The organism is Streptomyces sp. TRM64462 (assembly GCF_013362995.1).
In the GTDB taxonomy this organism is placed as follows: domain Bacteria; phylum Actinomycetota; class Actinomycetes; order Streptomycetales; family Streptomycetaceae; genus Streptomyces.
On sequence record NZ_JABWDV010000395.1, the window covers coordinates 1 to 57,671 of the forward strand.

Sequence of the window (57,671 nt, forward strand, 5' to 3'; positions counted from 1 at the left end):
GGCCGACCCCCCTCGCCCCCACCGGCCGCAGGGCCCGCGCGGCGGAGCCCGAGCCGGCCGACCGTATCGCCGAGGCCGTCGCAGCGGCGCTCACCGACCACGACGGCGACATCGAAGCGGCCACGGCCGCCCTGGTCAGGAGGGCCATCCCGGACGCCATGGCCCTCCTGGACGAGTGCCGCACCGGCGGCCGCTACGACATCGTGGCGTACCCGTGGATCCCCGACATCCTCCGCAAGCCCGGCGCGCGCGGCTCGGACCAGATCTGGGAGGCCCGTCCCAAATGGACCCGCCCGCACCTCCCCGCCGGCACCCACGAGGTGACCCGCCCTCGACATCAACGGCGCCTACCTCTCCGCACTCAAGACGCACCTGCCGATCGGCCAGCTGGAACACACCACCGGCGGCGCCCACGACCCGCGCCGCGCCGGCGTCCACCTCATCACCCCACCGCCCTGGACCCACGAGGACCACCTGCCCAACCCCCTCGGCAACCGCGACGAACCGGGCCCCCTCTGGGTCACCGAGCCCACCCTCCGCCTCCTCCTGCGCCTCTCGGGCCCCCGCTACGGGCTCTGCGACCCGCCGGAGATCCACGAGTCGTACACGTCGGGAGCCACCGAGAACCTCCTGGAGAAGTTCCGCGTCGCCCTCAAGTCGGCCCGCGACCGCGCCATCGACGCGGACGACGAGGTGACGCTCGAATACGTCAAGGCGATGTACTCGAAGTTCGTCTCCACCATGGGCGAGTCCAACTACAACAGGGACCTCTACCGCCCCGACTGGATGCACCTCATCCGCAGCCAGGCCTTCGCGAACCTCTGGATGAAGGCGTACAAGTCCCACACCGAGGGCCTCCTCGTGGTCCGCGCCATGGGCACCGACGAACTCCACGTCACCGGCGACTGGCGCCGCGTCTTCGCGGAGGGCCGAGGCGTCGCCGAGGTGAAGGTGAAGGACACCTACACCATCACCCCGGCCCCGTAGCAGAGCGGCTGCCCTGTCGGAGTACGTGCCCCGCCGTCGCGTCGACGTGCTCCGCCACCACCTCGTGCGGTGAAAGAGGCCGTTCGAAGAAGGTCTCCAGGACGACGATGGCCTGTGTACCGCTGACTCCGTCGATGGCGTAGATCCGGCGCAGGACGTCCTGGAGCTGTTCGGTGGTCGTGGTTCTCACCTTCACCAGCACGGACGCGCTGCCGGCGATGACGTGCGCTTCGAGAACCTCGGGCAGCGCGGCGAAGCTCTGCGCCGAGTCGCCCATCCAGGACGTGGACTCGACCATCACATAGGCCAGGACACCCTGCCCCACCGCGGCGGGGTCCACGTCGACGGTGGTGCGCCGGATGACGCCGCGCTCACGCAGCTTGCGGACACGTTCGTGGGCAGCCGCGGCGGACAGCCCCACGACTTTGCCGAGCGCGGCATAGGACTGGGTGGCGTCGAGCTGAAGCTGCGCCAGCAGTGCACGGTCGACGTGATCCACAACTCTCCATTCAGTAAACCCTTGTGAAGACCATATGACATCAAGCATTGTTCCCTCCAGGCCAAACAGCATCAGCCATCACCTGAGGGTGAAGACCATTGAGGGGGAAGTCCATGACCACTGAGCACCCCGGCTTGTACGAATGCCTCGACGACAGATTCCGCACCGGCCGGTGCATGAACGGCGACGAGGGCCTGGAGGTCCTGTACAGCGGATGCCGCTGGGTGGAAGGGCCGCTGTACGTGCCCGCCTGGCGTCAGGTGGTCTGGAGCGACATCCCCAACGACCGGATGCTGCGCTGGGACGAGGAGACCGGCGCCGTCAGCGTGTTCCGCCGTGGTGCCGGGCACCCGAACGGCAACACCCTCGACCGTGAGGGTCGCCTGATCACCTGCGAGCAGGGCAACCGCCGGGTGACACGCACCGAGCACGACGGCACCCTCACGGTCCTGGCTGACCGCTGGCAGGGAAAGCGCCTCAACAGCCCCAACGACGCGACCGTGAAGTCCGACGGCTCGATCTGGTTCTCCGACCCGGACTTCGGCATCACCAGCGACTACGAGGGCTACCGCGCGGACAGTGAGATCGGCGCCAACAACGTCTACCGCATCGACCCCGCCACCGGCGAGGTACGCCTGGTCGCCGACTGCTTCGGCGCCCCGAACGGGCTGGTCTTCTCGCACGACGAGCAGCAGTTGTACGTTTCCGACACCGGCGCGGGCTTCATCCGGGTCTTCGACGTACGCGACGACGGCACGCTGTCGGACGGGAAGGTCTTCGCCGACGCGTCCGCCCGCGAGGCGGCCCGCTTCGACAACCTCCGCTTCGACGACGCCGGCCGGCTCTGGGCCGCCGCGATGAACGACGGCGTGCACTGCTACGACCCCGACGGCACCCTGCTCGGCCGGCTGAACGTCCCCGAGGCGGTGGCCAACATCTCCTGGGGCGGTGCCAAGCGCAACCGTCTCTTCATCGCCGCGGAGACCAGCCTCTACTCCGTGATCATGGGCGTCACCGGCACACACCCCACAGGCCCGGGCCACAGGCCCTGGCTTCGCCGGGACGCTCGGTGAACAACCGACGCGCCCGCGGCTTCCCTCCAGCGAGATCATGAGCTTATGATCATGACAAGGCGGGGTCGTAGCACAGAGGTAGTGCGCCGCGACAGCATCTCGGAGGACGTCGGTTCGAATCCGACCGCCCCGCCCCTCACCTCACCTCACGCCCCCCGCTCCGCCAGCGCGACGTTCGCCGCGACCGGGAACGCCAGGCCGTTCGCCACGCACGGCGTCAGCTCCTCGGCGACCTCCGAGGCGATCCGGTCCCGGTCGGGCGTCGCCATCGCAGGCAGCGGCGCCGCGCCCAGAAACGCCTCGACCCACTCGTGGGCCGACGCGCAGCGGACCGTACGGGTCTGCCGACTGACCTCCACGTTCCGGAACCCGGCCGCGGTCAGCAGCCGGCGCAGCTCGTCCGGATCGGCCAGATCGAAGATCGCCCGCAGGAACCGCACCGCCTGACCCGGCGCGGGCAGCACCCGCTCGAACGCCGCCTCGAACGGGTGGAAGCCCGGCGAGCGGACATCGCACCACACACTCAGCGCGACCCGGCCGCCCGGCGCCAGCACCCGGCGCAGCTCGCGCAGCGCCGTCACCCGGTCGCCGAAGAACTGCAGCCCCTGCTGGCAGAACCCGATGTCGAAGGCGCCGTCCGGCAGCCCGGTGTCCAGGGCGTCCGCCTGCCTCCACGCGACCGACACCCCGTCGTCGGCAGGCGTGGACCGCCGTGCCAGGGCCAGCATGTCGGCGTTCAGATCGACACCGGTCACCGCGCCGCCCGGCCGGACCCGGGTCGCGGCCTTGTGGGCGACGACGCCGGTGCCGCACGCCAGATCGAGCACCCGCTCACCCGGCCGCGGGCCGACCGCGTCGACCAGCGCCTCGGCCCAGGGCTCGAACAGCAGGGGCACGAGCCGGCTCCCGTAGTTCTCGGCGGTCTCGGCCTTCGCCCAGGCGCCCTGCGTACCGCTCTGCGTACCGGTGGTGGCGGTCATCGCCCTCACGCTCCTTCTCCGGTCGTACGAGCTGTCACGCCCGTACGAACTGCCGCCTTCGTACGAGTCGAGCCTCGGCCCGTCGGGAGCGCCGGACAAGAACCGTTTGTAAACCACCCGCCACCCCTCCCGGCGCCGCCCGGTTCACCAACAGAACTGGCGGCCCCGCGCACCCGGCGGGACACTCGTCACGTGCGGAACTACGGGCAGTACTGCCCCATCGCGCGAGGCTCCGGGATCATCGCCGAGCGATGGACACCGATCATCCTGCGCAACGTCCTGCTGGGCTGCCGCACCTTCAACGAGATCGCCGCCGGCGCCCCCGGACTGTCCCGCGCCCTGCTGACCCGGCGGCTGCGCGAGCTGGAACACGCCGGAGTCGTCGCCGCACGCCCCAAACCGGACGGGCACGGCTCGTACTACATGCCGACGCCGAAGGGACGCGAACTGTGGCCGGTGCTCCAGGCGCTCGGCGACTGGGCGCAGCGCTGGATGGACGTCACCGCCGAGGAGGCCGATCCGGACCTGGTCGTGTGGTCCTGGTGCCACACGTCGCTGCGCCGGGACCTGCTGCCTCGGCGGCGCGTGGTCGTGCGTTTCGAGTTCGGTGCGCATGCCCGCCAGGCCCGCGTGTGGCTGCTGCTGGAGCACGGTGCCGGGGAACTGTGCGGTTTCGACCCGGGCTTCGGCGAGGACGTGGTCGTCACCGTCGAGGACCCGCTGACGTTCGCCCGCTGGCACCTGGGCCTGGTGGAGTGGGCCACGGCCCTCAAGTCGGGTGCCGTACGGGTCGAGGGCCCGCGCGACCTGTGCCGGGCGTTGCCGACGTGGAACGGCTACCCGCAGGTCCAGGCCCGGCGCCGCACCGAGCACGAGCGCGCCCCCGGCGGCACGGCACCCCCGCCCCCGGAGGCCGTACCGGCCGCGGTGGCCGCCCCTCCACGACGTACCGCCCAGCGCGCGCAGAGCGACACCGCGGCCTTCCCCGGCTTCACCGGCCGGCTCGTCACCCCCCGCGACACCGACTACGACGCGGTACGGGCCGTGTGGAACGGCGCGGTCGACCGCAGGCCCCGCTACATCGCCCGCTGCCAGTCCCCGTCCGACGTCGCCGCCGCCATCCGCCACGCCCGCGAACGCGGCCTCACCCTCGCCGTACGGGGCGGAGGCCACGGCGTGGCCGGGACATCGGTGTGCGACGACGGCCTGGTGGTGGACCTGGCCCCGATGAAGTCCCTCACCATCGACCCGGCGGACCGTACGGTGACCGCCGGCGCGGGCACACTCTGGGGCGAACTCGACGCCGCGACACAGGCGTACGGCCTTGCCACCACCGGCGGCCTGGTGTCCCGCACCGGCATCTCGGGCCTCACCCTGGGCGGCGGCCTCGGCTGGCTGATGCGCCGTCACGGACTGGCGGCCGACCGGCTGACCGCCGCCGAGCTGATCACCGCCGACGGCAGCCGCCTCACCGCCACAGCGCGGGAGAACCCGGACGTCTTCCGGGCGCTGCGCGGCGGCGGGCCGGGCATCGGGGTGGTCACCTCCTTCACATACCGGATGGCCCCGCTCGCGGGCGAGGTGCTGTCCGGCCCGGTCCTGTGGCCGCTGGAGGACGCGCCGGCAGTCCTGCGCGGATACCGGGACCTCGTGGCACACGCCCCACCGGAGGTGGCGACACTCGTCGTACTGCGGCGGGCACCGGCGGCGCCGTTCCTACCGGTCGAATCACACGGCCGCCCGATCTGCATGATCGCGATGCTGGCCCTGGCGGAGGCAACCCGCGCGGAACGCCTCCTGGCGCCCCTGCGCGCGCTCGGCCGCCCGCTCCTCGACATGGTGAAATGGCGCCCCTACACAGGCCTGCAGACCCTGTTCGACACCGGCGTCCCGCCCGGCTGGCACTACTACTGGAAGTCCACGGGCCTGCGCGACCTGGCCGACCCCGTGATCGACACGCTCGTCGACCACGCGGCCTGGGCCGGCTCGCCACGCAGCTACGCACTCCTCCTCCACCTGGGCGGCGCGGTCGCCGACACCGACCCCGAGGCCACCACGTTCACCCGCCGCGACGTCCCGTTCGAACTGAACGTCAACGCCGTCTGGCTGCCCCACCAGCCCCTCGGCCCACCCGAACGCGCCTGGGCCCGCGACTACGTCGCCGCCCTGGCCCCGCACCGGTCGGGCGTGTACGTCAACTTCCTCGACGCCGACGACCAGGACCGCGCCCCCGAGGCATACACCCCGAAAACCCGCACCTTCCTGACGGAACTGCGCGCCCGCTACGACCCGGACGGCGTGTTCACACCTCCCCCGTGACAACCCATGCGCAAGCAGTCACCAGCATTGGCCCAGTGGTGCCCGCATGCATGACGTGCACAAGATGGAAGACAACACGAAACCTGGTGCGTTGCGCAGATCTCACACTGACCGGTCACGCACCGTCACAAGGAGGCGGGGCCATGACCACCGCCGAAGGAATATTCGAGCCGAAGGTCGAGCCGTACAAGGTGGCGCCCGAGACCTACGTCATCCCGCAGCTGCTGGAGGCGCCGCCGGTCGGCATGTTCTACGTCAACTCCATGGTCATCACCGGCAGCGAACCGGTGCTCGTCGACACCGGTGCGCCGTCGAACCGGCAGCAATGGCTGGATCACGCCTGGAGCCTGGTCGATCCAGCCGACGTGCGCTGGGTCTTCCTGACCCACGACGACCACGATCACGCGGGAAACCTCCGCCAGGTCATGGCCACCTGCCCGAACGCCACCCTCGTCACGACCTGGTTCTCGATGGCCCGCTATGCCATCGATACCGAGGAGTTCTGGATGCCGTTCAACCGCTCCCGCTGGGTACGCGACGGCGAGAGCTTCACAGCCGGGGACCGCACGCTCCTGGCGATCAAGCCACCCTTCTTCGACAACCCGACAACGCGCGGACTGTTCGACCCCAAGACGCGCGTCTACTGGGCGGCGGACACCTTCGCCACGGCCCTCCCGCACCCCGCCGAAGACGCCGCCGACCTGGACCGGGACGCCTGGCGTGAAGGCATGCTCCTGGGCAACCGACTGAACCACCCGTGGCATCAATGGCTGGACACCGGCAAGTTCAACAAGCACGTGGACCGCGTCCAGGACCTCGATATCGACACCGCGGCGTCCTGCCACGGCCCTGCGATCCACCGCGACCTGATCGACGAGGCGTTCGAACTCATCCGCAAGGTCCCGGAGCTGCCCTACTGGGAGGAGCCGGGGCAGGACTTCCTGGAAGGAATCATCGCGGCGACAGCGAAGCCGGTCGTGCCCTGACGCGGCACCACACCGCCGACGTCAGGTCTCGTCGGGACCGCTCACGGCAGGCGGCCGTCGAGCGGCAGTGAGACGGACGTCGATAGAATCTGCGCGCACGTTCACGGGGGAGGGCGAAATCCGCATGCTGACGCACGGACTTGACGGACCGTCTCATAGAGGACCGTCCCACATCGGCCCGTTCCGGACCGTCGCCGCACTGGGGCGTGGCGGCATGGGCGAGGTGCTGCTGGCCGTCGGGACGGACGGTCGGCTTGTCGCCGTCAAGCGGGTGCACGCCGACTTGGCCGAGGACCCCGGATTCCGCTCGCGGTTCCGCCGCGAGGTGGACGCGTCACGGCGGGTGTCGGGCGCCTACACCGCCCCGGTGATCGATGCCGATCCGGACGCGTCGACGCCCTGGCTGGCCTCTCTGTTCCTGCCGGCTCCCTCACTGAGCGACGCGCTCGACGCGGCCGGAACACTGCCGGAGGACGCCGTCCGGCAGCTCGCCGTGGGCCTCGCGCGGGCCCTGGAGGAGATCCACCGGGCGGACCTGGTGCACCGGGACCTGAAGCCCTCCAACGTCCTGCTGACGGAGGACGGCGTCCGGGTCGTCGACTTCGGCATCGCCCGTGCGGCCGACCACGAGACGAAGCTGACGCACACGGGGGCGCTGATCGGCTCGCCCGCGTTCATGTCCCCCGAGCAGGTCCGGGGCGAGCCCCCGGGGCCGCCGAGCGACGTTTTCTCACTCGGTGTCACCCTCGTCACTGCCGCGACGGGCAGGGCACCGTACGCCGGGGAGTCGCCGCTCGCGCTGATGCACGCCGTCGCCCACGACGAGCCCGATCTGAGCGCCCTACCGCCCGGCCTCCTCCCGATAGTCGCCCCGTGCCTGGCAAAAGACCCGGGCGCCCGGCCGACGCCCGCGCAACTCCTCGACCTGATCGGCCCACTCGACCCCACCTCGCGCCCCTGGCCCGACGCCGTGCACCAGCGGATCGCCCAGCTCCAGGACTGGGCGACCGGGCAAGCCGCGGCGGCCGTGCCCCCGCCCCAGGCCCGGACTCAGGCCGTCCCCACACCGCCGTCCCCGCCGTTCCCGCCGAACCTGTCGGCCGCAGCGCCCCGGCGCCGCAGGGCTCTCAAAGCCGCCGCCCTCGTGACGGGCTCGCTGGTGGCCCTCGCGACGGTGCCCCTCCTCATATACGGCCCGTCGGCGGTCTACCACGAGTTCTTCCCCGTCCCGACACCGACGCCGGGCGGGACCCCGCTGGCCCAGGTCCCGGACAAGTACACCGGCGGCAAGGTGCCGACCTGCGAGCAGGCCAACCGCACCATGAAAGCCCCGGACGGCTTCGGCGAAGCCTCGGGCAACCCCAACACAGGCACGCGGCAGGACCTCGACGGGCAGCGGTTCGCCTCGAACTTCTGCGTCTGGAACACCCGCTCGGGCGATGAGATCTACATCGGCTGGAACCTCTACCCGTCCATACCCGGCGGCCCCACCGGTGCCGAGCGATCCAAGGAGCGCTTCGAAGGGCTGTTCCACACGGCCGACGGCAAGGGACGCGACCTGGATCTCGGCTTCGTGCAGGAGGGCTTCTGGCACCAGAACCCCGACGACAGCAACTGCATCCTGTACGCCCGTGACGTCAACCTGAACCTGTTCGTCTCCATCAAGGGCACCCGCTACCCGAAGGGCACGTGCCAGGACATCACGAAGAACATGGCCCGCCAAGCCCGGACGGCGGTGACGTCCCTGTGAACGCGAACGGGCAGGCCCAGCCCGCGACGCCCGTTCCGGAGAAAGCCGGCCCGTACATCCTGCTCACCGAGCTCGGCCGGGGCGGCATGGGCCGCGTACTGCTCGGCGTCGCGCCGGACGGCCGCCCGGCGGCGGTGAAGCTCGTGCACGCCCGGCACGCCGCCGACGCCGGCTTCCGGTCCCGCTTCCGGCGGGAAGTGGAAGCCTCGCGGAAGGTGTCCGGCGCCTACACCGCAGCCGTCCTGGACGCCGACACGGACGCCGAGCAGCCCTGGCTGGCCTCGGTGTTCGTGCCCGGCCCGGCGCTGGGATCGGCCGTGGAACGGACGGGCACCCTGCCCGAGCCGGCCCTGCACCGCCTCGCGGTCGGCCTGGCGACCGCGCTCGACGAGATCCACCGGACCGGACTTGTCCACCGCGACCTCAAGCCGGAGAACGTGCTGCTCGCCGATGACGGGGCGAGGGTCATCGACTTCGGTATCGCGCGGGCTGCCGAGGGCCCCGACGCCACGCAGCTCACCGGCACCGGCTGGGTGGTCGGCTCGCCTCCGTTCATGTCGCCCGAACAAGCGAACAGCCGGGAGCTGACCGGCGCGAGCGACGTCTTCTCGCTCGGCTCGGTGCTCGTATTCGCAGCGACCGGACGCGGCCCCTTCTCCGGTCCCTCGGCCCTCCAGACCCTCTACAACGTCGTCCACACCGAGCCCGACCTGAGCGGCCTGCCGCAAGACCTGTACGGGACCGTCGCCCGCTGCCTGGCGAAGGACCCGGCCGACCGGCCCACCCCCGCCGAACTCCTCGCCCTCCTCGGCCCGGTGCCCCCGGCGCCCCGGCCATGGCCGCCCGCCGTGCACGCGATGATCGACGAGCAGCGCACCCGCGTCGCGGGCCTGCTCGACGGCGACCCCGAGCGTACGGTCCTGCTGCCGGGCTCCGACGCACCCCGGACGGCCGTGCTCACCACGTACGACACCCCCGCCGCACCGCCACCCCGCCCGCGGCGCACCACGGTGTGGGCGGCCGCGGGCACGGTGGCCGCGGCGGCCGCGGCGGCCCTCGCCACGGGCGTATACCTCCTGACGAAGGACGGCGCGGGGCCGCCCGACAAGTACCTGACGATGCCGGTGTGCGAGGAAGCCGCGCCCCGCCTCCCGCTGCAAGGAGAGCGGCGCAAGGACCAGGACGTCGCCATCGAGTACTCGGACAGCGCGAACACCGAGTGCCGCTGGTACGACAAGGACCAGCCCCAGGCCGACGGCTGGAACTCCTACGCCAGCGCCTCCGTCACCTGGGAACTGCGCCGCTCGGCCGGCGACAAGAACGCCACCGAACGTCAGGAGAAGGAGTTCGCGAGCCGGGCCGACGGCGAGCGCGCCGAGACCGGCCTCGACTTCGGCGACGAGGCGTACTGGACCCTCTCCCAGGACGACCCTTCGGGCTGCCAGCTCAACGTCCGCGACGGCAACCTCGTGATCCGCGTCTTCCTCAACAGCGAGAAACACGCCTCCTGCGAGTCCGAAGCCCGGGAGATCACGAAGGCCGCCCTGGCGGCGATGCCGCCGCGCGCGAGCTGACCAGCCGAGGCTGCGACTTCACCGCCTCACGGCGGCCCGGAGCCCGGCGTTCTACTCCTCCGGCTCCCAGACCTGAGGCAGGTCGAAGAGACGTCGGTCGCCGTCGACCTTCAAGGAGTCCACCGGAACACGGCCGTGCACTAGGAGTGGTGTGTCAGCGGTCCATCAGGACGAACACGCCCCACCCGAGGTATTCGCGCTGGTACCTGGCGTGCTGGACGGGTGCCGTGGCGAGTTCCGCACGCATTTCGTCGGCGAGCTCGTCGTCGGGGTTGGCATCGAGCCAGCGGCGGATGTTGAGCCACTGTGCCGCGACATACCGGTCCCAGCTGTCCTGGTCGGCAAGGACCATCTCGACGACGTCACAGCCCAGCGCCCGGAACTGTTCGAGCAGTTCCGGCAGCGGGAGCAGGTCGCCCTTGCGGGCCATGTGGCAGCCCTCGACGGTGGCCTGGTCCTGAGGCTCGCGGCGCCAGTACGGTTCGCCGATCAGCATCATGCCGCCGGGAACGAGACTGCGCCGCAGGAGTTCGACGGTACCCACCACGCCGGAGCCGATCCAGGTGGCGCCGACACAGGCGGCGATGTCGACGCGATCGTCGACGGCATAGCCCGAGGCGTCCGCGTGCACGAAGCCGACCCGGTCGGCAACGCCCAGCTCCACGGCCCGAGCGCGGGCGGCGTCGATGAAGACGGTGCTGATGTCCACCCCGGTGCCGGCCACACCGTGGTCACGGGCCCAGGTGCACAGCATCTCGCCCTTGCCGCAGGCGAGGTCGAGCATACGGGCGCCCGGCGACGGGCTGATGGCCCGCCCCAGGACGGCCAGTTTCTCGCTGGTGAACGGATTGCAGATGCGATGGCTGCTCTCGCGGATGATGAAGCTACGTGGGAGATCCACTACAAGGGTTCCTTCGGTCCATGGAGGTCAGAACGGCTGGGCAATGCGGCCGACGGGAGTTGACCGCGAGTACCTGGACCGTCATCAAATGCACCTCTTCGGACGTCTGAAGGAAGGGACCGGTCGAGGCTACGGCCGCTGAGATCGCCGCGTCCATCGCATTTCACGTCCTGCCGGGCACCGGATGGTGGTGGGCACGGCGGCACGCAGCGTCACCCCCAACCTGTGTGCCCCGGCGGGTACGCCTGGCGCCAGTGCACGTCGGGGTCAGGCGACGGTCCAGGCGCGCAGATGGCGGGCGATCTGGGCGATGCCGAGCACTCCGGAGGCGGCATCCCGCACGAGCGCGACGGCCGTCTTGGACTGGTAGTCGAGTTCGCGCGCGTTGAGAGTCAGATAAGCCTCAGTCGCATGCCAGGCGAAACGCTCGTTGGAATGCTCCAAGCACGGCAGTTTCGCCAGGGTCTGCAGCAACGCTCCGGCCTTGAGATACAGAGAGCCGTAGATGTCGCGCCCCATCGCCCGGGCATTGACCCGGGCGACAGCGGCGTACAGCGGTCCGAGGTCATCGACCTGCGGATCACCGTCGAGCAGCTCGGCGGCGTGCAGCAGGAACGTGACGTCGAGCATGGTATCCACGGTGCCAGCGGTACCACCCGCGCGTCTCAGCATTGACGCGAACTACCCCGGCCCAGGCCGTCGGCGAGGCCGCGTCCGCAATGCTGGCCACTCTCCGTATCAATTACTGTTGCTCTCCGTATTGTCGCCTTCCGTACCGACTGTGGCTCCTGGACCGGCCACGTCGTCGCCGAGCACCTCGTCCTCACCCAGCCGGCCCGCGCGTACGCCGACACGTTGACCAGCACCAGCTCGCCGAGGTCCGTGAAGGCCCGCGCACCCCGTGACGGCCGATGCCGCTTGCCGCGCAATTCCGCTCTATCGTCGGTGAGTTGTACTCAACGCATGGTCGTGGACAAGGCCGGCAACGAGGTCCAGCACCTGTTCATCGTGCTCGTCGTCCGGCCCCTGTTGGAAGAACCGCCCACTCCTTGGCAGGCCCAACTCACGCCTCGTCAAAGCTTTTGAAGGCTGTGCCGGTGTGAAGTGTCTCTTTGATGCCAGGGGCCTCAGGTCGCTTCTCTGCCACCATCGGATTCCTTGACCATGTGCTCTGACCTGGTGAGATCCCAGTTCGGCCTACTGGCGTCTAGTGGCACCAGTTGCTGGCAGATAGTGGCACCAGCCCAGGACAGATTTGCGGCACTTCCATTAACTGACGATCACGGTGAGGGTCCGCTTGGTGGTGAGGGCTGGGCGTGTTTGTCGAGCTATGCGGTGTGTGTAGGGGCAGAGGCCATGTTGGGGGAGGCCTGGCTGCGGGCGGTGTGCTGTACGGGGGTTCACGGCGTGGTCGGCCGGGACATTGGACGCCCGTTCCCATCCATCGGCACGGCGGGCAGCACCATCGTGGCGAGTCAGCCGCAGGCCGGCCCGTGCGTGCATTTGGGTATGGCGCTACTTGCCCCTGAGATCATCGATCCGACGCTGTTCCCACCAGTCTTGGATCATATCGAGGCGTTTGACGGACGGTTCGATACGGCTCAGGGCTCGGTCCAGGTTGAGGAACGGCACCATCAGGCCGGTGAGTGACGACGTCTTGGACTTCAACCCCTCTGCCTGCCTCGTCCAGGGGGCCAGGTGTTTGGCTGTGTCGCTGAGGCCGGTCAGCATGCGGGCCATGTCGTCATCTGGCGGGGCCGCGGCCGTTTCACCGGAGCTTTTGGAGCCGAGGAGTTGTTGGGCGATAGCTACGGCTGTGGAGACAGCCTGGACTCGCTTCGTAGCGTGGTCGTGGAACCGGCGGGCCATCGATGTGAGATCGATGTCGACGCCTTCGGTCAGGCGGCCCTGAAGCTGGTGTGGCGTCACGATGGGGGCGGGGTCCGACGAAGCCATGACCCAGGCGATCGGTTTGTGTCGGGCGAGGAGTTCGTCTGCCAACACCCGGTAGGCCAGTACAAGGTCTGCGATCAGGTCGGGTTCCAGGGTGTCACGGTGGTAGGCCGCGTTGCGGTATTCGTGCAGCCGGTCGAGTACGTCGCGTTCGTGGTCCGTCAGCACGCCCCGCTGCCTCAGGAACTTGGTCTTCTGGTCCAGGTGGTTGTCCATCTTTGCCCGCCGGTCCGGGCCTACATGCTGATCGATCAGCTGACTCAGCTGTCCATCGAGCTGCCCGCCGCTGTCACGGAACCTTTGCATCTCTTCGATGGTGCTGTCGGGGATCTGGAAGGCCAGTTGGGCGTTGACCTCACGGCCGATGATCACCTCGACTAGATGGTCCAGGAGGATGAGGGCAAGGCGATCGTGTGCTTGGTCGCCTGCCTCGGCACATCGCCGGATTTCGGCTATTTCGACCGCGAGCCAGTTCCATTGTTCGGAGTTCTGTGAGGCCGGGCGGTCCCAATCGGAAGCGAAAGGCTGCATGAGAGGCATGACTCCACCCTTTCATCCCTCCTCCGGGCGACCATCAGGTGAGATAGACAGCCTTGAGGCGAGGCGACCCACCGCCCAAGGGCGGACGGTGCGGCCTTCGCGCTTACTGGTCCGTGCGGGATTTCCCACGCTGTGGTTGCTCAGGGCCCAGCCGCGACCGTGAGGAACGGGGCGTGGGAGGCGCTTGACGCTGCGGTCACTGGGGAAGTCCGGTGGTGTCGAGGAAACGCTGCTGGTTGCCGTGGATGTGCCGGGTGGCTTGTTCGGGTGTCAGCGCCCAGCGGGTGGCGAGGCGGGCGACGACGTCGGAGAGGTCTGCCGGTCGAGCGGGGTGCCTGTTGTGACGGGCGAACGGGCCATCGGTCTCGAGGAGGACACGGTCAGGCGGCAAAATTTCGAGGAGGGCGCGCCCTTTTTGCGAGGTGGTCATTGCCGGGTTGACGGAGAACCACAGTCCTGCGGCCAGGGCCTCGTCGACCAGGGCCAGAGGGCCTGTGTACCAGTGCAGGATCGCGGCGGTGACTCCGGCCTGGGCGAGTCGGGAGAAGGTGTCCTTCTCGGCGCCGCGGCTGTGTACGGTCATGGGCAGGTTACGGGTTCGGGGATCAGCGAGGACGGCCTCGAGGACTCGCAGCTGTGCGCGTCGTGTGGTGCGTCCGGCGGGGGAGTAGTCGAGCCCAATCTCACCGACCCATGTGGTTTCGGGCAGCATGCGCAGAAACCGGGCGATGTCGGCGGGAGTAAAGCTGTGGGCACGTAGAGGATGCATGCCCAGTGCCGGGTGGACGCCACGGCGTCTACCCAGCCGGGCTCGCAACAGCCGGTACTCTCCAGGATCCTCGGTGACGGCCACGACGTCGACGCGAGCCTCGGCGGCCTGGCGCAGGACGGCTACCGGGTCGTCGTAACCGCTCACGTGGCAATGGCTGTCGAGCAGATGGTTCACGAGGCGTGTTCCAACAGTCGTGCGAGCTGCCCCTGCGCGCCCGAGGTCAGCCAGGCGCGGATCTCGGCGATGCCGCGCCGCCATACGTCGATGTAAGCGGTGCGCTCGCCACGGGGCAGCGGGCCGTTGCGCAGGACGTCACTGGTGGGCCGGCCAAGGCGGGTGCCAGCCACAACAGCACGCAAGTCAGCGCTGCGGCCGGAGTCCGGATCCAGTAGTTCGGGATCGTTCAGCGCATCCCAGGCGTAGTGCCTGGCGTCGTCCCAGCCCGCCCGGGACATCGACGCCCGGCGGATCAGGCACGGGAAGCAGTAGCCGCAGTTGCCCTGCGGCCGCTCGGCGTAGCGGGCGGCCTCGGGATGGGAGCAGGAGATGCTCTGCGGTGCGAGTTCCCGCAGAAGCGGCTGATTGCGGCTGCCGACGAGCATCTCGCCCTTGGTCTGCAACCGGTAGGGGTTGACCAGCCGGTTGTGAACGCCGACCGCCTCCTTCACCTGTTCCAGCAGCGCCAAGTAGTGCGGATGGGTAGTGCGGGTGCTGAAGCTCCCGGCCCGAGCACGGGTGAGGGGCACGTTGATGCCGATGTAGCCGTTCTCCGGGAGATAGACCGGGACGTTCGGGCCGATGGAGGAGGCGATCGCCAGGGCGGTCGACAAGAACATCAGTGAGCGTGAACGGGTGGTGGTCTCACGGCCGTCGGGCAGTGGTCTGGCCTGGGACGGATGCGCGGGCGCCGGCCGCAAGAACAGGCGCAGCGAGACCACCCGTGAGCCGTAGTGACCGCGTAGATGCCGCAACAGACGGGCCTGAGCGCGTGGAGTCTGGCCGCCCTCGTAGTGCGACAGGAGACATAGGCGCCGGTCAGGGTCCTCCTCCAGCAAGTCGATGACCCCACACAGGGAGTCCAGGCCTCCCGAGAACAGGCACACACCGTCCGCAACGACCCGCCCCTGGCCACTGTCCGAACCGTGCGGCAGAGGTGCGGATCGCTGAGAGCGGGGATGCAGAGTCCACCGGTCGCCGGTCAGGAAGCGCAGAGTTGTCTGCGAGGCCTCCACCGGCCACCTACCGGCGTCTTCTGCCGGGAAGACCAGAGACAGATCACGTGTCCAGGCATCGTTGGTGCGGCTGCGTTCGCTCACTCTGTCGCTGATGTAGGCGCCGACCGCCATGATCATCAGGTCAGCCGCCTGACGAGTGGGCCGGAAGGAACGGAACAGCCCGAGGCCGGCCTGCACTGTGCCCTTAGGCGAGCCCGGGGCGAAGTCCAGCAGGATCCCTTCGGGCGGCGCGGGATCGTCGAACTCCTCGGTACGCACCGTGAACTGTGTCATGCCAGCCCCTCCAACGCCTGGTAGGCCAGTTCCACGGCATTCTCAACAAGAGCACGGCCGTCTGGGCCCGACCAGTCCAAACTCAACGGCTGCGCAGGCATCTGGATGGCCACGCAGTCCTCGATGATCTGGCGCATCTGCCCGTCAGCGCGGCGTGCAGCCTCGGGGTCGGCGATAGTGCCGAGCCGTTCGGCCACCACCGGCACCCGGTTGTAGATGTAGTGCGTCAGGAACAGTTCGAGCAGCCGCTCCACATCGTTGCGGTCGGCTGCCTCGCTTTCGAGCTCCTCCCAGGTGTCCGCCTCGCCAAACAATTCCTCCAGAACGTCGCAGACCGCGTCCCGGGCCGCCTGCCCGTCCAGGTCGCCCCCAGCACCAGCCAGTTGCGTCACCAGCTCATCGACGATCTCGTACCGGTCCCGCCCGACCAGGTCGCCCAGCGACGCCTGACGCAGCGCCTCGCCCAGCCCGTCGGCGGCCACCCCGGACAGCAGGCCGCCCAGCCGCTGGGCCGTGCTGCGCCCGGCCGCCGCGCCCGCGGCGGCGGCCGCAGCGCCACCCAGGACCGGAACGTGGCGGGCAAGGACGGCGGCAGCCCGGCTGCGGGGAGCGGAACCATGGCTGACGTCGCGGGCGTATGCGGTCGCCGCGTGCTTGAGAGGCGTCCACGCCCCGCCGGAGCCACTGGTGCGGTCGGTGGAAGTACCCACTTCAGCTACGCCCTTGCCGCCGGCGCACGTCGCGAGCCTGGCGCACGAACGCGCCTGCCGGGGTACCTGTGGACTCCCAGCCGTCCAGCAGAGCCGTCACGGAGGGGTCGGTGGGGGGCAGCCGTCGCACCAGGGTCGAGAGCTTCGGGCGCAGGAGCTCCAAAGGGACGAGTCTGAGCCGCTCGCAGACGTCCCGAGCGATCGCGGGGATCTCGTGACACAGCTCCGCCGCGCTGTCCGTGGCCGGTCCCGCCGGATCACGCTGAACCACCTGCATAAGGTGCTCCACGAGTGTCGGCAGATCCTCAGCCGCCACGGTCTGCTGCACCTGTCGCACCGCGGCCCGGCGCCGGCCGACGACGTCGGACTGGAGCAGGCCGAGCAGTTCCTGGACATGCGCGGGCAGAAGCGCCGTGGTGGCCGCTAGCCTCAATTTGGCCCGCGCGAACGTGAAGTACGGGCCGAGATCTACTGCGGCCAGGGCGGGATCCATCCGAAGCCAGGCGTCGATATGCGGCATCTCCGCCCAGGCGCGAACCTCCTCGTTCAGCTCGCCCGTGGCGGTGCTCTCCCCGCGAGCCCGCCCTCGCCTTGGGGGACGTCCGTCCGAGGAGGCGCGTGGCTCCTCGGGAGTCTGGCTGTCGCCCGATCCTCTCTGAGCGGCCGTCGCCGCACCGCGTGCGTGCCGTTCGGCGGCTTGGAGATGTCCGTTCCCGCCCGATCCCAGTGCCTGGACCTGCCAGTCGAACAGATTCTGGAAGTCGGTCAAGTACTGCTCTTCCAGCACCATGAGCTTGGCCAGGACCGCCGCGTCCAGCCTCGTACCCCGGCGTTCGGCGCTCGCCAGGCGCAGGGTCAGCGTGTTCAGAAACCGCTTGATCTGCCGAGGATTGCCACGCAACGTACTGCCGAGCACCGGGGAGATCGCCGCCGCCCACGTCATGTCCTCGTACAACCGCGTCGGCATGCCAGCGCCGAGCGTGGCAGATGCGATGCCCGCATTCAGAGCAACCCCAAGGGCGCTTTCGCGCCTGCGCAGGTCAACTGCTTCGCACACCCTCTCGAACTGCTCCCGCTCAAGGTGCAGTTGCGCCAGCAGCAAATGCATGTATGTCTCGGCTTCGGGCGCGGACAACACCGGAATGCTGATCTTGACCTGGAGCATCTTCTCCAGATACTCCGCGCCCAGACCAGACGTTCCGGGGCGGCCGAGGCCCGGGTAGCGTCGGTCGATGGCGGCCTGCACGACCTCGGGGTGGGCAGCGATCACGAACGCGCTTTTCTCCACGTTGAGGAAGAGACGGATCGCCTCAAAGGTGTCAACGACCGTATGTGGCAGGCACCGGTCCAGGTCATCGATCAACACGATCACCGCCCGAACCTGCTCCAACGAACCCACCAAGCTGGCGAACTCCTGCCGGAACGCCCCCGGGTCCGCGGGAGTGCGGTTCTCTTCCGCGCTCTCCCCGACAGGCTCCTGGTCCGGGTACGTCCCCCCGACAGCGCTCTGGGCGATGGTGGAGGCCACGTCAGCCAAACCGGGATCGAGCGCGCCGGCAGCCATGGCCGCGCCGGCGGGCAGTGCCGCTCCGACCAGCATCTGTACCGGCCGCCGCAGGCTCCGGGCCACTCGTCTGAGTCGGCCCGCCTCCACAGCCTCGGCGCTGCCCTCATCGGCTTCTTGCTGCAGGCGCGTCAGCACTGCCTCCATGAGCGCGCCCTTGATGTCCTCATAGCCTTCGTACTGCCACGGGCTGAACGGGACCACGACGAAATGTCCGGCCTCGTCGGATGAAATGGTCGACAGTTCCTTCGAGACGATCCTCAGCAGGCTGCTCTTGCCTGAACCCCAACCACCGAGCACACCCAGCGTCAGAGGCAGGAGCCGCTGCTGTGTCAGAGCAACGACCATCTCGTCAACGAGGAAGTCAAACCCGAGAAGGTCCAGATCCGTCTCGTTATCCGACCACACGCTACCTCCCACGCCCTGATCTGCGTTGGCTCCCGCCCAACACGTCCATGATCTTATGCCGAAAGGCCGAAAAAGCGCCCGGTTCGACGGAATTGGTGTCACGATGCAACTGCCCGGCACCTACAGACCGCTACCAAGGCCGCATCCGTCACTCACGGCCTCCAGCGACGTATGTGACACGGGCCACGGCCGCCTTCGTGGCGAGCCCCCATCACCGGAGGAGGACCCGCAGCACACGCTCGTGGCCCCCTTGCAGAATCCCGTGTCTTCGCCGGTAACTCAGTCGCCCCCCTGGAACGGGCCACCGTTGCCGACATGCAGCCCAAGCTTCCGGCGTTGGTATTTCTGCTGCTTGCAGACGCGGAGACGCTGCCATGATGCAGGTCCGGAACCGGCAGCGCGCTTGCGCGAGAGACTACACATTGCGTCCCACCAGGCCTGGCTGGGATGCCCTCGCCGCACTGCTGTGTGACGCTGCCGCTCGAGCGCTGTTTCGGAGAAGGGTTCAGCGGATAACTGAGGCCCCTCGCCTACCGAACCGCCCAGCGGAAGCAGTGGCAACTGCCCCTCCCGCTCCGACATGTCGGCCCGCGCCCGATGTCCGGAGTGCAATGAACATCCTCAGCGACCGTCGGCCGAGGCTCGACGCCGGACCAATTGTCAGTAGCGACGGCTAGCCTCAACCTTCATGAGTCTTGCGCGCCGACCGGCTAGCGAACTTCCCGGCGACCCCGCCCAGTTGCGGTTGGTCTACAGCCACGGGCACCCCGCCGTGCCCTACGAGGACGAGGACACCCTTGAGCACTGGCGTGTCTCCATCCGCGCCTACCACGACGAGGAGGAGGAATGCGCCGACGGCTGCACCGATGCGTGCCAGCAGCTCATCGACAACGGCAGCGAGGCCGGCTGGCTGCGTCTGTGGCGGCTGCGTGACAACACCGGTGCGGATCGCTGGATGGTCGCGGACGCCCAATCGGGAGACCTGGAGAGCATCGCGGCCACCGTCCTCGACGACGGCGAGTATTCCGATGCCTTCCAGGAGATCATCGACTGCCCGGTGGGGGATCTGCTCATCCTGGACCGGGTGTTCCTGGCCCGTCCCTGGCGCGGCTTCGGCCTGGGTCCGGTGTTCGCCGCCGAGGCCATCCGCCGCCTGTCCGGCGGCTGCTGTGCGGTCGCGGCCGAGCCCGGCATGGCCGAATGGCCCGAAAACCGGGACGAGGTGAATGACGCCGACCGCGCCACGGCCAAGGCCAAGATCGCCGCCCTGTGGGAGTCGATCGGCTTCCACGCCTTCCACGGCGGGGTGCAGCTGCTCGATACCAGCCTGCAGGAGTCCATCGACCTGCACCGTGCGCGCCGCAAGGACCTGGAGGACCTCTCCGCCGCCTACCGGGCCCACCTCGAGGGCCGGCCCGCTCTCCCTGAGCTGGCCGTGACCCCGCCCGCCTCGCCAGCGACTCCCGTGCCGGCCGCTACCCGTCAGCCACCCGCGCCCGCCCCGGAGGTAGAGGCGGAGCCCGGCGACGGACTGGCGGCCGCCGCGAGCCTGTCCGACCTCCAGCGGAAGTGCAAATTCTCTGGCTGGAGCCCCGGCGACCGCGCCGCCGCCCTGGCCGTCGCTGCACAGGCCACCCACGACACCGACCTGCGCCAACTGGCCGCCCAGGTCAAGCACGTGCACTTCGGCCTGCGCGACGCCTGGACCGACGCGATCACCTTTCCCGGCCGCCTCTTTAACGTGCATCCCTTCCGGGAAAACCCCGCCGCCCTCGGGCCACTGGCCGGACTGTGGGTCTACGGCTCCAATCTCAACGGCCGTTACCGGGGCCGCTCCCACGCCGTGGGCGGGGACTGCCAGCACGCCCGCCCCCTCACCCCGGACACCGAACGCATGACCCTGGCCGACCTCCTCGACCTGACCAGTTTCTGGGAATGGAACGGCCCCAGCTGCTCCTTCTGCCACGGATGGTCCGGCCAACGCCTGACCCCCGACCAGCACACCCACTACCTCACTGTCCTCGCTGGCCACCAGCGCTGACCGCGGCGATCACGTAACCGGCCACGGGTGCTCACCGCGATGCTCCCGGCCCGGCCGGGCCGCAGGGAAACGGGAACGCATGCAAGATCACCAGACCGGACGCGGCCGTGCAGGGCAGCTGCCCGACCGGCTGCGTGCCGTCGGCCCGGGCTGGTACCCCTGCTGCTGCGACTGCACACCCACCTCCTCGCGTGGGACGCCGAGTACCGAGTCGAGGTTCTCAAGGAGAAGTTCGGCGCAGCCCGCGTGCACATCGTCACTGACTCGGGGGCATCGGATTCCGAGATGCGCAGCCTCCTTGTCCTGTCCGGGGAGGAACAGCCCGCGACCGTCTGCGAGTTCTGCGGGGCAGTCGGACGCCGTCGGCGCCGCGCCGATGCCCCGTATGGCTGGACCACGGCTGTGTGCGATCCCTGCCAGACCGCGTGGTCCGTCACTCCATCCTGATCGTCAACGGCGCAGTGCGCCACCACCGCAGGCAACGACGGGACACCAATGAAAGGCGACTCCAGGGGCCCCCGCAGGGTGTGCCGGCGGCTGTCCGACAGGTCCGCGCCCAGCGGCCGTCGCCGATCCCAGCTCTGCGGTCGTTCGCTGTCCGGCTGTACGTGTCTTCCGGCACCGCGCTGGTCTGCGGAGCCAAAAACCTGATGTGCCCGGCATCGACTGCTGACACCATGCCGTCAGCACCTGCCCGGCCCCTCGCCGACACCAAATTTGGAGCGGTGGCTTACGACGGGAGGCGACACTGCCCCGAGCACCCGGAGAGAGCACAGCCGTGACGACAACAGCCCCTGGCGACGACATCGCCTTGGCCCTAATTGCGCAGGACATCATGTTCCTGCGACGCTTCGCCCAGAGCGTCACGGTCGGGGCCTTGGACGAGGCTGTCGTCCCGGTCTTCTGCATGCACAACTACATGTGCCTGATCATTCACGAGTCCCACCGGGCACTTCGCCAGGTCGCTCCCGACCTCGCGGACGCCCTCGCCTACGACTGCGCGCCTGCCATCGAGCGCGCTCGGCACTCGGTCAAGCTCTACGACGACAAGTACAAGGAACTGGATGATGTCGGCGCCGACTTCCGGCGCATCATTGAGGAACACCGTCAGGAATTCCTCGGCAACACGTGGCTGCCACTGGCTCGGCCGCTGGAGAGGGATCTCGTCCTGTGGCGCTTTCGCGGCAGGCTTGTCTCGACCTCTCACACAGCCAGCTTCTTCCTCGCATTCCCCCCGCAGGCTTTCAAGAACAAGGACGATCTCGGTCCCAGGCTGCATGCCGTCGCCGTGGAACAGGGCAGGTACATTGGCGCGGCGGCAGAAGGCCTGCCCTGGCAGGGGCAGCCCGTCCTCGACGTGATGAAGACAACGGACCGCACGGAGAACAAGGTGCGTGCCGAGAAGCACTACCGGCGAAGCTTCGATCCCGCCCTCCGAGAGGAGATCAAGGCCTCCCTGACAGCCATGACCTGTGCACTGAACACCGCTGCCGTCCTCCTCGCCGACGACACCAACCCCTCCTCGGCGACAACACTGTTCAAGCTGCGCTACATCACCCTTCATCACGTCCTCTCCAGCCTCGGCAAGCTCGATGACCAGTACGGAGCCGAACTCCGCACGCCGGACCGAGCGCTGCTGAAGGACATCCTCGACGCCCCGATGAGCAACCTGAACCTTCAGGCTCACAGAGGCTTCAGGAACACTCTGGTCCACTACCGCCCCACGCGGGACGTGCAGGAACGACTGTCTCTTGACGCACCGCTCTACGGCCTCTTGGACGCCTACTTCCCAGCAGATGAAGCACGATCGCTCGGCGACACCCTTGTGCTCCACACCGCTCACGTCGCCGACCGCATGAGCGCCTGGTGCGACAACTGATCGGCAGGACCTACGGTGCGCCGTCCTGGGCGGTGGGAGTCAGCCGAACCAGTGGACCAGGCGCGCCGTGTTGTGCACGGCAAGGGCTCGTTCCTCAAGACCGAGCGCGTACTGTTTTGCCGTGTCGTCACTGCGGGTCAAGAGCAGGGACGACAGGCCGATGAGCCGGGCGCTGCCCAGGCAGGCGACGTCGAGGGCCAGGGCCAGCATCTCGGGGGAGATGTCGTGGGCCCTCAGTGTGCCGTCGACGTAGCGGGCCATGTGCGCGAGCCCGGTGGGAGTGCTGTGGGTGACCTGACTCAGCAGTGAGTACGCCACCGGTAGCCAGCCCGGCTCGGGGGAGGGCTCGCCCATGGCCAGGAGCAGCTCGTCGATCGGCGGCAAGGGCTTGCGCCCCTTCGCTATGGCTTGTGGCCCTTCGACCACGCTGTCAGGCAGATGGAGCAGCTGCTCCGCGGCTTTGAGGGACACCCCGTTGCTGGAGAACAGGGCGGGGGTCTTCTCCTTGCGGGCGCGGAACTCGTCGAAGTAGCGGGAGGAGCGCTGCACATGTGCCTCGTCGTCCTTCTGCTCCTGGGCCAGCCAACTGTCCCTGCGCCAGGCGGGCCTCACCCTGGCCCAAATCCCGCAGGGCGACAGCGACACCGCCTTCGAAGCCAGTCAGGACCTCGGGCGACGCTGTGAAACGTGAAGTCTGCAATGAGCGATGGTCGGGCGGCGTTGTCAGTGGTGCCTGAGACAGTGGTGGGGTGCACAGCCATGCAGAGCGAGCCTTCGATGATGCAGTGCGGACCGGTCGTGCGAACGCGGCCATTTTGGAGATGGCCCGCCGCCACTGTCTGAACATGACGTTCACCGAGTTCGGCGGCCAGGGTATGGCCGAGGCGGCCACCGGCCTGCCGATCAACACGCGGCAGGTGAGCTGCCTCGTGGCGCATGGCGGTGCCAGCGCGAACTTGGACTGGATCGCTGGGGAGTTCTACGAACAGCATTGCGTGGGCTGTTCCCACCGCCGTCCGACGGGCGACGTGCCGAACCTTGCCACGGTCATGGATGAGCGCAAGGAGGCCGCAGCCAGAGCCGAAGCGGTAGAACGAGCGGAAACGGCGAAGCGGCACCGCGCCTGGCAGCAGCGTGCGGAAGACCGTCGGGGCACGCAGGCGTCGTCGGATCCAGCAATGGCCAGTGCTCTGGACGACATCGCCCTCCTGGATCAGGAGCCGGGAACGGAACGGGACCGGGAGGCCTGCGATGGCGCGCTGCGGCGATTGACTGCACTGGCCGAGCGGGCGCCGGAGACCTTCAGCACCGCGGTGATCGCGTTGGCCCTGGACCTGGTGACCGACGTCCACGTCCCGGAGTTGCTGACGCCGCTGCGGCACGTGGCCCGCGTCCGCAGCGAGCACGCAGCGAATGTCCTGCGAGCCGCTTTGGCCACGCTGCGGCACAGTCCTGTTGTCGAGGCCGGCCGCTGCGTGACCGACCTGCTGCGTCCCCACGATGGGGACCAGGTGGACGAGCCAGTGGTCCGGTCCCTTGTGTACCTCGCTGAGCCTCAAAGCCGACGCTTCGGGGTCTACGAAGGCGGAACCGGAGACGCCAGTGCTCTTCGTGTGGCAGCCGGAGCGGCCCCTCAGGCCGTGGCCCGTGTGCTCACCAGCATGCTGCCAGCCCCGCGACCATCCGAGTCGCTAATGGTCCCGCCAGGTGTGCGGCCCGCTCCTCAATCAGAACGAGAGCTGGAGATGGATCGGCGTGCTGCCGCAGCCGCCGTACAGGCCCTGGCGTTCACCCACCCGGATGTGGCAATTGCACTCGTGCCGCAAATGCTCCTGAACCTGGGGGTGGACGGCGACCACCACAACGATCCCGCACCGATCGCCACGGTTCAAAGGTCCCTCGCCACCCTGCTCGTCCTGGAGGTGGGTGACGTGCCTGCCCAGCTCGAGCACACCGGCCGTACAGCCGGAGACTTCGTGCGCGAGCGTCTGTTCGGTGTGCTGGAGCAGGCCGGCCGCCTCATCGACCCTGGGTACAGATTTCGCACCGCGGGTGATCCTCAGCTCGATGCGAGCCAGCAGAGAAGAGTCTTCGAGTATCTGCTTTCCAGGTGCCTGACCCGCGTCGGGGGTGACTGGGGCGGCCACGTGCGCTTCCCGGCCGCGACTTTGATCGAGCAGCTGGCCCAGACCCATCCGGCCTGGACGCAGCCGCAGCTGGCTGCCCTCCTGGGTGCGGCCCTGACAGCCATCGACACACTGGAGTCGGCGAATACCACCCCCACCCCGCTCCTGGCCGCCCCAGAACCGGCCCCGCCGGAGCTGCAGTTCCTGGAGCGAATGGCCTACCGGCAGTTGTTGGCGTCCAGCATCGGCAGGCTCCTGGACGCTTTGGAGCACATCGCCACCATCGATGCAACGGCAGTATGCGGCGCGGTCATCGACACCATCACCGACGAACGCGACAGCCAGCGCAAACACGTTATCGTGCCGCGCTTGCTGCCGCTCCTGGGGACGCTCGGACGACGCCACGGCGACCACCCCGGCCTGCTGCGGATGATCATCCCGCTCCTGCACACCTACATTGTCGACTCCGATGTAGCCTCGCGGTCGGCAGCGCTAACCGCCTGGGCGGACATCGGCCGCGCGCATCAGCTGCCCTCGAGCATCTCCGACCTCCTGCCAGCGCTGCTCACCGACCCTTACCTAGGCGTCATCGACGGTGTCCTCGACACCGCCCTGCGTCTGGACTGGAGCACCGAGGACAGCGCCTCTCTGCTGGCCTACGCCCTGTCGGTCTGCGAACACGTAGACATCGCCCGGTTTCCGGACACCGTCAAGAAGGCCATGGCGGCTGCCTCCAATCTCTCCCGAGGCAATGAAGCCCTCAGGATCCACACGGAGCAGGAAATCCTCCGACGCGCCGCCGACCTCGACGGCTACGACCTACGCGACGCCCTGAACGGTGACTGGCTGCCGCAGACCGCCACCACCCCGGCCATGGCCCAGCTGCGGCTGCGCCAAGTGCGCGACCCGCGCGTCAACGACCGGCTTAACGCCCACGACAACCTGGAACTGTGCGCGCTGCTTAACTGCGGCTCGGGCCTGGCCAGCCTGACGGTGGAGGATCTTCAGGCGGCCGCTCTTGAACTCGGGCCACACCAGGTGGTCGGTGCGGCCGAATACGCCGAAGTCGCCTGGCGGGCAGCCCGCCCCGGAGATGCCGCCACCATCATGAACAGTGTCCTCAAGGCAACCCCGGACGAGCCTGCATTTACCCTCCACCGAGCCCTGCTCACCCTGATCGCCGCCGCGGCCGCCTTTGATGCAGCCGCGGTGGCCGGAGAAGATATGCGTGCGACCGCCCTTGCGCTGACGCATGCTGCTCAAGCCGTCGGAGCAGACAACGATGTGAGCGCCTTGGCGGACCAAGTCCGCACTCGTGTCACAGTCCGAAGCCTTCTCATGGGCCACGAGCTGGTACCGGCTGCCGGGGCAGGCCAGGGCCATTCCGACAGCGATCCGGCCGTCGCGCTCCGCGCCCGCGCAGCCCACTTGCAGAGCACCGCCGCCACGCTAAGAGAGCAGTGTCAGCAGGCAACGGCGACCGCCGCCTACGGCCGGTGCTTCGCCGCCCTGTGCGAGGTGGCCGCCTTCCTGATCCGACTTGACGCAGCGGAACTGAACGCTGACACCATCGAGATGAACGCCCTGGCCACTGCAGCGCGCCGCCGCGCAGCAGTGACCGCAACCGAACTGGAGAAGCGATTCCACGACACTGACCCGCTGGCCGGACCGCTGATAGCCGCTCTGCGGCACGTCCAAGCCGTCGCAGACGCCAGCGGCGTGGCTGACCTCCTGGCGGAGTGGGCCGTCCTGCCCCTGCCACTTGTCATCGCGTGCGGCCCACGCCGCACGCCACTCACTTCCCACACCGTCTTGGGCAACGAGGCGGACACCCAGCTGGTCGAGGACCAGCCGGCCGTTGCGGTCGTACTGGCCAGCGTGGACGGACGCCTTGTCACCGGCCCGCAGGTCCTGCGTCACTCGACCGTCTACGAACTCCGCCTGGACGTACGCACCGGCCCCTGGCCCGAGTGGGCCGAGACCCTCGAAGCCGAACTCCTCAGCCACTTCACCCCCAACGAAGCGGAAACGCCCACCTACCTCTGGACACGCCCGCCGAGCGCGGACGGCCCCGACACACTGAGCGCCACCGGCACACTCATCCTCCGCTTCGCTCTGCCCGCAGGCAGTCCCGCCCCGCCGTTCTCGGTCAAGCTGCGCTGGCGCGGAACCCGGGACGGCAAACCCGTTACCGAGAGCCTCGACACCGCCGGACACCGCGAAATCCGATTCCGGCCCTTCGACGCCTCACGCGACTTCCTGACCAACTTCCCCGTCTTCGACGAGCGGCTGCTCGCCCTCTACGAAAATCTGCACCGGGCCGGTTACGACGAGGACCAGCTCCAAGCCTTCTGCCGCCTCTTCACCGCCATCTGCCGCACCGGCCTCACCATGACGTGGAACAAGCAATACAAGCGCGGAAGCCACGTAACAGAGCGCAAATTTCATGACGACCTGTACAAGGAACTCCAGGCAGAGCCGGAACTCGGCGGGCGCTTGCAGCGAGGCACCCCACTCGCCCTGGGCTACCTGGATGTCCGGCACGATGGCGTCACCGCCGAGCTCAAAGTCGAGCGCAACACCCCGGTCACCCGAGACAGAGCCCCCAAGTACATGGGGCAGCCAACGCAGTACGCAGCCGCCGACGGCGCACGCCTCTCGATTCTCTGCATCCTGGACATGAGCCGTAAGGCCTCACCTGTCGGTGTTCCGGAGAACTACCTCTTCACCCTCCAGCCAGCGCTTCACGGACTGACCAACCCCGAGGCGCCTTCACTCGTCGCAGTCATCGTCGTCAACGGCAACCTTCCGAGCCCCAGTTCCTGGTCACGTCGCAAGAGCCCCACACTGCCGCCCTCATCGCCCTGAAGCGCCCTGCCGCCGACCGCACAGAACCAAGGCAGACGAGGCGCTTCGCTGCCCAGGTTGCCACGCTGAGCAGCACATACGCGGTCGAAGTCATCGCTCCACACTGCTACCTGAGGGTGCCCGAATGAGAATCAACCTGATCGCTGCGCCAGCCGGAGCACTCGATGCGATCGGCATGCGGCTGCAGGCATCCTGCAGCCGCCTTCGGTCCGGCTCGGCCCAGCTCGTCAGAACAGCGACTGCTGGGCGGCGGGCGCCGAGCGGGGCCGGGGAAGTGGACGGGAAGGATCCACGGGAGGCAGCGGGTTGCCGTGCCTGCCGTCGGTCAGCGTGTGACGGCACGCATCCCGCAGGGCTGGCAGCTCATGCCGCGCGCCGAGCAGGCCCAAAAACTCCTCGACGCTCCAGTCGATGAGCGCACCCTGGCGGGAGAGGTAGAGCGCGACGGTGGAGATGGAATGCGTGTCGCTGTAGTCGAGCAGCAGGTATCCGGCCAGCTGGTAGATCTCTGCGCGGCTGATGCGTTCCGGGCGGATGGTGGCCTTGCAGTCGATGAGTGCGCCATCGAGGATGAAGTCGGCGTCCGCACCACCGACCTGCAGGCTGCCGTCGAAGACGGGGCCGCAGACCCGGGCGCTGGCAGGCAGGAGCCGCATGTTCTCGAACGGGCCGGGGTCTGCGGCGAGTTGCATCTGCTGGCGGATGTCACCGACGACGTAGTGCGGCACAGCATCGACCAGGTCGTCCAGGGTGGCATCGGCAGCACAGAGACCGAGCGTGTTCCCGCGCAGCCAGCCGCAGTGACGGAAGATCGCCTCGAAGCTGGAGGCGACATGGCACAGCCGGATGAGCCGGTCCTCGTCCGCTGATGCAAGGCACAGAGGTTGCCCTGCATCGTTGTGGTAGCCGGCCAGTTCTTCCAGCATGGTGTCGCCGGCCTTCTGGACGGCGCGGATCACCTCTTGGCTGGGCCAGCCGTCGTCGTCGATGACGGCCCGGACGATGCCCTCCTTGATGGGGGCGCCGGTCGGCGCTCCCAGGGAGATCCGCAGGCGGTGATCAATGGTGTGGCCGAGCATCCGGTACTCGGGCTTCAGCCCGGCTTCCACTTGCGGCCGCAGCGGGGCAGGGAAACGGGCTAAGCGTGTGCGGTAATCGTCGAGGACGGCCTTCGTGTCGGGGAGGTGTTCCGCCAGAAAGCGAGAGATGGGAGAGCGGGGGTCCTTGAGATGGGAGGTGAGACTCATGGGGGCATCTTGGAGGACGGCGCTGACAAGGCCTATGCGCCGAAACCTTCCTGCAGAGTCCGTCTGAAGGGTCATCAAGCCATGCCCTCTTTCCGTCGTCGACAAGCCGAGTCTGCCTGACCAGCAATAACTGGACGGACTGAGCGTTCAACGGCATGCCAAAGCGCAGGGATTGAGTCAATTCCACGGGGGTCAGGGTGAGTTGGGGCGGGGAATCCGGCAATTGACTGTCAGACCCGAACGCTAGTGTTCCTGTTGTCCTGCGTCGACGCACTTGCTAGGTATGGCGTGCGCATGCCGAAGTCAGCTACCCGCGAGTCGTTACTCGCAGGTAGCTGAGGGCGGAGTTGAGACCTCGCTTACTCCTTCGTGGCTAAAAGTGGATCCTGCGCCGTGAGGGGTGGCCTGCGTATTCGCTTATTCGGCGTCGACAGCGAGATTTGCGCTGGCTGAACGCATGCGTCGCCTCTCGGCCCGCGCTGGCTGTTCGATCGCCAATCGATGCCTTACCCCGTCCGGTTCGGCACCTGGCAAACCGGCCGCCGACGGCGGTTTCTGGAGCCGCGAAATGCCCCAAATGTGTCGCACCTCGATGTCGACCTGAACTCGTTCCGTCGCACACCCGCTCTCCTAGGGTGCCGTGCATCGGAGCCCACGGCTCCCAGCCGGCCAACTCACCAAAACCACCGTGACGTTGGAGGCCCAGCAGCGTGCAGGGCGCAGCGATTTGGCGCCCTCTCCGACCGAGAGGGCGCCCCTTCAAAGCCTGCAGCGCACCACCCCATGATCACGTGAGCCCTCGGAGAAGACTCGTATGGGATTCGGACGATTAGGCGCCCAGGGCGTGCCCGGGGCTGTAGCCCTCAGCACCACTCTTGATGAGATCGCGCAGGTCACCGACCCCTACATGACGCCGTCAGAACGGCTGAGACGTAACCTGCTCTACCTCACCCGCTCCCGCACCGGTTACACCTACATGCAGGACTGCGGCATCCGCATGGACCGGCGGATGATCACTGCCTGGCTCGCCGAGGAACGCCACCCACGGCCCGAGCAGCAGCAGCGCCTGGAAAACGCCTTCCGCCTGCTGCGCCGCCGCAACATGGCACCCAGCATGACCCGCCGGCTCAACGCCGGGGGTGGGACCCGCGTGGAGATCTACCCCGTCGACCAGAGCGACGTCGACGACAAGCACCGGCGCACCGCCCGCTGGCGGCACAAGAACATCTACCGCTGGGACCCCATCGTTAAGGCCTGGTCGCGCAGCGACCTGCACGCGCTGACGTATCGGTGGCGCGACGTGATCACCGACTTCGATTCCGACTGGCGCATGTATGAGCACGTCACCCACCTCGGCTTCTGGGCCTGACCCCGTCGCCCACCACGGCACGGGACCCCGAACCGTTGATCGACCTGCACCGAAGGAACGCCTCCATGGAGTGCCCGGACCTCGAGGTCCTCACCGACGATGACCTGGCCCGACGGCAGCGAGCACGCCACGAACTCATGGGCCCGGCCGTACGTGCCCTGCTGGAGTTGTCGCAGCGCGGGGAGCTGACCACCGCCCACGTCGAACTGTCCGCCCACACTCTCGGCGTCCACGTCCGGACCGTGTGGCGCAACCTGGCCCGCGCCCGGCTCGGTGAACCCCTGCGACGCGGCCGGGGCCGCTTCGAGATCACCGACGACATCCGCACGCTGCTCGCCTACCACCGAGGCAACGTCAAGGCCGTCCACAGAGAACTCGTCCAGGACGCCGAGAAGGCCGGCGCCACCCCGGTGAGCCTGTCCACACTGCACCGCGCCGTCAAACGCGACCTGACACCCGGTGACCGGGCCGGCTTCAAGAGCGGCATCCCTGCCTCCCGCGGCCACGACCCGCACCTGCGCCGCCCGCCCACCGCCCGCAACGAGGAATGGGAAGGCGACCACAAGCAGGCCCCCGTCTGGGTCTGGGCCGACGGACGGCTGGTCAAACCATGGGTGACCTGGTTCTGCGACTGCCACACCGGCATGATCATGGGCTGGGCCGTCACCCCGCACTTCCCGCACCGCGGGTCCATCCTGGCCGCCCTCAGATCCTGCATCCTCCATGGCGACGGCTACGGCCCGGCAGGCGGCCTGCCCACCCGGATCCGCATCGACCGCGGCAAGGACTTCCTCTCCTGCGCCGTCCAGGACGCACTCGGCGCCTTCGCCGTCCAGGTCGACGTCCTGCCCCCATACACCCCCCACCTCAAAGGCAGCATCGAAAACCTCAACCGCGCTGCCACCAGCATGTTCTTCTCCACCCTGCCCCGCTACACCCACGCCCAGAAACTCGATTCGCGCCGCCGCTCGGGGGAGAAGGACCCAGCCCTGACCTTCGAAGGCTTCGTCGAGCTCCTCGCGCAGTGGGTTAAGACCCGCAACGCCGAACACCCGATGGCCGGCTACGGCGACCTCACCCCGTTGCAATGGTGGAACAGCGACCCCAGCCCGCTGCGCGAGGTCAGCGCCGAAGACCTGCACGCCTTCCTCCTGGAAGGCGACCGCTCCACCCGCGTCATCAACGGCCACGGCATCCGCTTCAGGGGACGCGACTACATGGCCGGCTGGATGACCGGCCGCTCCGGCACCCGCGTCCACGTCCGCTTCCAGCCCCACCACCTCGACCAGATCGAAATCTTCGATGCCGACAACCGCCGACACCTGGGCACCGCCTACCTGGCCGACCAGGCCAGCGACGAGCAGATCGAGCAGGTCTATCAGGCCCGCACCGAGCGTGTCCGCCGCGTGCGCCGCGACCTGCGCCGCGCCGAGACGCTGCGCCGCCGGCGCTTCAAAGCCCACACCAGCGCCGGACCGGCCCAGGCGGACACCGCGATGACCCGCAAAGAGGCCGCCGAGGAACTGCGCACCTGGCGTTCCAGCCGGGCCGACGACGACCTGCCCACCGACTACATGCCCCGCCGGATCACCCCACCCGGCCGCTGGGCCGTCCCCGGCCCATCCGCCCCCTCCGAGGAAGACACGTGACCACCGCGCTCACCGCCCCCGACCCGCCACCCGGCCGCTCCACCCGCATCATCCGCGGCCAGGAGGTGCGCTGGCGAGGCCGCCCCTACACGGCCGCCTGGATGACCGGCTACGCCCAGCGCACCGTCCGCATCCACCCTCGCGACCCGGACAGCGTCGACGTCTACGACGCCGCCACCGGCCAGCCCCTGGGCACCGCCCACGCCCGGCTGCCCCACCTTGCACCCGACCAGGCCCACACCGCCCGGACGAGCTCGAAGGACACCGACGTGACCGACACCGACACCACCCAGACGACGCCCCGCCCCGACCAGGACGAGGTCGTCGGCGAACCCGACTTCTACCTCAACCTCGCCGACGCCCGCATCGTCGCCACCGAAGCCCTCCTCGAGGCCAGCGAGAACATCGCCGACACCATCGAAGCCCGGGCCATGTCCTGCATCTACGGCGACGCCGGCCTCGGCAAAACTTTCTCCGTCCTGGCCGCCCTGAAAGAAATCTCCGCCGAACGCGTCCTGCTCCTGCAGTTCCGCTCCCGCCCCACCCCCCGCGACATCCGCCAGGAACTGTTTACCGAACTGCGCCTCGAAGGCGAACCGCCGTCCCATCCCAGCGAGTTCGACCGGCTGCTGAAGCGGACCCTGGCCCGCAAGCCCTACGTCCTGGTCTGCGACGAAGCCCAGCAGTTCAGCCGCGAATGCTTCGAGTTCGTCCGTCACCTGTGGGACACCGGCAAGGGCAAGAACCGTCCCGCCGTCCTCTTCGTCGGCGGCGAAGAAGCCTACAAAACCCTCTACAGCGAACCCGCCCTCGCCTCCCGCATCTACATCTGGCAGGAATTCGCCCCCATGGAAGCCGACGAAGTCCAGCGCAACATCCCCCTGTTCCATCCCGTCTGGGCCAGCGCCTCACCCGAACTCATCGACTACGTCTACGAAGAAGGCGCCGGTGGCACCTTCCGCGTCTGGTCCAAGATCACCTACCACGTCCTGGAAGGCATGAAGCGCCGCGGCCTGGAACAGGTCGACGAATCCATCGCCCGCTGGGCCATCCGCCGCGCCCTGCCCCACCGACGCCGCTCCCGCCGCCCCCAGCAGGACGCCGGATGACCCCCACCGAGCACGCGCCCCACTACCTCAGCCTGCCCGACGCCCGCACCGTCACTACCCAGGCCGTGCGGGCCGCAGGCCACGCCCTCGACAACGCACTGCGCGAGCAGACCATGATGTGCCTGACCGCGGACCCCGGCGTCGGCAAGACCTTCACCCTGCACACCCTGTGCCAGCAGCGCCCCACCCTGTCCGCACTACGGCTGCTCCCGCGCCCCCAAGCACGCCCCGACGACCTGCGCCACAGCCTGCACCATGCCCTCGACCTGCCCGGCGACCCACCCCAGGACGCCGGCATCTGCGACGACTACCTACGCCACGCACTGGAACAGCCGCCCCGACTCCTCGCCGTCGACGAAGCCCACCAGCTCTCCGCCTCCTGCATCGAATACCTGCGCTATCTCCACGACGACCCCGTCCCACAGGTCACCATCCTGCTGCTCGCCAGCAGGCCCCGTCTCAAAGCCCTGCGCTCACAGCCCGCCCTGCTCAGCAGGGTCACTACCTGGCACCACATGGAACCCCTCGCCGCGGACGAAGTCTTCACCGTGCTGCCCCGCTTCCACCCGCTGTGGCAGAACACCCACCACAACACCCTCGCCCGCCTGGACGACATGTGGGCCCACGGCAACCTCCGCCGCTGGGCCGCCCTGACCCACCAGCTCCAGGCGCACCTGCGCCGCCGCCCCGACCAGTCGCCCGACCCGACCGCCCTCCTGCGCCGCCTGCACCCGACTCTGGCCCCCTCCGCATGACCTCAACGCCCACGTCCGCCGCAACGGCCGCCACCGTCACCAGGTGGACCCCCAGTTGGTCGCCGGACCACACCGACTCCAGCCTGCCGCCCATCACCGTGATCAACGACCCCCACGACCTGCCCGACTACACCATCACCGCACTCGCCTCCCACCACCCCGCGACCGGACGCGTCGCCGTCCACCCCACACCCCTGGCCACCGCACCCGCCTACCTCGCCCACGACCTCATCAGAGCCCTGGGCAAACACCTTCCACCCCCGCACCGTGAAGCGCCCTGGTGGACCCTCAACGCCGAATCCTCCTGGCGCGTGACGCTCGCATGGACCCAGGCCCTCCACATCGACCACTACGTCATCTGCCGTGCCCACCGCATCACCGAACGCCACCTCGAGTACCTCATGGCCCTGCGCGAACGCACCCGCACCCGCTTGACCCTTGTCATCAGTGGCCCACCACCGGCCGCACTGGCCACCGTCCTCAGCGCCGTCCGCCACCATGAGATCGACTCCCTCGAAGCCGCCCGCCAGCACCTCAACACCGGCGCGCAGTCACGCTCACACGCCTCCAACTACCCTGGCTGGCACCACGCCGCCCCCTTCCCCGCCCCAGACGACGAACCCTGGTACGCGCTGCCCCCACGCTCCCGGCGCCCCGGCAGGAGACCCGCCACCACCACCCCCACCTCCCGCGGCACTGTCAACCTGCTGCCCGGCCGCGCCACGGTGCCGCCCCCCGTCGTGCTACCGGCGCTCACCGACCTTGCTGCCCCCAGCCCTCACCACGAGGCCGTGGCTCAGCGCATCCACACCCGCATCGCCCACCCCGTCCACGCTGCAGCCGTCGCCGTCCGCGCACTGACCGGCTACGGCATCGACCAGCTGGCCCACCTCACACGCCCCACACCGCAACGCCCACAGGCCGACCTTCCCGCCGATCTCCCCAGATGGGCCGAACTCCTTCTCGAAGCCGCCCACGTCCACAGCGAGCTCGAGAACTACACCCGCCCAGGACTGCCCGCCCATCTCACGGACGCCAACAAGCCCTTCCGGCTCACGTGCGGGGAAGAAGAAGAGATCGCCCACGCCACGGAGACCTGCCGCCTCCTCGCCGCAAACCCCGCCCCCGAACGTCCCAGCACACGCAGAAAAAACCCATGACGAGCAGCTACCGAGCCATCGAGGTGCTCCTGGCCGAGCAAACCCCGCTGCCCCCACCCGCCGAACGCAGCCGCCTGCGCAACAGCCTCGGCCTCACACCGACCCGACTCGCCCGGGCCATCGGCGTTGACACCACCACACTCCACGCATGGGAAGAAGGTCTCACCGAACCAGAAGCTCCCCTGCGTGCCGCCTACGCCTACTTCCTCGCCCGGGCCCACACCCTCGGCACCTACTACGCCCAAGCCATCGCAGAGCCCCACCCCACCGCACCTGCTGAAGCAACCGACACCGCGCAAGGAACCCTGGCCCTCCTGAGCCCGTGCCACCCCCCCTGCAGCCCGGGTGAACCCCAACGCCGGCAAGAGCCTGCAGCCCAGCCCTTCCTGAACCCGCGCAGTCCCGCGCCCCGCTGAAACGAGCCCCCGGCCAGGAGGCACCACGGACCTTTCGCGTACTCACTGGAGAAAACGGGGCGTTGTCAGTGCCGGCCGCTAGAGTTCCCGCTTGTCCGGCGCGGACTGCTTTGTGAAGATCAGGAGCTGCCCATGAAGCGTGAGCGGGCGACCGCAACCCTCCACGAGATGCTCGACCGTCTTGAGCAGAACATCTGGCCACTGGACCTCATCACCGAAGTACACCTCTTCGGCTCCTACATCCGCGGCGCCCTGGAAGTTGGCGACATCGACGTCGTGATCCAGCACACCACCGACGAGCGCTGGACCCAGCACTCTCTCAGCGCGCTCTTCAGCGGCCGCGACGGCTACGCACCGATGCGACAGGCTCTGCGCGGCAACCGCCGCGGCGTCAGCTTCCAGTTCCAGGAACGCCAAGCCCTGGAGAAGGAAGGGATCGAACTGCTCCTGCTGTGGCGGCAGGGCGAGCCGATCACTATCGCCCGGCAGCGGCTGGCCGCGATCACCCCCGATGCGGCCGCCGGCCGTGCGCCGCGCGATCATGTCCTGCCGACCTACGAGGCGATCGCCGACCAGCTCCCGCGTCCGGTCCGTATCGACCTGCACCGCTGGAGCACCGAAGGCACGGCCACCGTCGCCGCGTTTGCTCTGAGCGACGCCCAGCCCCGCTCTGCCGCAGCGCTGGAGCACATGGACGACCGGTGGACCTCGAACAGCCCTCTGCGCCGCGCAGCCGCCGCAGCGCTGGCTCACCTGGAGAACACCGGCCTCGAACTGGGCCGCGCCGAGGTGCACGGCCGGTACATGACGCCGGGCGCGAGCGATCACATGATCGACTGCTTCGTCGACCTGGGCTGGCGCTACTGGAGCAAGGCGCAGTGCTATCTGGACGACGGTCAGGCGTGGTTCGAGGTCCTGCCCGCAACTGCCCGGCAGCCTCTTCACGCCCTGCACATCACACCCGTTCCTCGCGCCTGAAAACTCGGCATCCCGAGCGCTGACGGGCCCGGTGAGTTCAGGGATGCCGCTGCGTGCCGGTCCCGCCGAACAGATCATCGATCGAGAACGCGAAGGAACCGGCGCTTGCGGCTGAGCTTCGGTGTCCCTGCGCCTCAGTGGCCAGCCGGGTGATGAGCGCCTCCCAGCATGACGGGCAGCCACACCTGCCGCCGTCACGGTGCTCGGCGCCACTGCGGCCCACCGCTGCCTGAACCTGGCCGGCCAAAGCCTCGAACGCAGCCTTCCACCGGTCAGCCGACGCCTGGTGGGCCACAGCCTGGCCGGCAGCCGAGCGCGCCGCTTCCTCGGCTCGGCGCCTAGCCTGGATCATCGGCCAGTCCGGCCCGCCGCCATATCCGTACGACATGCTTGTTCCTCTCGTGTCGAACCGCTGTCTCCAACCGCACACCGGCACGAAAGGACACGAGGGTGGCGTCAGTTCAGGTCGCGTGTCTGCCAGCCCGGCGGGAGCTTGGGCAGGCCGATCAGAGCGTCGATGCCGAGATGCTCCAGCAGCAGGGCTTTGAGATGCCGGCCGTCGATGAGTTCGACGCGGTTACGGGGAGCGAAGTCCCAGCTCGCCTTGCCGAACCACGCGGTGGTGACCACGATGCCCTTCGAAGCGTTCTTGTCGTTCACGATGCCCGCGACCGACCGCACCGTCTCGGCGGAGACCACGTTCTTCGAGCGTTTGGCCTGGATGATGCACAGCCCGCCGATGAGGGGTTCCTCATTGACCGCGACAGCGTCGATGCCGTCGTCTCTAGACGCCTGGGTCACCCACGACTTGAGCCCGATCTTCTCGAACAGGCGCCGGATGAGATGCTCGAAATCGATCGGGTCCATCGCGACGAGGTCGGGCCGGCTGTCGAGGCCGGCGACGACGTCGCGCTCCGGGGCGATCTTGTACCGGGTCAGGTCGAACGTGACAACGGGCGGAACCGGTTCAAGGTCGTAAGGGTGCTGGGAGACGATCGCGTTGAGATGGTGAAGGCTCTGCACCGGGGCGAGTTCCGGCTCGTCCAGCACGAGTTCACCGAATGTCTCCCGGCTGACCCGCACACTGATCAGACACGGCTCGATCGACTTGCCGGTGGCACGGTCCTTGGCGTGCACCTTCCCGTTGAACGCAACTCCGTCCACGAGCGACGGCGGCGTCACAGCGAAGGCCTCGTCGATCGCCCGCAGCGCGAGTCTGGCCACCAAATCCCTGTACAACGCCTTGCACTCACTCTCCTTGCGTGGCTGCGGGACCACAGCCGGGGGAGCAGAGGCTTTGAACCGATACTGCGTGACCGAGGGAACCACCGCCTGGACGGGGAGCTCGATCTCCAAAATCAGCTCCCGGGACTCAGGAGCGAACGCCGCCCGCCGAGCGCCACCAAGGCCTTCCGGATACCTGATGGAGCCCAGCGTCCTCTCCACTGCGACCGCGAACCCTTCGAAGTCTCCTTCACCGAGCGCCTGCTCCGCCTCCAGCCGCAGCCCGGGCAGCCCACCGGGGCGGTCAATCAGGACAGCAGTCAGCTCCTCGAGCCGTTCTTCGACCTGGGCCGTCCGCCCTGCAGCCTCCCGGCGTAAATTCTCAACGCCCTCCTGCTTCGCACGCCGCTCCGCCGCAGCCTTCTCGCGGGCCTCCGCGCGACGCTTCTGCTCGAGTTCCTTCGCCCGCGCAGCCTGACGCTTCTCAAGATCCCGCACGATCTGCTCGGCCTTACGCGACTCGGCAGTCCGCTGTGCCTGCTTCTCCTTCTGTGCGCGCATCCACGCCTGCGCCTGCTCGCGTTCTCGACGTGCTTCCTGCTTTACCCGCTCGGCGGCCTCGCGCTCCGCGGCCCGCGCCTGACGCGCCTGCTCCGCCTCAGCGCGCCTGGCCGCTGCGGCCTTGGCCTTCTGGCTGTCCCGGTACGCCTGCAACAACTGCGCCGCCAACGACTTTCTACGCGCCATTCGCCGCCCCCCGACCACAGGTGAAAGTAAAAGAGCTGCCCCGTTCGCGGGCAGGGCAATCTCCAGCGTCCGCCCATGGCCTGACTCGCTCGGAGGACGACGGCTTTTCACACGCACCGCTTGGACCGCCCGCGGCAGCGTGGCGGGGGGTGTTCAGGCGTCGTCGCTTATCCATAGCTTGCAACACCGGTGCCCGCCGGGCAACGCCAGCAACTCGGCGGCCAGATGCTGCCGCTCGAGCTGGCGCAGCGGCCGCCGGGACCGAGGGGACCGGCCGGCCCCTCGGTACTCCTGGCCTGCTTCGCTCAGCCAGCGTGGACGGGGGCGTGATCGAAGAACCGGTGCTCGTCGTTGATGTGGATCTCCCGCACACCAGGGTAGGGACGGGGGAGCGGGTCGTTGGTTGCGGCGATGGCCTGACAGGCGTAACCGTCGGCCGAGGGGTCATCGGCGATGGAGATCAGCGTGTCGATCAGACGCAGACTAGTGTCCTGGTCGAGACCTGTCGCGCCCAGGCCAGCCAGAGGCGAGTCGATGATCAGCAGCGGAGGGACCCGGGCCAGGGGATCCACGCGGCCGAGGTCACGCAGGGCCAGTAGCAGCGCGACGTTCGTGGCAGCCCTCGGGCTGCCTCCAACCGAGCTGTCGGCGAACGTCTTGTCGACATCGCCGTGCTCCTTGACCCGTGTGGTGAAGTCCAACGGATCGATGGAGGCGGCCTCGACAGCCGGGTTGATCTGACGCAGCCGCTCCAGGAAGAACTGCGACCAGCGACCGGTAACCTCCTTTCGGCGTACCTCCTGGGCGCTCTTCACGGCGTCGCGGGCGGCCTGCGCCTGCTCCATCGCTTCCTTCGCCGCCGCGACGGCCGTCTCCTGGGCGCTGATGTAGTCGGCGTCCTGAAGACGCCGCTTGAGCTGAGCCACGTCCCGGCTCAGACCATGGGCCTCCTTCTCCGCCGATTGAGCAAGCGTGCGGGCCGAAGCGACATGGTCCCGGTCGTAGTCATCACGCGCGGCAAGCGCATCTGCTGCGGCCGTTTCCGCCTCCTGCGCTGCCTGCGCCACGGTCGTCATATCCCCTTGCAGCGCCTTAACCTTCCGAGCCAGCCGCTCCGATCGCGCCCGCGCGGTGGCGATCTGCCGTTCACGCCGGTCCTGGCCGCCGGGGTGGACCAGGCCGCACTGCGGGCACAGGCCGGGCGCCCGCTCGGGCAACACCTGCCCGCAGTGGGAGCAGTCCTGCGCCGCCGGGTTGAGCAGCGCGGCGAGCTCGCCCTCCGTCCGGGCCTGATCCGCCATGACCCGGCTCAGCTTGCCCTGGACCACCTCTGCCTGCCGCGCAGCCTTCCTGCGCTGCTGGTCCGCCGCCTTGTGCAGGGCAACCAAGCGCCCGTGTTCCCCCACCGCCGCGGTCAGCGCACCGGCTGCCTTCTGCCAGCGACCGGCGGCAGCCTGGTGCTCATGCTGCTTTTGCTCACACTCGGCGCGCACACTGTCCGGATCGGCCAGAGCGCCGGTGTCACGGAGCTTCTTGAACTGCCTCAGCGCAGATTGGGCAGCCCGAAATCGGCTTTCAGTCTCGGACGCGTTCTTCTCCAGACCCGCGAGCTCCTCGTTCCACAGCCCGAGCACCACTTCCAGCGCAAGCACGCGCGATGCGTCCTTGCCCCCGCCGAGGAACTCCGAGGCGATGGTGTTCTGCCGCAACGCCATCACAGTGGTGTAGAACTCATCCAGCCCAGCACGTGACGTGCCGCGGACCGCGGCCGACAAGCCGAGCAGGTCCTGCACGAACGCGCCCGCCGTCATCTCCGTGGCTTTCGACGACGTGACCGCAAGCGAATGCTCGATCGCGCGGGGATCGTCGAGATTTTTCAATGACACCCGCGCCCGCGGATCCGATCCGCTGCGCGTTGCCTGCCAGCGCACCCCGGCGACGCGGAACACCAGGCGAAGATACTGACAGCTGCGCACCTCCGGCATGACCGTCGCCGTCGTCAGCCCCAGCGGATACAGCAGAGCCTCCACAGCGGTCGACTTCCCCGCTTTCGAATGCCCGACCAGGAAGGTCACCAGCCCCTTGAAGTAGCGGGCATACCAGACCCCGCCGCGCTGGAACTCAAACCGTTCGATCACCAACGACGGGCCCACCGGCGCTCCTTTGTCCACACGAATACGTCGGTAGAGGAAACGAACGCCTGCCGACTGGGTGACGCACGCACACTGCTGCTTTCCACCAGCGACCAGCCAGTGCCCGGCAGCCCGCCGCACTACGTCAGAGCAGACCCTGGACCGCCAGTAGGGCAAATCCCCAACGATGCAGCCGGTAGCGGGCGCCGCCCCGCAGGCCAGGGTGCAGTTGCTGCCAGCCCCCGGCCGGGCAGCCCCCAGCTGCTGTCACCCGCAGACCCCCGGCTCCGCGATCACGATGCGACGAAGCTGCCCGCACAGGCGTGACGTCCCCCTGCCTCAGAGCAGTCGACCCAGCACGACCCGCCATCTTTGACGCCCTTTCGGATCGATCGTTAAAGTGCATGCGCAATCAGATAACAGAGTTCGCATGTGATGGGGGCGGAGGATGGGCATCTTGCTAACAACCGGACAAGCAGCAGAGGAACTCGGCTTCGCCGTCACGACATTCCGGCGCCTCATCCATGCCGACCTGCTCCCCGGGCATTCCCAGCGTGGAGTCCGGGTCATGACCCCCCTCAGCGTCGTGCAAGCTCTCAGCGCGCGCCGCCACGCTCCCGTGCACCAGCTCGACGCCCCAGAGATCGCTGTCCTGCGCGTTGACGCCGCCCAGCCCGCGCACGACGACGACCGGGACTGGATCGGCTTCGCCGCCACGCTCAGCCCCGACCACCTCGTGAAGGCGCTGCGCGGCTGGTGGCGGTGCGACGCGGCGAGTGTCGCGGCCGGGGGAGTGCTGCCGGTCACCCTGTCGGGCTACGTCGTGGCCGTGCTGACCGGCCTTCAACGGTGGGAGAAGAACTTCGCCGGCAAACACGCCTTTCCCGAAGCCCGCCTCGCGGGCTACGTGACCGATCTTGCCGCTCCGACGACAGTGATCACCTCCGATCTCGACGGCGACCGCAGGCTTGCCGAGTTGCTGCTGGGCACGCGGCTTGCCTCCCACTCGGGCGGGGCCATTGCCTACGTCACCACGAACACCGCTACTACTGGCTGAAGCCGCTTCGGACAAGGAAGCCTCGATGGACGCACAGAGCTACAACGCAGCGCTGGCCGATCTACGCGGCGTGCGGGACCAGATCAAGAAGACGCGGGCCGCGCTCGCGAAGCTGGAAGCGGACCGGGACAAGCAGATCGTCCAGCTGGCCTCCTACGAGAAGGCGAAGGCGGAGCGGATCGCCCCGGCGGCCGGCCTGGGTGTGGCCGATGTCGTCGCCCTCGCCCCCAGCCTGGCCCCCGACAGTCTCGCCGTGCAGCAGGCCCCGCAGTCGCCGGCACCGAAGCCGTCCCCTGTGAAGGCTCCTTCCGCGGCCGTGGCGTCCCTGCCGACGCAGACACAGGCCGCTCCCGGTCCCACAACAACCCCCGCTTCCGCAGGCACTGCTGCCCCCGAGACGCACACCGTGTCCTCGGAGCCGCCCGCATCACCCTCGGAGGCGCGGCGGGAGCTGCCGTCGATCCCGGCCGGTTCCAGCGGTGACGCCTGGTTCACTCACACCACCGGTCTGGTCTCCACCAGGCCGAACTTCACCCAGCAGGCGCGCTCCACGGTCTTCCTGGACGCCACCACAGGGGTCCTGGTCCACCGCAGCCAGACCCACCATCTCGACCTCGCCGGCCGGTCGGCCGCCGACATCCTCACCGCCGTCTTCCACACCGTCCCCGAGGACGTGGAACGCATCTACATCACCGCAGGCGACCCCTGGCACCGGGATGCCGACCGCTACCCCTACCTCCGCGACGCGGTCGCCGCCTGGCTGAACGCCCCCATCGCCGGCTGGCGCACCGACACCGGCCGCGGCCGCGACCGCATGGCCGGACACTTCGTCCACGCCCGCAACCCCGTCGGCCGCTACCAGTCCGCAAGTGGCGACCACCACGTGGAGATCCGCTCCGTGGGGGAGTGGTTCGACACCGACGGCGACGACCCTCACACCGTTCGTGATGCTTTCGTGCTGCTGTGGCAGGCGCTGCGCCGCCACTGGGACGACGCGGTGATCATGGGCTCCCCCTCCCAGACCGGCCGCGACCTGTGGACGCGCACCATCCCCACCCGCGGCCAGCACGCCGACGGCTTCCCCGTCCTGTCGGAAGAACTGCGCGGCCTGCTCCACGCCACAGCTGGACAGGGCCGCAACGAGCTGCTCACCCCGCCCCGCGTTCCCGAGCAGCTGCCACAACTCGTCGAGTACGACCGCACCTTCGCCTACGCCAAGCACACGTGGAAATCCCCCGTCGGCACGCCCCGCCGCATCACCGCCACCACCTTCGCCGCCTGGAGCGAGAAGGAACAGATGCGGGCCCTGTACGGGTGCGGGCACTGGCAGGTCCGCGTCACCGTCCCCGACACCTGGAACCATGTCGGCCTCCTGTCGGCACCGGCCCCCGGAGACCGCGCATGGCACTATCCGGCCACGCCCGGGACCACCTTCACCACCTGGGCCGGCGGCCCCGAGATCCACACCGCCCTGACCAACCCGATCCAGCCGTGGAAGGTCGAGATCCTCGATGGCATCCTGTGGGAGGACGGCAAACCGCTGGACGACTGGGCCAAGAAGCTGAAAGAGACCTGGACCAATCTCTCCGCCCAGGCTCACTTCCAGGGCGATCCCCAGCAGGCCCGCGCCGCCCACCTGGCCTCCCGCGCCGTGCGTTCCATCCTCCTGTACGGCATCGGCTCCTTCGCCCAGCGCCCTCGCATGGTCACCGGCACCACCCCCCGCACCCTGGAGCGCGACGTGCCCCCGGACGCCGAAATCATCGGCTTCGACGACGAACTGATCACCTGGCAAAAGCCCACCGGATTCGCCCGCGACCCCAACGCCCACCCCGAATGGGCCGCCGCCATCTGGTCCGCAGCACGCGCCGCCCTGCTCACCCAGCGTCACCGTGACGACGACACGTACGCCGGTGCCCTGCACACCCTGCCCGGTACGGTCGTCGCCTTCCGCACCGACGCCCTCTACCTCACTCAGCCCCACGATTGGCCGTATCACCATCAGCCCGGCGACTATCTCCTGCGTGGCCGCCTCACCGGCCCCGTCACCGCCCCCACAAGCGAAGAAGAACTCCTTACGCTGCGGGAGGCCGGACGCGCGGCCCTCACTGCTGAGCGGGAGGCCTGATGCCGCGCCGCCCCCGCCGCCAGCCTCAACCCCAGCCCGAGTTGAACGAAGCAGCACATCTCGCCGACCGGCTCCGAGCGGTCGGCTACACCAAACGCGACATCGCCCGCATCATCGACCGCGACCCCTCCCTGGTCTCGCAGTTCTACACCAAGAACAAGGGAGCGGCCTTCGTCCCCGCCCTCCGGCAGGTCCTGGCCGCCGTCGAGACCGGCGGCATCACCGACCTGTCCGAACTCGCCGCCATCGCCGCCCGCCTCACCCAGCGGCGTACCACCGCCTCCGGCGCCCGGGCTCGGGTGCGCACCAAGGCCGTCCTGATCACCCCCACCGGCTCCGGCACCGGCCGCGTCGGCGCCCAGGCCATCGCCTCCGGCTCCGCCCGCCTGCGCCCCTTGATCGCCGAAGCCGCCCGCCGGGGCCTGCGCCTGGCCTTCACCGTGCGCCTCGCCAAGACCGGCTACCTGCACCCTTCTGGCAGCCGTACCGACTCACCCGGCATCCGCCGCGACGTCATCCAGCGCACTGACCACAGTGAGGAACGCTCCTACGGCTCCGCCCAGGCCGGCGGCTTCGACGCCGCCGACTTCGCCCGCCGCGTGGACGCCGCGGGCGGCGACGTCACCGCGGCTGTGCACCAGTGGCTGGTGGAGACCGGCCGCATCCGTCCCGACGCTCAGATCATCCACCTCGAAATCCGCACCTGGCGCCCCCGCTGACAGGCGTCGGACAGCGCCCTCAGTCTTGCTGGCTGGCAGCCTCGTCGAACTGTGCCTCGGCCTCCGGCCCACCCGCCGGCTCCGGTGCGGGGGCGGTGTAGAAGACGGACCTGCCCTGCTTGCTGCGCTCGGCCTGGCTCTTGGCCACGAGTCCCTCGAGCGTGACCCGCACGACCTTGGTCGTGATCTGGCGCTCCGGATGGGCCTGGCCCAGGGCTGTGGAGATCTCCGCGGCGGAGCGCGGTTCCTTCGACTCGGCGAGGTGGCGGCGGATGAGCTCGACCAGGGTGGGCTGGGCCGCCGTCGTGGCACCCTCCGCCTTGGCCGCGGACTTCTTGGCGGCTGCCTTTTGCGGCGCGGCGGCGGACTTGGCCGCCCTCTGCTTCCCGCTGCGCGCGGCACTGGCCTTCTTCCTGGGTGAGGGCACCGTGGCACTCTCGGAAGTGGCCGCAGGCTCGGCCGGGGCTTCGGTGATGCCAAGGGCCTGTCGCATGTTCACCAGCACGGTGTGGTCGTGCTGCAGGGCAGCCAACTGCTGTTGCAGGGAGGCGATGTCCGCCGTGATGCGTTCCTGCTCCTTGACGTTGCGTTCGAGGTCACCGGTCACCTGAGCGGCGTACTGCGATGTCAGTTCAGTGGCGGGAGTGGTTGTCTCGGGCATGGGTACTGACCTTTCCTCGGTGAACCAGCGTGCTGCGGGGCTGCACCAGATGAAGTGACACCCCTTCTCGGGCGGGTGTTGGCGCTCAGCAGGGACGCCACACGTGCCGCACGATGCCTTGGCGTACAGATGGTACGGACGAACAGCGCCAGTTGTTCCGCCACGCTATGTTGGCGTGCGTGCCTGCGGCTGGGGCAGTTGCCAGGACACCGCGTCGGTCTCCCGGTTGTGATGCCATGCCCTCAGGGTGCGCGTGGTCACCAGCCGGTCGAGCAGTTCTCCGGTCTGCTGCGGGGAGTGCCCGCACAGGCGGGTGAGGATGTCCATGTCGGTGCTGTGTTCGGGCCGGGCACCGGTGTGCGCGGCCAGCACGAGAGCGGTCAGCCGCAGTGCGGGCGCCGTGGCCGGCAGGACCAACGGCACCGGCCGCAGCGCCCAGTCGGCAGCACGGCAGCGGGTACGGCGGCCGGGCGCCTGGTCCAGCACTGTGGCATCGAGCAGCCGCACCTGCCACGGCAGCGTACGCACGTCCGGCAGCTCCAGCCAGCCGGCGTGGGCCAGCTCCAGCCATACTTCGCGGTTCTGGCGCAGGCGCATGCCCCGCAACAGGCCCGCCGGCAGCCGGACATGGGCGCGGGTGTCGGCACGCAGCGCGCACTGCAGGGCCAGCAGCCGGGCGGCGGGGGAGGTGAAGCGGGGCAGCGCGGTGCCGAGGTACGTCAGCATTTCCCGCACCCGCTCCCGCTCCTGGACCCCGGCGTGGGACCGGCGCGCGGGCGGGGGCGGGCCAGGGGAGGCCTGCTGCCGCAGGGAGCCGGAAAGGGTGTCCGGTACCACGGCCGTGTTGCTGGTCGCCGCGGCACAGGCCGCGCAGGTGTCGGCCAGCCGCCAGGCGCGGCCGCTGCGGTCGCGGGTGAGGGCCAGCAGCACCGGTCCCGCGCAGCCGCGATGACGCGGATGCCACCGGCAGCCCCGGGCCCGGCACTGGCAACTGCGCAGATAGGTGGGCAGCGCGTCGGCGCGGGCATGGCAGGCCAGATGAGCCAGGACGGCAGAACGTGCGGAGGCCCCCGTGAGCGCAGACGTGTGAGCGGCGCAGGCGGGGCAGACGAGAGCGGGGCCGCCCGCTCGCGGACGCAGTTCGACTGTCCAGATGCGCCGCACTGCTGCGTGCGCGCCAGCGAGCCTCATGGGCTGGTCGTCCTCCCGTCCGTCCGTGCCTGAGGTGGTGGGTGCCCCGGCGCATCACAGGGCCGGGAAGACGCACGGTAGTGCAGAGTTCTGCACCTTGAATGCCGCACTCACCACCCAGACAAATAGTGCAGAGGTCTGCACTGACAGGGCAGGGGTCTGCACCGTCGGATGGTGGAGTGACGATCTTGCCGCCCGATCCCGACCTCAACGCGCTGCGCATGACGCTGGTGCGCCTGCGGGGCGAGCGCGGCTGGACCTACGACGAACTCGCCGACCGCAGCGGCCTGGCCCGGCGCACCCTCATCGACCTGGAACACGGCCGCACCAGCGGCAGCGTCACCACCTGGCACACCCTCGCCCACACCTTCGACGTGCCCATCGAGCACCTCCTGGGCACCCTCTGCGACGACCACACCCCACCCGGCATGCACGGCCCCTGACGCCCCGGCGCGCCCGCCTCGGGTCCTACCGCGAATCACCCGAACGGAGAGCAAGCGTCGAACGTGAGGACGCTCGCAAGATCGTCTGTTCGGTGCCGCTAGGCTGGTCGAGGGACATGAGCCCCGCGGTGTTGCCTATCCTCGCGTGTCGCCTGGCACGGTCCGGGCCATGTGCCCCACGCCCGCCCCCGACGGCCGCCACTGGGACGGCAGCCCTCGCGCTCTCCGCCGCCCCCGAACGCTCCGAGTGACCACCACCAGCCCCAGCCGCCTGCTGCGCGCCGGACAAACCGGCCGCTGCCGCCACTGCGGGAGCCGCATCGACCTCTACCCGCGTCCCGACCAACGGCCCATCGCCCTGCACCCCGCCGAATTGACCGTCACTGACGTCCCCAAATCCTGCCGCTGGCACCTCAGCGGCGGCATCGCCTACCCGCACGGCGACAACAGCGCCTGGTGCCGCATCCCGCATGCCGTGCTCTGCCCCCACCGCACCCCGACCTGCCAGGCCGGCACCCGCCTCGAGGCGATCCGCCGTCAACTCGCCGTCCGCGCCCGCCGTCTGATCGACACCGGGGCTCTCACCCCCGCCCCACCAGTCAGCCCGCAGCCCGACGCCCCCCAACCCGGCGGACCCGACCGCCCCGTCGTCCAACTGCTGCTGTGCCGCTACCTCGCCCAGCACCGGCTCGAGGAGCTGCGCTGCGTCGCCCAGACCCGCCACCGGCACCGCTGCCCCCACCCCGTCCTCGCCTCCGCCGGCCCAACTGGGATGTGGAAACTGCTGCCCACCACCGCCCGGCCCGGCCAACTCGCCCTGCCCGATGCCCTGATGGCCGTCTACGACCTGGGCCACCTCGCTTATGGCGAACAGCTGCGCTGGCGCACCCAGCGCTGCCCGGCACACGCCACCGCACCCGGCGCCGCCGACCTCGCCCTGGCCTGCTGGGAACCCTTCGACCCCCTCCTGCACGCGGCACACATCCACACCCGCCTGCCCCATTCCTCGCCCCGCCCGCACCGAAGGGGATGACCGGTGCCGCACCACGCCCTGGAAATCACGCTGACCCGCCCCCTGCCCCCGCCCGTCCTGCAGCGCGCCGCCCGCCGGCTGCGCCGCCGCCTCGGCACCCGGCTGCCCATCGACGTGATCACCACCCACTACCCGGACGCCGACCACAGCGTGCTGCTCAACATCGCCTTCCCGCCCACCGTGCACGCCGCCCTGACCGCCGGCGCCCGCCGCGCCCAGCAGACCCCCGAGCGCTTCCTGGAACTGGCCGTGCACCGGGCCCTGGCCGAGCACGCCGACCGGGAGACCGAGCGCCTCGACCACGCGGTACGCCACCTGCTGGCCCACACCACCCCCGCCTACCTGCTGGCCGCCGTCGGGCACGCACTCACCCGACTCCCCGAGAGGCCCACCCTGTGAACCCCACCGACGAACAGACCGCAGCAGCCGACGCCTTCCACGCTGGCCACCACCTCGCCCTGCAGGCCGGCGCCGGCACCGGCAAGACCACCACCCTCGCCATCCTCGCCCGCGCCACCACCCGCCGAGGCCGCTACCTGGCCTACAACCGGGCCATCGCCCAGGACGCACGCACCCGCTTCCCCGACACCGTCCAGTGCAAGACCGCCCACGCCCTCGCCTACGCCGCCGTCGGCCACCGCTACACCCGCCGCCTGAACGCACCCCGCCGCCCGGCCTGGCAGACCGGACAAGCCCTCGGCCTGACCAAAGCCGTCCGCATCGGCGACCGCGAGATCTCCCAACGCGCCCTGTCCAACGCCGCCCTGCGTACCGTCGCGCGCTTCTGCCACACCGCGGACGAGGCCATCACCCGCCACCATGTCCCTCGCCTGCGCGGTCTGGACGGCTGCGACCTGCATGCCCAACTCGCCGCCCACATCCTGCCGTTCGCCCGCAAAGCCTGGGTCGACCTGCAGCATCCCGACGACGGCGCCGTCCGCTTCGACCACGACCACTACCTCAAGATCTGGGCCCTGACCCGGCCGCGCATTCAGGTCGACATCCTGCTGCTGGACGAGGCCCAGGACACCAACCCTGTCGTCGAACAGACCTTCCTCAACCAGCGCGAGCACGCCCAGCTCGTCATGGTCGGCGACTCTGCCCAGGCCATCTACCACTGGCGCGGCGCCAAAGACGTCATGACCGGCTTCGACGGCACCCAGCTGACCCTATCCCAGTCCTTCCGCTTCGGACCCGACCTCGCCGCGGAAGCAAACCGCTGGCTGCACCTGGCCGACGCCCCGATCCGCCTCACCGGCACCCCCGCCGTACCCACGGAACTCGGCCCCGTCACCCAGCCGGACGCCGTGCTGTGCCGCACCAACGTCGGCGCCATGGCCCAGGTCATGACCCTCATGGCGGCCGGCTACCGGGTCGCCCTGGCCGGGGGAGGAGACAGCCTGCAGGCCCTGGCCCTCGCGGCCCGCGACCTGAAGGAAGGCCGCCGCACCCACCACCCCGAGCTCATCCTCTTCCCCTCATGGGGCGATCTGCAGGACTACGCCGCCCACGACCCGGCCGGCCGCGACCTGCAGCCCCTGGTCAACCTCGTCGACACCCACGGCACCGACGCCATCCTCACCGCCGTCGCCCGCCTCGCCCCCGAGCCGCACGCCCAGGTCACCGTCTCCACCGCCCACAAGGCGAAGGGACGCGAATGGCCCCGCGTGCTCATCGCGGACGACTTCGCCCGTCCTGAGAACAGCACTCCTGACGAGCAGACAAGCACCGCGGCGCCACCCGACCCCATCGACGACGCCGAAGCCCGCCTGGCCTACGTGGCTGTCACCCGTACCCGCAAACGCCTCGACCTGGGCGGCCTCTCCTGGATCGACGCCCACTCACAGCACCTCGGTCCGAGCGGAACAACTCCCTCGGGCACCGTACAAAAGGAACACGAGCAGACGGAACCCGGACCACTGCCGGTGCGCCACACGCATGGTTGACAGGGCGTCATCGGTGGGGGAACGGCGCGGGAAGGTCATCACTCATCGCGCGGTGCTCCGGCTTGTCCGGGCGCACCGCCCTCCGTCTGCCCATTTTCTCTCCGTTATCGACAAAACCCCTCGCAGCAGGCATCCCTTTAGTTACGGTCTGTACTCACAGATACCGCCCCAAGTTTCGGCGCGCCCCGATCGGTGTTCACCGCCAGTCGGCAGTGCCCGACACCGTAAGACCGACAGGGACCGGCCGATGACCGACACCGACTCCGAGCCCCACGGCGCTGACAGCACCGTATTCGGCCGCAGCTCCACACCCGCGACCAGCCGGCAGCCGTTTGCAGGCCACCTCACCAGCGGCGACGCCGAAGAGGAGGTAGGGAAGGTAGCAGGTACCGAGGACTCCACCCCGTTGAAGTTCCACGTTGCTCTTTCTCCTGGCGCCTATCTGCAGCTCGACGACGTGGTCAGCACTCGCCGGGAGATCCCCGGACGCGGCACCGTCGTCACCTCCGGCGTGGTGACCGAGGTGGTCGCCCGCCACGAGGGCGCCGCGTTCGGCTCAGATGTCTTCCTCATCGCCGACGGAATCCTGCCGGCCACCGTGCAGGAGGTCGCCGAGATCACGACCACCCGGGTCGACCCCGAGTACTACGTCCCGCCACGCCCCGGCGAAGCCGCCATCCGGGCCTCGGGCACGGCGCGGGACGCCGCGCTGTACTTCGACCGGATGGACGCACGTGTGCCCGCCGGCATCGGCCGGGACGGCGAACCGATCTATCTCAACCTCGAATTCCTCGACGGCACCCGCGGCGCCCACGTATCGATCTCGGGCATCTCAGGCGTGGCGACCAAGACCAGCTTCGCGCTGTTCTTGATGCACTCGCTGTTCACCTCGGGCGCCCTCGGGGCCCGCGCGGTCAACGCCAAGGCCCTCATCTTCTCCGTCAAGGGCGAGGACCTGCTCTTCGTCGACCAGCCCAACACCCGTCTCGACGGGGAGCTGAGCGCCGCATACGCCCAACTCGGCCTGCCCGCCCGCCCCTTCGCCTCGGCCGGCTTCTACGCCCCGCCGCTGCCCGGTGACACCACCGGCCGCCCCCACGTCACCGGCAGGACCAGCGGCGTCACCGCCTTCTGGTGGACCCTGGCCGAGTTCTGCGAACGCGAGCTGCTGCCCTACGCGTTCGCCGATGCCGAAGACGAGAAAAACCAGTACACGATCGTCGTGCACCAGGTTACGAGCCGGCTGCGCCGCGAGGCTCAGCCCGCCGGGAACGACGGCGCGGTCGCCATCGACGGAACCGTCCTCCGCACCTGGCCGGAGATGGTCGACTTCATCTCCGACAAGGTCACCGACGACCTCAGCCGCCCGGACTGGGCGGGCCCGGCCATCGGACTGGGAACGGTGAACGCATTCGTGCGGCGGCTGCGGTCGTCCCAGCGGCCGCTCGGGCCCCTGCTGCGCGGCGACCTGAGCACGGTCACCGACCACCCCGTCTCGCACTCCATCGACACCTCGCAGCAGCAGGTCACCGTGGTGGACCTGCACAACCTGCCGGAACGGGCCCAGCGGTTCGTCGTCGGTGTCGTGCTGGCCGCGGAGACCGCCCGCAAGGAGCAAGCCGGCCCGGGCGGCCTGCTGTTCACGATGGTCGACGAGCTCAACAAGTACGCCCCCCGCGAGGGATCCTCCCCGATCAAGGACGTACTACTGGACATCGCTGAACGCGGCCGCTCACTCGGCATCATCCTCATCGGCGCCCAGCAGACCGCCTCTGAGGTGGAACGGCGCATTGTGTCGAACTCCTCGATCAAGATCGTCGGCCGGCTCGATGCCGCCGAGGCCGGCCGCCCGGAGTACGGCTTCCTGCCCGCCTCGCAGCGCCAGCGCGCCACGCTCGCCAGGCCCGGCACCATGTTCGTCTCCCAGCCGGAGATCCCGGTGCCCCTGGCCGTCGAATTCCCCTTCCCCGCCTGGGCCACCCGGCTCTCCGAGGTCGCCGACCCCACCTTCTCCACCGGCACCCGCGCAGCCGGCCAGGCCACCGGCAGCGCGGCGCGACCGGACCCGTTCAGCAGGCTGCCCCAGGCAGAGAGCGATCCGTGGCCCGACGACACTGACGACGGCGCCATCGATGAGCCGCCCTACTGACGTCTGGCCACCGCCCTCCCCAGCGCACCCACGCCCCCCGCTGCTCTGCCTCAGCCACCCGAAAAGGACCCCGCCCCGTGAAGTTCCTTCACACCTCCGACTGGCATGTCGGCAAAACCCTCAAGGGCCGCAACCGGCTCGAGGAGCAGGCACGCATCCTGCGAGAGATCACCCAGATCGCGATCGACAACGACGTCGACGCCGTCCTCATAGCCGGCGACATTTACGAAAACGCCTCGCCGACCGCAGACGCCCAGAGGCTGGTCGTGCGTACCCTGCTGCGCCTGGCCAAGCACGGCATCGAGGTCATCCTGATCGCCGGCAACCACGACCACGCTGCCACGTTCGAGGCCTACAGGCCGCTGATGGACATCGCCGGCATCCACGTCTACGGCCAGGCCAGACCGGCCGCGAAGGGCGGCGTGCACACATTCCACGCCAGGTCCACCGGCGAGCCCGTCAACGTCGCCGTCCTGCCGTTCCTCTCCCAGCGCTACGCCGTCCGCGCCGCGGAGATCATCGCCAACACCCCGTCGCAGAACGTCGGCGCCTACGACCAGCTCGTCCGTGACGTCCTGGCCAATCTGACCGGAGCGTTCACCTCGGACGCCGTCAACATCATCATGGCCCACCTGACCTGCACCGGCGGTACCTTCGGCGGCGGCGAGCGACCCGCCCAATCCATCATGGAATACCACGTGCCGGCCGCTGTCTTCCCTGTCGAGGCCCACTACGTGGCCCTGGGCCACCTGCACCGCCGGCAGCAGATCCCCGCCGCCTGCCCGGTGCACTACAGCGGCTCCCCCTACGCCATCGACTTCGGCGAGCAGAACAACACCAACGTCGTCTGCCTCGTCGAGGCCACCCCCAACACCCCCGCCCAGATCACCGACATCCCCGTCACGGCCGGCCGCAGACTGCGCACCGTCGAGGGAACCGTCGCCCAGCTGACCTCTGACCCCGCCGGCTACGGCGAGGACTACCTCAGACTCGTCGTCACCCAGCCCGCCTACGCCGGCATGCGCGACGACCTGTACGAAGCCCTCCCCAACGCTCTTCAGATCCTGATCCACCCCGATCATGCCAGCACCGGCGCCACGGCAGGAATCAGCGTCGACCAGCCGATCAAGACGCCTGTGCAGCTGTTTGCCGACTACTGCCACAGCGTCGGCGTCAGCGACGACCGGGTCACGGCGTTGTTCAACCAGCTGCACGACGACCTGACCCGCTCGACCGCCCGCCCCTGAAGCCAGGCCCGCACCCGCCCGAAGGAACCCTCAGATGCGTCCCGTTCGTCTTGAGCTCAACGGCTTCGCCGGCTTCCGCGCTCCCACCGTGGTCGATTTCACCGACACCGACTACTTCGCCCTCGTCGGCCCCACCGGTTCAGGCAAGTCCACCATCCTCGACGCGCTGACGTTCGCCCTGTACGGCTCGGCCTACCGGTGGGGACGCAGCAACGCCATCTCCTACGCACTCGCCCCCACGAGCAACCGCTGCACGGTCTCGCTCACCTTCGACATCGGATCACAGCGCTACCAGGTCGCCCGCGAGGTCCGCCGCATGGGCCAGCAGATCCAGCAGAAGGCCGTCAGCCTGGTGCAGTTCACTGACCCCACCGCAGTCGCTGTCGAGCCAGGCGGACCGCAGCCGGAGGTACTGGCCGGGGAGATCAAGGAACTCAACACCGCCATCGAGGATCTGCTCGGCCTGTCCTTCGACGACTTCTGCCAGTGCGTCGTCCTGCCCCAGGGTGACTTCGCCCGGTTCCTGTCCGCCAACGCCAGCAACCGCCAGCAGATCCTGCTCAAACTCCTCGGCGCCTCCCAATACGAAGGCATCGGTAAACGTGCCGGCGCCCAGGCAGACCAAGCAGCCAAGGAGGTCGAAATCCTCAACGACCAGCTGAGCCGGCACGCCGACGCCACCCCCGAAGCCGAGGCCGCCGCACAGGCGCGTGTCGAGACGCTTGAACAGCTGGCCGTCACCGTCGACCAACTCGTGCCCCGTGTCACCGAGGCACGCACCCGCGCACACGAGGCCGACGCCCGAGCCGACACGCTGCGCAGCGAGACCGATCTGCTGGCCTCCATCCGCACCCCCGACGGCATCGAAGAGCTGCAACGTCAGGCCACCCGGGCACAGACGGCCGCCCAGCAGGCCCGTGAGGCCGCCGACGCGGCCGCTCAGACCCTCTCCGACGTCACCCAAGAGGCTCAGTTGGGCCCTCAGCGCACCGACCTGACCCTCACCCGCGACCGGTACACCGAGAAGGCAGCCCTGACGGGCCGCCGCGACGGCGTCATCGCCGACGCCCAGCGCGCCCAAGAGGAGTTGGCGCAGTCCAAAGACCGGCTGAAAGCATCGGCGCAGAGCGTTGACAAGGCCCGCCGCAGCGCCGAGGAGACCCGGGAGCGCCGCGCCCAGGCCCGGCAGGCGCAGGAGAAACTGCGGGGCCGCCACCAGCTGCTGGCTGCCGTTCGTATCCCCGACGGCGTCACCGACCTGACCAGCCGTGCAGCAGCCCGTTCTCACGAGGTCGAAGCCGCCGCTGAGGCGCTCACCGCGGCCCGCGACCGGCACGAACAGGCCTCCCGTGCGCTGACCGCCGCCGGCGACGGCAGCCGGCTGACGGAAGCGCACCAGGCACTCGATGAGCTCCTCGATGTCATCAGTTTGCTCACGCATGCCACCGGCGCACTGGACGACTGCGCCGAGAGGGCCAGCCGGGCTGAAGAGGCGGTGGCAGGCGCCCAAGCGCGCCTGAACGCGGCCACGTCCACGGTCGATGAAGCCCGCGTCCTCGCCGGTGCCGCACAGCTGCGCCCTCAGCTTCAGGTAGGCCACACCTGCCCGGTCTGCGAGCAGAACGTCACCACCCTCCCGCCGCCGCTGTCCGACCCCGCTGTCCAGGCAGCCGAGGCGGCACATGCCGCCGCCGCAGAAGAACACCGTGCTCTGCTGGACCAATACGAGGACGCCAAGAAGGCGGTTACCGACCAGCAGCGGGAAGTGGACAAACTCACCACACAGCGCACCCTGCTCGACAAGAGGCTGGGCACACTGCTGCCCGACCGCCCCGCCGGCACCGGCCGCGACTGCGACGCCGACCGCGCCCACCTCGACGAACTCATCGAATCCCGTGACCAGTTGACCACTGACGAGCAGCAGGCCCGCGACGCGGTACAGAAAGCCGAAACTGCCCACGGCTCCGCCACGTCGGCTGTCGCCGCGCTGCAGCGGGAACTCGACCGGGCCCGCAACACTCTGCACTCGACGCTGGGCACACTGACCGCTTTTGACCCGCCGACCCTCGACACCGACGACCTGACCTCGGCCTGGACCGACCTGGAGGCCTGGGCCCGCACCCAGACCACCACCACAGAACGCGACCTCGCAGCCGCCGACGCCGAAACGGCCGACGCCGAAAAGGCCCACTCGGACGCGACCAGCGCGCTGGAGACCGCCGACCGTGCACAGGCCGACGCCCAGGCTGCCCACACCGCAGCCGTCGAGAACGCCGCAACCGCCAGCCTCGCGAAGACGAACCTGACCGACCGCCTGAGCACACTCGAGACGCTTTTGGCCCAGGCGCCACCGGAAGCCGAACTCCCGGCCCTCTTCGAGGAATGCGCCCGTCTCGAGGCGGCCGTGGAGACAGCCACCACGCAGGCCAACCACACACGCACAACAACCAAGGCAGCAGCGGCCGAACAGGACAAGTGGCGAGAGCACACCGCGAAGGCCCGCTCCGTGCTGGCAGCCAGCCGGGATACCGTGGCGGCGCTGAGTCCACCAAGCCTCGACACCGACGACCTCGCCGCCGCCTGGTCCACCCTGACCGGCTGGGCCAGCCGCCAGATCAGCGACCGGCAGACCGCCATCGCACGCGCAGACACCGACACCCAGACCGCCCACAACGAAGCCGACCAACTCCTGGGCAGCCTGGAGACCCTCCTACGCGGCAACGACCTGGACCCGCAGGACCTCGGCGACAGCCCGGAACGCGCCGCACAGGCCCCGCGCGTGGTCGCGGTCGCAGCCGAACGCGCCCGGGGCCAGGTCAAAACGATCCAACGCAGCCGCGCCGACGCCGACGCGATACAGGACAAGATCGACGACGCCCGCACCCGACAACAGGTAGCCGCCGAACTGGCCCGGCTGATGCGGTCCAACAAGTTCCCCCAGTGGCTCGCCACCTCAGCCCTCGACACTTTGGTCGCCGGCGCCTCGCAGTCACTGCGCCAACTGTCGGGTGACCGCTTCGACCTCAGCCACCAAAAGGGCGAGTTCTACGTCATCGACCACTTCGACGCCGACTCCACGCGCTCGGTGCGCACCCTGTCCGGTGGCGAAACATTCCAGGCCAGCCTGGCCCTCGCCCTGGCCCTCTCCGACCAACTGGCCGGCCTGGGCGGCGCCACGAAACTGGAATCCATCTTCCTCGACGAAGGGTTCGGCACCCTCGATGCTGATTCGCTCCAGACCGTCGCCGACACCCTGCAAAACCTCGCCCAGGGAGAACGAATGGTCGGAGTGATCACCCACGTCACCGCGCTCGCCGAACAGATCCCGGTCCAGTTCCACGTCCAGCGCGACACCCGCACCTCCACCGTCACCCGGCAGGGCACATGACCACCACAGCACAGGCCTCCCGCATGCGGTTCCACGTCGATGGCTGGGACCCCACCTACGGCTCCAGCGTCGAGAACGCCGAGGACGGCATCGCCGACTCCACCGCCAAGGTCACCCCCCATATCGAACTCGCCCCGGCAGACTGGAAGCCCATCTCGCCCTCCCAGGTATCCGCCCCAGGCGCCGTCCTGTTCGTCGACGGCGTCCGCCGCGTCGAAGCCCGCATCTGGATCGAACAGCCCCCCTCCACCGAACCGGCCACAGGCTCCGACAACGCAGCCCGGGACGCCCGGATGGCACTGTGCGCCTCCTACGCGGCAGGCACCGTGTGCTGCTGCCCCGACCGCGGCGCACATCTGCTGACCATCGACTACCGGCGCGGCCTGTTCACCACCGCCACCAACGCCGTCGACGTGCCCACCACTGCCGGAACCTACAAGGCCACCATCACCCCCGACGACCAAGACCAAAACCTCGCAGTGCTGCTCTCGACGGCGCTGCAACGCCAACTCACCGATCTCGAGGTTCTCGTCGCCACCCATGCCCGCACCGCCCTGACCGGCCACGGCGTCCCCGAAGGCTCCGACCTCCTCGTCGTGGACGGACCGCTGCGCGGCCGCACCCACCTGCCGCGCGCCCTGGGATTCATCAAATCCCACCGCACCGCCTATCTGCCGCCCGACCTGCACGCCACGATCGCCACCCTGGCCCCCGGCGAACGCAGCCCGGTGTTCTTGATGGGCACCTCCTGGGACCGCCACGCCTGGTACTTGCGACTGCCGTGCACCCCCGGCGCCCCCTGGGCCGGAGTAGTACGGCTGGAATGCGCCGCCGACATCCCTGCGGCCGCGGCGATCGAGCTGGCCAACCTCTCACAAGCCCTCCTGCCGCGGTACGCCAGCATCGAGTACAAAGACACCCGTGCCCCGCAGAACCTGGTGCCGGTCGCCGGACTGGAGAGAGAACTACGCCGCCACCTGGGCAACCCCGTCCTACTCGGCCGCGCCCTACGCGTGGCATCGGCGAGCTGAACCGCTCAGACTCACGGCTCCACCCTCGCCCACCTGACCGAAGCAGCCGAATAACCTGCACCCGAGGGGCGGGCTACCGTCCTCAGCCCCCTCACTCACCCGCCAGCCCTCACCGGAGCGGTAACCCCATGGCCCTTTCCGACATCGAGCTGCGGCCGCACCAGAAGGAGGCCGTCACCGCGGCCGCCCACATCCTGCGTGAAAACCCGCGGGCAAGTGTGGTCGCGGCCTGCGGTACCGGAAAGACGCTGATCGCTGCCCGCACCGCTGCCCGCACTGCCGCGCAGGGCAGGGTGCTCGTGCTGCTGCCGACGCTGGACCTGCTGTCGCAGACGATCCGCTCCTGGCGTGCGGCCGGGCGCAAGGGCGCCACGATTGCGGTGTGTTCGGCCCGTCAGGCCCTGGAGTATGAGCCGCTCAGCGCCGACGTCCCCATAACCACCGACCCCGCAGA

General features: G+C 69.1%; 43 protein-coding genes, 1 tRNA gene and 1 pseudogene (1 of these 45 running past the window's edge). 29 read left to right on the forward strand and 16 right to left on the reverse strand.

Features of this window, described 5'->3' with window-relative positions; translation table 11 throughout:
* A pseudogene (locus tag HTZ82_RS23135) lies at positions 1-987 on the forward strand (transcriptional regulator); the annotation flags it as partial.
* On the opposite strand, the gene HTZ82_RS23140 reads toward HTZ82_RS23135, so the two are convergent.
* Entirely contained in the window at positions 971-1,486 is a 516-nt protein-coding gene (locus tag HTZ82_RS23140) for an Lrp/AsnC family transcriptional regulator (protein WP_175411383.1), read from the reverse strand. The pseudogene HTZ82_RS23135 and the gene HTZ82_RS23140 overlap by 17 nt on opposite strands.
* A 113-nt stretch (positions 1,487-1,599) precedes the next feature.
* On the opposite strand from HTZ82_RS23140, the gene HTZ82_RS23145 reads away from it, so the two are divergent.
* Together HTZ82_RS23145 and HTZ82_RS23150 are read left to right on the forward strand one after the other, a co-directional pair.
* Entirely contained in the window at positions 1,600-2,559 is a 960-nt protein-coding gene (locus HTZ82_RS23145; RefSeq protein ID WP_175411384.1) for an SMP-30/gluconolactonase/LRE family protein, read from the forward strand.
* Positions 2,560-2,618: 59 nt separating this feature from the next.
* Positions 2,619-2,693: transfer RNA gene (locus tag HTZ82_RS23150), tRNA-Leu, on the forward strand.
* Positions 2,694-2,705: 12 nt separating this feature from the next.
* Here HTZ82_RS23150 and HTZ82_RS23155 read toward each other — a convergent pair.
* Entirely contained in the window at positions 2,706-3,539 is an 834-nt protein-coding gene (locus tag HTZ82_RS23155) for a class I SAM-dependent methyltransferase (protein WP_175411385.1), read from the reverse strand.
* A gap of 192 nt (positions 3,540-3,731) precedes the next feature.
* Here HTZ82_RS23155 and HTZ82_RS23165 point away from each other — a divergent pair, with 192 nt between their 5' ends.
* From HTZ82_RS23165 to HTZ82_RS23180, 4 genes are all read left to right on the forward strand, one after another.
* Positions 3,732-5,858 carry an FAD-binding protein gene (locus HTZ82_RS23165; RefSeq protein ID WP_217624482.1) on the forward strand — a complete coding sequence of 709 codons (2,127 nt, stop codon included), beginning with the start codon at positions 3,732-3,734 and terminating at the stop codon, positions 5,856-5,858.
* Between the two features lie 143 nt (positions 5,859-6,001).
* A complete protein-coding gene (locus HTZ82_RS23170; RefSeq protein ID WP_175411386.1) occupies positions 6,002-6,844 on the forward strand; it encodes an MBL fold metallo-hydrolase in 843 nt (280 codons plus the stop codon).
* A 124-nt stretch (positions 6,845-6,968) separates the two neighbouring features.
* On the forward strand, positions 6,969-8,594 hold the full coding sequence (locus tag HTZ82_RS23175) for a serine/threonine-protein kinase (RefSeq protein WP_175411387.1): 1,626 nt from the start codon (positions 6,969-6,971) through the stop codon (positions 8,592-8,594).
* Positions 8,591-10,168 carry a serine/threonine-protein kinase gene (locus HTZ82_RS23180; RefSeq protein WP_309235643.1) on the forward strand — a complete coding sequence of 526 codons (1,578 nt, stop codon included), beginning with the start codon at positions 8,591-8,593 and terminating at the stop codon, positions 10,166-10,168. Before HTZ82_RS23175 ends, HTZ82_RS23180 begins: the two co-directional genes overlap by 4 nt.
* Positions 10,169-10,322: 154 nt before the next feature.
* Here HTZ82_RS23180 and HTZ82_RS23185 read toward each other — a convergent pair whose 3' ends face one another.
* The 7 genes from HTZ82_RS23185 to HTZ82_RS23215 all read right to left on the reverse strand — a co-directional run bounded on the left by HTZ82_RS23185 (position 10,323) and on the right by HTZ82_RS23215 (position 18,524).
* Positions 10,323-11,069, reverse strand: a complete 747-nt coding sequence (locus HTZ82_RS23185) for a methyltransferase domain-containing protein (RefSeq protein ID WP_175411388.1) — start codon at positions 11,067-11,069, stop codon at positions 10,323-10,325.
* Positions 11,070-11,336: 267 nt separating this feature from the next.
* Positions 11,337-11,699: a fic family toxin-antitoxin system, toxin component gene (locus HTZ82_RS23190; protein WP_175411389.1), complete on the reverse strand. Its 363-nt coding sequence runs from the start codon at positions 11,697-11,699 to the stop codon at positions 11,337-11,339.
* An 885-nt stretch (positions 11,700-12,584) separates the two neighbouring features.
* Entirely contained in the window at positions 12,585-13,562 is a 978-nt protein-coding gene (locus HTZ82_RS23195) for a hypothetical protein (protein ID WP_254712052.1), read from the reverse strand.
* A 196-nt stretch (positions 13,563-13,758) separates the two neighbouring features.
* The gene (locus tag HTZ82_RS23200) at positions 13,759-14,508 is read right to left on the reverse strand and encodes a TatD family hydrolase (protein ID WP_175411390.1); all 750 of its coding nucleotides are present in this window, start codon (positions 14,506-14,508) and stop codon (positions 13,759-13,761) included.
* A complete protein-coding gene (gene qatC, locus HTZ82_RS23205; RefSeq protein WP_175411391.1) occupies positions 14,505-15,842 on the reverse strand; it encodes a Qat anti-phage system QueC-like protein QatC in 1,338 nt (445 codons plus the stop codon). Before qatC ends, HTZ82_RS23200 begins: the two co-directional genes overlap by 4 nt.
* Positions 15,839-16,552, reverse strand: coding sequence for a hypothetical protein (locus HTZ82_RS23210; RefSeq protein WP_175411392.1), 714 nt, complete (start codon positions 16,550-16,552; stop codon positions 15,839-15,841). The genes qatC and HTZ82_RS23210 overlap by 4 nt, the downstream gene beginning before the upstream one ends.
* Before the next feature lies 1 nt (position 16,553).
* Positions 16,554-18,524, reverse strand: a complete 1,971-nt coding sequence (locus tag HTZ82_RS23215; RefSeq protein ID WP_070201521.1) for a P-loop NTPase fold protein — start codon at positions 18,522-18,524, stop codon at positions 16,554-16,556.
* Between the two features lie 688 nt (positions 18,525-19,212).
* On the opposite strand from HTZ82_RS23215, the gene HTZ82_RS23220 reads away from it, so the two are divergent.
* Complete coding sequence (locus tag HTZ82_RS23220) at positions 19,213-20,565, forward strand: hypothetical protein (protein ID WP_175411393.1); 1,353 nt, start codon at positions 19,213-19,215, stop codon at positions 20,563-20,565.
* A 778-nt stretch (positions 20,566-21,343) separates the two neighbouring features.
* Positions 21,344-22,444, forward strand: a complete 1,101-nt coding sequence (locus tag HTZ82_RS23225; protein WP_175411394.1) for a hypothetical protein — start codon at positions 21,344-21,346, stop codon at positions 22,442-22,444.
* 39 nt (positions 22,445-22,483) lie between these two features.
* Here the strand turns inward: HTZ82_RS23225 and HTZ82_RS23230 are convergent, their stop codons facing one another.
* Positions 22,484-23,056 (reverse strand): hypothetical protein, encoded by a 573-nt coding sequence (locus HTZ82_RS23230; RefSeq protein ID WP_175411395.1) that lies wholly within the window; start codon positions 23,054-23,056, stop codon positions 22,484-22,486.
* Between the two features lie 137 nt (positions 23,057-23,193).
* Between HTZ82_RS23230 and HTZ82_RS23235 the strand changes: the two genes are divergently transcribed.
* Positions 23,194-27,438, forward strand: coding sequence for a hypothetical protein (locus tag HTZ82_RS23235; protein WP_175411396.1), 4,245 nt, complete (start codon positions 23,194-23,196; stop codon positions 27,436-27,438).
* Positions 27,439-27,665: 227 nt separating this feature from the next.
* Here HTZ82_RS23235 and HTZ82_RS23240 read toward each other — a convergent pair whose 3' ends face one another.
* Positions 27,666-28,685 (reverse strand): hypothetical protein, encoded by a 1,020-nt coding sequence (locus HTZ82_RS23240; protein WP_175411397.1) that lies wholly within the window; start codon positions 28,683-28,685, stop codon positions 27,666-27,668.
* A 907-nt stretch (positions 28,686-29,592) separates the two neighbouring features.
* Between HTZ82_RS23240 and HTZ82_RS23245 the strand changes: the two genes are divergently transcribed.
* The 7 genes from HTZ82_RS23245 to HTZ82_RS23275 all read left to right on the forward strand — a co-directional run bounded on the left by HTZ82_RS23245 (position 29,593) and on the right by HTZ82_RS23275 (position 36,121).
* Positions 29,593-30,054 (forward strand): transcriptional regulator, encoded by a 462-nt coding sequence (locus HTZ82_RS23245; protein ID WP_217624484.1) that lies wholly within the window; start codon positions 29,593-29,595, stop codon positions 30,052-30,054.
* Between the two features lie 65 nt (positions 30,055-30,119).
* Positions 30,120-31,703 (forward strand): transposase family protein, encoded by a 1,584-nt coding sequence (locus HTZ82_RS23250; RefSeq protein ID WP_254712053.1) that lies wholly within the window; start codon positions 30,120-30,122, stop codon positions 31,701-31,703.
* Positions 31,700-32,812: an AAA family ATPase gene (locus tag HTZ82_RS23255; RefSeq protein ID WP_309235644.1), complete on the forward strand. Its 1,113-nt coding sequence runs from the start codon at positions 31,700-31,702 to the stop codon at positions 32,810-32,812. Before HTZ82_RS23250 ends, HTZ82_RS23255 begins: the two co-directional genes overlap by 4 nt.
* Positions 32,809-33,567, forward strand: a complete 759-nt coding sequence (locus HTZ82_RS23260) for an ATP-binding protein (protein ID WP_050487125.1) — start codon at positions 32,809-32,811, stop codon at positions 33,565-33,567. Before HTZ82_RS23255 ends, HTZ82_RS23260 begins: the two co-directional genes overlap by 4 nt.
* Entirely contained in the window at positions 33,564-34,727 is a 1,164-nt protein-coding gene (locus tag HTZ82_RS23265; protein ID WP_050487126.1) for a hypothetical protein, read from the forward strand. Before HTZ82_RS23260 ends, HTZ82_RS23265 begins: the two co-directional genes overlap by 4 nt.
* Positions 34,724-35,143, forward strand: coding sequence for a DNA-binding transcriptional regulator (locus HTZ82_RS23270; protein WP_175411399.1), 420 nt, complete (start codon positions 34,724-34,726; stop codon positions 35,141-35,143). The genes HTZ82_RS23265 and HTZ82_RS23270 overlap by 4 nt, the downstream gene beginning before the upstream one ends.
* A gap of 132 nt (positions 35,144-35,275) precedes the next feature.
* Entirely contained in the window at positions 35,276-36,121 is an 846-nt protein-coding gene (locus tag HTZ82_RS23275) for a hypothetical protein (RefSeq protein ID WP_070201530.1), read from the forward strand.
* A gap of 37 nt (positions 36,122-36,158) precedes the next feature.
* On the opposite strand, the gene HTZ82_RS23280 is transcribed toward HTZ82_RS23275, so the two are convergent.
* From HTZ82_RS23280 to HTZ82_RS23290, 3 genes are all read right to left on the reverse strand, one after another.
* On the reverse strand, positions 36,159-36,509 hold the full coding sequence (locus tag HTZ82_RS23280; RefSeq protein ID WP_032769644.1) for a hypothetical protein: 351 nt from the start codon (positions 36,507-36,509) through the stop codon (positions 36,159-36,161).
* A 68-nt stretch (positions 36,510-36,577) separates the two neighbouring features.
* A complete protein-coding gene (locus HTZ82_RS23285) occupies positions 36,578-38,092 on the reverse strand; it encodes a restriction endonuclease (RefSeq protein ID WP_079167320.1) in 1,515 nt (504 codons plus the stop codon).
* Positions 38,093-38,397: 305 nt separating this feature from the next.
* Positions 38,398-40,245 (reverse strand): hypothetical protein, encoded by a 1,848-nt coding sequence (locus tag HTZ82_RS23290; protein ID WP_175411400.1) that lies wholly within the window; start codon positions 40,243-40,245, stop codon positions 38,398-38,400.
* Positions 40,246-40,792: 547 nt separating this feature from the next.
* On the opposite strand from HTZ82_RS23290, the gene HTZ82_RS23295 reads away from it, so the two are divergent.
* Genes HTZ82_RS23295 through HTZ82_RS23305 form a run of 3 tightly spaced genes read left to right on the forward strand, consistent with a single transcriptional unit; the run spans position 40,793 to position 44,128 of the window.
* A complete protein-coding gene (locus HTZ82_RS23295; RefSeq protein WP_239749108.1) occupies positions 40,793-41,281 on the forward strand; it encodes a DNA-binding protein in 489 nt (162 codons plus the stop codon).
* 25 nt (positions 41,282-41,306) lie between these two features.
* Positions 41,307-43,409 carry a hypothetical protein gene (locus HTZ82_RS23300; protein WP_175411401.1) on the forward strand — a complete coding sequence of 701 codons (2,103 nt, stop codon included), beginning with the start codon at positions 41,307-41,309 and terminating at the stop codon, positions 43,407-43,409.
* On the forward strand, positions 43,409-44,128 hold the full coding sequence (locus tag HTZ82_RS23305) for a helix-turn-helix domain containing protein (protein WP_070201534.1): 720 nt from the start codon (positions 43,409-43,411) through the stop codon (positions 44,126-44,128). The genes HTZ82_RS23300 and HTZ82_RS23305 overlap by 1 nt, the downstream gene beginning before the upstream one ends.
* Positions 44,129-44,147: 19 nt before the next feature.
* On the opposite strand, the gene HTZ82_RS23310 is transcribed toward HTZ82_RS23305, so the two are convergent.
* Both HTZ82_RS23310 and HTZ82_RS23315 read right to left on the reverse strand, forming a co-directional pair.
* Entirely contained in the window at positions 44,148-44,789 is a 642-nt protein-coding gene (locus HTZ82_RS23310; protein ID WP_032769649.1) for a hypothetical protein, read from the reverse strand.
* 165 nt (positions 44,790-44,954) lie between these two features.
* Positions 44,955-45,719: a hypothetical protein gene (locus HTZ82_RS23315; RefSeq protein WP_244210099.1), complete on the reverse strand. Its 765-nt coding sequence runs from the start codon at positions 45,717-45,719 to the stop codon at positions 44,955-44,957.
* 440 nt (positions 45,720-46,159) lie between these two features.
* Between HTZ82_RS23315 and HTZ82_RS32470 the strand changes: the two genes are divergently transcribed.
* The 9 genes from HTZ82_RS32470 to HTZ82_RS23360 form a co-directional block, all read left to right on the forward strand.
* Complete coding sequence (locus HTZ82_RS32470) at positions 46,160-46,423, forward strand: helix-turn-helix transcriptional regulator (RefSeq protein WP_032769652.1); 264 nt, start codon at positions 46,160-46,162, stop codon at positions 46,421-46,423.
* A gap of 247 nt (positions 46,424-46,670) precedes the next feature.
* Complete coding sequence (locus tag HTZ82_RS23325) at positions 46,671-47,456, forward strand: DUF6083 domain-containing protein (protein WP_309235645.1); 786 nt, start codon at positions 46,671-46,673, stop codon at positions 47,454-47,456.
* Between the two features lie 3 nt (positions 47,457-47,459).
* Positions 47,460-47,855 (forward strand): hypothetical protein, encoded by a 396-nt coding sequence (locus tag HTZ82_RS23330; RefSeq protein ID WP_175411403.1) that lies wholly within the window; start codon positions 47,460-47,462, stop codon positions 47,853-47,855.
* Positions 47,852-49,402, forward strand: a complete 1,551-nt coding sequence (locus HTZ82_RS23335; RefSeq protein ID WP_309235647.1) for a UvrD-helicase domain-containing protein — start codon at positions 47,852-47,854, stop codon at positions 49,400-49,402. Before HTZ82_RS23330 ends, HTZ82_RS23335 begins: the two co-directional genes overlap by 4 nt.
* A 247-nt stretch (positions 49,403-49,649) precedes the next feature.
* Positions 49,650-51,551, forward strand: a complete 1,902-nt coding sequence (locus HTZ82_RS23340; protein ID WP_199787072.1) for an ATP-binding protein — start codon at positions 49,650-49,652, stop codon at positions 51,549-51,551.
* A 77-nt stretch (positions 51,552-51,628) separates the two neighbouring features.
* Positions 51,629-52,798 carry an exonuclease SbcCD subunit D gene (locus tag HTZ82_RS23345; protein ID WP_175411404.1) on the forward strand — a complete coding sequence of 390 codons (1,170 nt, stop codon included), beginning with the start codon at positions 51,629-51,631 and terminating at the stop codon, positions 52,796-52,798.
* 34 nt (positions 52,799-52,832) lie between these two features.
* Entirely contained in the window at positions 52,833-56,186 is a 3,354-nt protein-coding gene (locus tag HTZ82_RS23350) for an AAA family ATPase (protein ID WP_175411405.1), read from the forward strand.
* The gene (locus HTZ82_RS23355) at positions 56,183-57,217 is read left to right on the forward strand and encodes a hypothetical protein (protein WP_239760138.1); all 1,035 of its coding nucleotides are present in this window, start codon (positions 56,183-56,185) and stop codon (positions 57,215-57,217) included. The genes HTZ82_RS23350 and HTZ82_RS23355 overlap by 4 nt, the downstream gene beginning before the upstream one ends.
* Before the next feature lie 128 nt (positions 57,218-57,345).
* A protein-coding gene (locus tag HTZ82_RS23360; RefSeq protein WP_175411406.1) for a DEAD/DEAH box helicase crosses the window boundary here: on the forward strand, positions 57,346-57,671 show its 5' portion. 1,924 nt of this gene lie beyond the right edge of the window; only the first 326 of its 2,250 coding nucleotides appear in the window; its start codon is at positions 57,346-57,348; its stop codon lies beyond the right edge, outside the window.

Coding starts and splice junctions, on each gene's coding strand:
- HTZ82_RS23145 (WP_175411384.1), top strand. CDS start 1,600: ATGACCACTGAGCACCCCGGCTTGTACGAATGCCTCGACGACAGATTC.
- HTZ82_RS23155 (WP_175411385.1), bottom strand. CDS start 3,539: ATGACCGCCACCACCGGTACGCAGAGCGGTACGCAGGGCGCCTGGGCG.
- HTZ82_RS23170 (WP_175411386.1), top strand. CDS start 6,002: ATGACCACCGCCGAAGGAATATTCGAGCCGAAGGTCGAGCCGTACAAG.
- HTZ82_RS23175 (WP_175411387.1), top strand. CDS start 6,969: ATGCTGACGCACGGACTTGACGGACCGTCTCATAGAGGACCGTCCCAC.
- HTZ82_RS23190 (WP_175411389.1), bottom strand. CDS start 11,699: ATGCTCGACGTCACGTTCCTGCTGCACGCCGCCGAGCTGCTCGACGGT.
- HTZ82_RS23195 (WP_254712052.1), bottom strand. CDS start 13,562: ATGCCTCTCATGCAGCCTTTCGCTTCCGATTGGGACCGCCCGGCCTCA.
- qatC (WP_175411391.1), bottom strand. CDS start 15,842: ATGACACAGTTCACGGTGCGTACCGAGGAGTTCGACGATCCCGCGCCG.
- HTZ82_RS23220 (WP_175411393.1), top strand. CDS start 19,213: ATGAGTCTTGCGCGCCGACCGGCTAGCGAACTTCCCGGCGACCCCGCC.
- HTZ82_RS23240 (WP_175411397.1), bottom strand. CDS start 28,685: ATGAGTCTCACCTCCCATCTCAAGGACCCCCGCTCTCCCATCTCTCGC.
- HTZ82_RS23245 (WP_217624484.1), top strand. CDS start 29,593: ATGACGCCGTCAGAACGGCTGAGACGTAACCTGCTCTACCTCACCCGC.
- HTZ82_RS23250 (WP_254712053.1), top strand. CDS start 30,120: ATGGAGTGCCCGGACCTCGAGGTCCTCACCGACGATGACCTGGCCCGA.
- HTZ82_RS23260 (WP_050487125.1), top strand. CDS start 32,809: ATGACCCCCACCGAGCACGCGCCCCACTACCTCAGCCTGCCCGACGCC.
- HTZ82_RS23265 (WP_050487126.1), top strand. CDS start 33,564: ATGACCTCAACGCCCACGTCCGCCGCAACGGCCGCCACCGTCACCAGG.
- HTZ82_RS23270 (WP_175411399.1), top strand. CDS start 34,724: ATGACGAGCAGCTACCGAGCCATCGAGGTGCTCCTGGCCGAGCAAACC.
- HTZ82_RS23275 (WP_070201530.1), top strand. CDS start 35,276: ATGAAGCGTGAGCGGGCGACCGCAACCCTCCACGAGATGCTCGACCGT.
- HTZ82_RS23280 (WP_032769644.1), bottom strand. CDS start 36,509: ATGTCGTACGGATATGGCGGCGGGCCGGACTGGCCGATGATCCAGGCT.
- HTZ82_RS23285 (WP_079167320.1), bottom strand. CDS start 38,092: ATGGCGCGTAGAAAGTCGTTGGCGGCGCAGTTGTTGCAGGCGTACCGG.
- HTZ82_RS23295 (WP_239749108.1), top strand. CDS start 40,793: ATGACCCCCCTCAGCGTCGTGCAAGCTCTCAGCGCGCGCCGCCACGCT.
- HTZ82_RS23300 (WP_175411401.1), top strand. CDS start 41,307: ATGGACGCACAGAGCTACAACGCAGCGCTGGCCGATCTACGCGGCGTG.
- HTZ82_RS23305 (WP_070201534.1), top strand. CDS start 43,409: ATGCCGCGCCGCCCCCGCCGCCAGCCTCAACCCCAGCCCGAGTTGAAC.
- HTZ82_RS23310 (WP_032769649.1), bottom strand. CDS start 44,789: ATGCCCGAGACAACCACTCCCGCCACTGAACTGACATCGCAGTACGCC.
- HTZ82_RS23340 (WP_199787072.1), top strand. CDS start 49,650: ATGACCGACACCGACTCCGAGCCCCACGGCGCTGACAGCACCGTATTC.
- HTZ82_RS23350 (WP_175411405.1), top strand. CDS start 52,833: ATGCGTCCCGTTCGTCTTGAGCTCAACGGCTTCGCCGGCTTCCGCGCT.
- HTZ82_RS23355 (WP_239760138.1), top strand. CDS start 56,183: ATGACCACCACAGCACAGGCCTCCCGCATGCGGTTCCACGTCGATGGC.